This window comes from Telluria sp. ZB4P34 (assembly GCF_059686055.1).
Genome location: NZ_JCASIF010000003.1, coordinates 1 through 57,020, shown reverse-complemented (window position 1 = coordinate 57,020; position 57,020 = coordinate 1). Strand labels below are relative to the sequence as shown.

The following is a 57,020-nucleotide window of genomic DNA, read 5'->3' as shown; positions in this document are numbered from 1 at the left end:
CGATACCCCCCCGAATTTCTTATTAGTTAACTGCTTGCAGAAGATGACTCAAACTTGTTCCAGGTGCCCGACATACCAGTCGAGCGCGCGCTCGAGCCCTTCGCGGATGCGATGGGTCGGCGCGTAACCGAGGCGCGACGCCGCTTTCGCGATGTCGGCCTGCGAATGGCGCACGTCGCCCGGACGGAAGTCCCCATGCTCGGGACGATGGCTGGCCACGTGCGGAAAGCGCGGGGCCAGCAATTCGCCCAGCATGCCGTACAACTCGTTCAGGCTGGTGCGCTCGTTCAGCGCCACGTTGTAGACCTCGTTGGCGGCCTCGTCCCCGGCCAGCGCGGCCAGCAGGTTTGCCTGCACAACATTGTCCACATAACAAAAATCACGGCTGGTTTCGCCGTCGCCGTTGATGCGCACGGGCTGGTTGCGGATCAGGGCAGCCACCCATTGCGGGATCACGGCGGCATACGCGCCATGCGGATCCTGGCGCGGGCCGAATACGTTGAAATAGCGCAGTCCGATCGACTGGATGCCATAGGAGCGGGCGAACACGCTCGCATACAGTTCGTTCACGTACTTGGTGACCGCATAGGGCGACAGCGGCTTGCCGATGACGTCTTCGGTCTTGGGCAAGGCCTGATGGTCGCCGTAGGTCGAGCTGGATGCGGCGTACACGAAGCGGCGCACGCCGGCGTCGCGCGCGGCGATCAGCATGTTCAGGAAACCGGTGACGTTGGTGGCGTTGCTGCGCGCCGGATCGGCGACCGAACGCGGCACCGAGCCGAGCGCGGCCTGGTGCAGGACAAAATCAGCGCCGCGCGCCGCGCCGGCACAGGTGTCCGGGTCGCAGATGTCGCCTTCGATGAAGCTGAAATTCTTCCACCGCTCAGGACCGACGAGTTCGCGCACCTGCTCGAGATTGCGCTGGTGCCCCGTCGCGAAATTGTCGAGTCCAGTCACACGCTGGCCAAGGCCGAGCAGGGCCTCCACCAGGTGCGAGCCGATAAAGCCGGCAGCGCCCGTCACCACCCAATGATAGGGGTGCTGGTGCAAGTGCTGCCTGACATCTTGAAACTTGTTCACGGATCCAATACTTTCTTAGTGAAAGCCCGATTCGGGCGCGCCACCGGCGGCGCCGAAACGGGCCCCTGATTTACAGTCGCCACACGGAAATGCCTGCGCGGCGGATTGCATCTCTATCAAATCTTGATTTCACGTCGATGAACAGGCCGCCTTCGTTCATTTTCGACACCAGCTCGTCCGTCGGACGAGACAGCAGATCCTGGTGAGGAACCGCCGCCACCATGGCGTCGGCCGGCGGCAGGCTGTCCCACTCTTCCAGCCTGATCCCGTACTCGTGCTCGGCTTCGCCCGGTTCTGCGACTGGATCGTAGACATGCACGTCGACCCCGTAGGACTCGAGTTCGTGGACGATATCGGCCACCTTCGAGTTGCGCAGGTCCGGGCAATCCTCCTTGAAGGTCAGGCCCAGCACGTTCACCTTCGATCCCTTGACGTGGAAACCGGCGGCGATCATGGACTTGACGGTTTTTTCGGCCACAAATTTAGCCATGCCGTCATTGATTCGTCGCCCCGCCAGGATGACCTGAGGGTGATAGCCGATCATTTCCGCTTTGTGCGTCAGGTAGTACGGATCGACCCCGATGCAGTGACCGCCCACCAGGCCCGGACGGAAAGGCAAGAAATTCCACTTCGTCCCGGCCGCCTGCAGCACCTCCAGCGTATCGATGCCAATCTTGTCAAAAATAATTGCCAGTTCATTCATCAGCGCGATGTTCAGGTCGCGCTGGGTGTTCTCGATAACCTTGGCCGCTTCCGCCACCTTGATGCTGGAAGCACGGTACACGCCTGCCTTGACCACGGACTCGTACAGCGCGGCGACCTTCTCGAGCGTGTCTTCGTCGTCCCCGGACACCACCTTCAGGATCGTCGTCAGGGTATGTTCCTTGTCCCCCGGGTTGATGCGTTCGGGCGAGAAACCGACGTTGAAGTCACGCTTCCATGTCATCCCCGAGCATTCTTCGAGGATCGGAATGCACACCTCTTCGGTGGCTCCCGGGTACACGGTCGACTCGTAGACGACGATTGCCCCGCGCTTCATGTGCCGGCCGACCGACTGGCTGGCGCCACGCAGTGGCGTGAAATCCGGATTGTGGGCGATGTCGACCGGCGTCGGCACGGCCACGACGATGAAGTCTGCCGCCGCCAGGGCTGCCGGATCGGTAGTGACCTCGAGCCGTTCGGCCGCCTTCAATTCCTCCGACGATACTTCTCCGGTAGGATCGCGAAACTGCTTGTACTGCTCGATCTTGGCGGCCGACAAATCGAAACCGATGGTCCTGAATTTCTTGCCAAACTCAACTGCTAAGGGAAGTCCTACATAGCCTAGCCCTACTATTGCGACGATCTGATCTGCTTTCATTGGGCTTCGCTCCAATTTTTGCAATTCTTTCAACATAAATATAGCACGGAAAGTAGACGTTTCTCAACGCAATAGAAATCGTTCCTCCAATAAACAACATGTCGATATCTTTCCGTACTGGCGATTGCCAATATTTCTACAGCGCAAGGAACCCACTCCGTCATGGAGCAGGGCTCTGGATCTCCGCTGCAAAACTGGCAAGAAATTTTAGCACTTTCCAAACAAATAACTCGTGCTCATCAGTAACGTGCGCACCTTCTTGCGACAGACCAGAATGGCTCCACGCAGGAGCCGACGCAAGCAATAATGACAGTGGGAAACACAATAAGGCTGGAATGCTGAGCAAAAAAACAACACTGAACGCGGAACAGGATGCTTGCGCATTTTCGCGTGTCGATATGCCGGGAGGAAGGAAACGCTTGCAAGAGCGTTCGAGGAAGGGAACTGAATGGCGCGGCTGGCGGGGATCGAACCCACGACCCTTGGCTTCGGAGGCCAATACTCTATCCACTGAGCTACAGCCGCGTAGTGTGAAGTGTGAAGTGTCCGAAGAATACAGTCTTTCCGGTCTCCCGTCCATGGTGGCGGCGCGAATTTCGTTACATTTGGGCAGCTTTACGTCTATAATCGAACGCTTGATGGCATGTCAAAAAAAACACGAGATGCCACGGTAGCAGGTTTTTTTATTGAATTAAGGAAATCATGAGCGACGCCCACAACGAACATCAATCCCTGATCCGTACGCCCAAGCAGCTCGCCGCCGCCGTCGCGGGATTTTTCCTCGTCATCGTCATCGGTATCATCCTGCTCGTCGTCTTCGCGACCAGCAGCCGCCTGACCGGCGCCGGCACCGAGAGCCAGGCCGCAGGCGCGGTCGAAGCGCGCATCAGTCCGCTCGCCGACGAAGGCTTCACCTTGGTGGATGCCAATGCGCCCAGGGTACTGCAGGCCGGCGACGCCGTGTATGCCGCCGTATGCGCCGCCTGCCATGACAGCGGCGCCGCAGGCGCTCCGAAAACCGGTGATACTGGCGGCTGGGCGGCGCGTCTCGGCCAGGGTTACGACACGCTGGTGAAACACGCCATCGAAGGCATTCGCGCCATGCCGGCCAAGGGCGGCAATCCGGACCTCGACAACGTCGAGGTGGCCCGCGCCGTCGTCTTCATGGCCAACAAGAGCGGCGCCAGCTTCAAGGAACCTGCCGTTCCCGCCGCCGCGCCTGCCGCCACGGCAAGCGCCGACGCCGCAGCGCCGGCAGCTGCCGCCACGCCTGCTGCAGCGCCTGCTCCTGCAGCCGCCCCTGTTGCCGCGGCAGCACCTGCAGTCGCCAGCGCCGATACCGGCAAGAACGTCTACAACGCCGCGTGCGTGGCCTGCCACGGCGCAGGCATTGCAGGCGCTCCCAAGTTCGGCGACAAGGCCGCCTGGACGGGGCGCTTGGCACAAGGTAACAACGTGCTGTACGAGCACGCCATCAAGGGCTTCCAGGGCAAAGCCGGCTTCATGCCGCCGAAGGGCGGCGCAGCCGTCAGCGATGCCGAGGTGAAGGCAGCGGTCGACTACATGGTCGCTTCGGTCAAGTAAACACGGAACTGCCGGCCTGGCCGGCGTTGATTTAAAAAAGGCATGCCGGTCGAGGGCATGCCTTTTTTTATGGCGAAAACCGCCGCGCCGTTCTCAAGCGCGCCTGGCCGGCAATGTGCGCCGCCGGGCCGCCACGAGCGCCAGCAGGCCGGCGCCGCTCAACAGCAGCATGCCGGGTTCCGGCACAGCCGACGGTGCGCTGTTGACGACGAACTCGAACGCGACGGTGCGCACGCCTTTGCCGCCGACCCCGCCGATACCGACCACCTCGAAGGCATTCGGAAAGAATCCATCCCAGGGCCTGGGCTGGCTGACCTCGGACAGCAGGTTGTCGGTCACGACGCTGTCTTTCGGACTGATGAAACTGATGCGCACGTCCTCGAGACGCACCGGGAGCAGCAGATCGATACCGTCGTTGAAGGTGCCGATGCCGAGGATCGCCAGCTCATCCAGTACGGGGAACAAGTCGGTATCGGACGACAGCGTGATGATGATCTGGCTGCGCGTGGCGTCGAGCTGCGTCTCGGTTTCGTTCACGGTCACGCGCGTCTGGTCGCCCGGGCGCAGGATGAACTCGGGCCTGCCGTCGAAGATGAAGATACCGGCCGCCGCATTCCCGCTCTGCTGCCCGTCCAGGTAGATCGAATAGCTCGTACCGGTGGCGACGACCGGGACTGCACTCGCCGGCGCCGCCAGGGCCATCCAGGCCATGACAAGAGAAACAAGGGATTGCCACTGCATTTTCATGATGCCTCCCGGTTGTGTGTGATTACCACACAGGCAAGCAAGCCGCATGCCCGGTAAAAATGCCTGAAAAATCAATGCCATGCACCAAATGGCGCGAACAGGATGCTGTTCTGTAAAAAACCTCGACAGCGCCATGGCCATTTACTGGCAACATGGGGTAGACTTGCCATACGGCAATATTGAATTTCCTTCGGTGCGCTAAGCTGGAAACATACAAGATAACTGATTGTCAATTTTGCAGCGAGGAAGCGTGACCTTATGCATTGCCGCTGATGCGTCATTGCAGTGAATAGAATGCAAGATACGCGCACCTTGCCGCCTGTTAGCAACACATTTGCCACCAATGAAAATTCTCTTAGACATTAATTTTCATAGGAAAGTGTTGTTTCTAGGCGGCCATTTCTTACAATTGGTTACGTATTTTCCCGTTCGCATCATATACTCTGGAACAAATGTGTCGCAAGGAAATTTCCTGCAGACACAAATATTAGCTGAACGACTAGAGGATTTTATGCGTCAACTCCGCCTTACCTTTACCCGTACCACGCTGGCGCTCGCATGCGCCACTGCCCTGCTGCCCGCGACGGCCGCCACCCTCTCCGTGGGTGCGGGTAAGACTTACGCACGTCCTTGCCAGGCATTCGCCGCAGCAAAGAGTGGCGATGTCATCGAAATTCAAGGCAACGCCACCTATAGCGGTGACGTGTGCGGTATCTCCACCAGCAACCTGACCATCCGCGGCGTGAACGGCCGTCCGAAGATCGACGCTGCCGGCAAGAATGCCCTGGGCAAAGGCACATGGGTCGTCATCGGCAGCAATATCGTGATCGAAAACGTCGAGATGTATGGCGCCAAGGTGCCTGACCAGAACGGCGCCGCCCTGCGCCTGGAAGGCACCAACTTCACGCTGCGCTCGTCCTACCTGCACGACAACGAAAACGGCATCCTCAGCGGCGCCAATACCGCCAGCAATATCGTGGTCGAGTATTCGGAATTCGCCCGCAACGGCTACGGTACCGGCTATACCCACAACCTGTACATCGGCAATGTCGGCAGCCTGACCTTCCGCTACAACTATTCGCACGATGCGCACGTCGGCCACAACCTGAAGTCGCGTGCCCGTGTCAACACGATTACCTACAACCGGTTCTCGAGCACGCCGGCCGGCCAGGAAGGCGCGCGCAAGCCGAGCTACGAGATCGACCTGCCGAATGCCGGTACCGCCCATGTCATCGGCAACGTCATCCACCAACCGGCGAGCCACAGCAATCCGGGCATGCTGGCGTTCGGCAAGGAAGGGGCGAGCAATCCTACCCAGGACCTGTACGTCGTCAACAATACCTTCCTGAACGACGACAGCTCGCGCGGCACCTTCGTGCTGATCGGCAGCGCCGTGACCAAGCCCGCCCTGATCCAGAATAATATCTTCAGTGGTGTCGGCACCATGGTGGACCAGGCCAGCGCCGTCAAGAAGACCAACTACAGCGCCCTCGCACCGGCGTTCGTGAGCCGCGCCCTGTTCGACCTGCGCCCGACCACCGTCGGCCTGGTGATCGATGCGGGTTCGGACCCGGGCAAGAGCGCCGCCGGCGTGTCGCTGGCGCCGGTTGCGCAGTACCGCCACGTGGCGGCGGCCGAGACGCGCCCGGTGGGCACGCTCGACATCGGCGCCTACGAAGCCGTGGCTGCCGTGACGAGCCCGACGCCTGTACCGACCCCGGCGCCGGCGCCTGCACCGGCGCCTGCCCCGTCGGCCGATGGCTGGACGCACTGCGCCAACGAGGGCGGCATCTGCTCCTTCACCGGCACGCGCCAGGTCCGCTACGGCGCCCCGGGCTACTACAACTACAAGACGGTCACCGGTTCGACCCCGTGCACCAATGCCGTGTTCGGCGACCCGAGGAAGTCCACCGCCAAGACCTGCAGCTACTCGAATACCACGAGCGGCAGCACCGGCACGGCAACGCCGACGACCACGCCGACGACGTCACCGACGCCGACCAGCCCGACTGCAGACACGGCGACCTGGACCTTCTGCGCGAAGGAGGGCGGCGTGTGCTCCTTCAGCGGTACCCGCGAAGTACGCTACGGCGCGCCTGGCTACTATTTCACCAAGGTGATCACCGCCTCGACCCCGTGCACGAATGCGGTGTTCGGCGACCCGAAGAAGTCCACTGCCAAGACCTGCAGCTACTCGAGCGTGACCCGCTGATTCCTGCCCTGCCGCAGGCGCGCTGCGCCTGCAAAAAAAAATGCCGTCCAGCTCACACTGGACGGCATTTTTCATTGGTGGCGCCGCATGCGGCGCCACGCGACGCTCATCACCAGATGATCACGCGGTCCTTTGGCGCCAGGTACATCTTGTCGCCTTCCTTCACGCCGAAGGCCTCGTAGAAGCCCGGCTGGTTCTTCAAGGTGCCGTTGGCACGGAACTGGCCCGGCGAGTGCGGGTCGGTCTTCACCTGGGCGATCTGGGCCGGCTCACGCATCTTCGAGCGCCACACCTGGCCCCAGCCCATGTAGAAGCGCTGGTCGCCCGTGAGGCCATTGATCACCGGGGCCTTCTTGCCCTTCAGCGACAGCTTGTAGGCCTTGTAGGCGATCGCCAGGCCCGAGTTGTCGCCGATGTTCTCGCCCAGGGTCAGCTCGCCGTTCACGTGGTAGCCCGGCAGCGGGCTGTAGCCGGCGTACTGGGCGATCAGGACCTTGGTCTTCTCGGCAAACTTCTTGCCGTCTTCCTCGGTCCACCAGTTGCGCATGTTGCCGTCGCCGTCGTATTGCGAACCCTGGTCGTCGAAGCCATGGTTGATCTCGTGGCCGATCACGGCGCCGATGCCGCCGTAGTTCACGGCGTCGTCGGCGTTCATGTCGAAGAACGGCGGCTGCAGGATCGCGGCCGGGAACACGATCTCGTTCAGTTCCGGGTTGTAGTAGGCATTCACGGTCTGCGGCGTCATGCCCCATTCGTCGCGGTCGATCGGCTTGCCCAGCTTGTTCAGTTCACGCTGGTATTCCACTTCGCGCGAGCGCATCACGTTGCCGGCCAGGTCGCCGCGCTTCACGCTCAGCGACGCGTAGTCTTTCCACTTGTTCGGGTAGCCGATCTTCGGGGTGAACTTGGCCAACTTGGCCTGGGCTTCCTTCTTGGTGGCGGGGCTCATCCAGTCGAGGGTATCGATCGACTGGCGATAGGCTTCCATCAGGTTTTTCACCAATACTTCCATGCGCGCCTTGCGTTCGGCCGGGAAGTGCTCCTTCACGTACAGCTTGCCCACCGCGTCGCCCAGCGCGCCCTCGATGGTCGACACGCCGCGCTTCCAGCGCGGTTCCAGCTTCGGCGCGCCCGACAGCGCCGTGCCGTGGAAGGCGAAGCGCTGGTCGACGAAGGCCTTCGACAGGTAGTTGGCATAGCCGTTCACGGTATGCAGCTGCAGGTAGACCTTCCAGGTCTCGAGCGGCACGCGGTTCACGATCTCCGCCATGCCCTTCAGGTAGCTCGGCTGGCTGACGATCACGTAATCGGTCTTGCCCTGGATGCCGGCTTCCTTCAGCCAGGCGTCCCAGGCGTAGCCCGGCGCGAGTTCGGCCAGCTTGGCGAGTTCCACCTTGTTGTAGGTCTTGACCGGGTCGCGGTTCTCGACCTTGGTCCACTGCACGCGCGCCAGCTCGGTTTCCAGGTCGACGATGGCTTTCGCATCCGCTGCGGCGTTGGCGTTGCCGGCCAGCGCCAGCATCTTCTCGACGTGCTGCTGGTACTTGGCGCGGGTGTTGGCCAGCTTGGCGTCATCGAGCTTCAGGTAGTAGTCGCGGTCCGGCATGCCCAGGCCGCCCTGGTACAGGTCGGCCACGTACTTGGTCGAATCCTTGGCATCCTGGTGGATATAGAAACTGAACGGCGTGGTCACGCCGATGCGGCCCAGGCGCGCGAAGGTGGCCGGCAGTTCGGCCTTGTCCTTGATGGCGGCGATTTTCGCCAGCTCGCCCTTGAGCGGCGTGATGCCCAGCTGTTCCAGGCGCGCTTCGTCCATGTAGCTGGCGAAGAAGTCGCCGATCAGCTGCTCTTCCGAGCCGGCCGGCGCGTTCTTCTTCGCGGCCGAGCGCTCGATGATCGCGCGCAGCTGCGGCTGGGTGTCGTCGTGCAGCTTGTAGAAGGCGCCCCAGCTCGACTTGTCGGCCGGGATCTCGACGGTCTTGAGCCACTTGCCGTTCAGGTGCTGGAAGAAGTCGTCCTGCGGACGCACGCCCGGCTCGACGTATTCGAGCGCGATGCCGGAGGACAGGGTAGCGGCCTTGCCCGGAGCCGCTTTGGCGGCGGAGGCGCCAGATCCGGCCAGGACCGGGGTTGCCGCCAGCGAAGCGGTGAAGGCGAGCGCCGCGGCGCCCAGCAGATGTCGTCTCATATATTTCTCTTTTTTTTATAGGTGGAATGCAAACGGGCCGGCGCTTGGCGCCGGCCCGTTCTCGTCAAGTGCTTACCAGACCAGCACGCGCTCTTCAGGGCTCCGGTACATCTTGTCGCCCGGTTTCACGCCGAAAGCCTCGTAGAACTCGGGCATGTTCGCCACGGCGCCGTTGGCGCGGTACTGACCCGGCGAGTGGGGACCGTTCTTGACCTGGTTGACCATCTGCTGGTCGCGCATCTTGATGCGCCATACCTGGCCCCATCCCATGAAGAAGCGCTGGTCGCCCGTCAGGCCGTCGATCACCGGAGCCGGCTTGCCGTTCAGCGACAGCTTATAGGCTTTGTAGGCGATCGACAGGCCGGCGTTGTCGCCGATGTTCTCGCCCAGGGTTAGCTCGCCGTTCAGGTTGTAGCCCGGCAGCGGGCTGTACGAAGCGAACTGCTTGACCAGCTTGTCGGTGCGCTGCTTGAAGGCGCTGCGGTCCTCGCCGGTCCACCAGTCGCGCAGGTTGCCGTCGCCATCCGACTGGCTGCCCTTGTCGTCGAAGCCGTGGCCGATCTCGTGGCCGATCACGGCGCCGATCCCGCCGTAGTTCACGGCGTCGTCGGCGCGCATGTCGAAGAACGGCGGCTGCAGGATCGCAGCCGGGAACACGATCTCGTTCATGGTGCTGCGGTAGTAGGCATTCACAGTCTGCGGCGTCATGCCCCACTCGCTACGGTCGATCGGCTTGCCCAGCTTTCCGATGCGGTAGTCGTACTCGAAGCGCGAGGCGCGCATCAGGTTGCCGACCAGGTCGTCACGCTGGATACTCAGCTTGCCGTAGTCGCGCCACTTGTCGGGGTAGCCGATCTTTGGCGTAAACTTGGCCAGCTTGGCGCGCGCTTCTTTCTTGGTCGTCGGGCTCATCCAGTCCAGCTTGTCGATCGACTGGCCATAAGCATGGACCAGGTTCTTGACCAGTTCTTCCATGCGTGCCTTGCGCTCCGGCGGGAAGTGCTCGGCCACATACAGCTTGCCCACCGCTTCGCCCAGCGAACCCTCGACGGTGGCCACGCCGCGCTTCCAGCTCGGCTCCTGTTCGGTGGCGCCGGTCAGGACGGTGCCGTAGAAGGCAAAGTTTTCGTCCTTGAAGGATTTCGACAGGTAGGGCGCGAATTCGCGCAGCAGCTGCCATTCGAAGTAGGACTTCAGGGTGGCCAGGTCGGTCTTGGCCAGCACCTCGTTCAGGCCGGAGAAATAGCTCGGCTGGTTGACGATGATGGTGTCGAGCTTGCTCCCAACGCCAGCCGCGCCAAGGGCCGCTTTCCAGTCATAACCCGGAGCCAGCTTGGACAGCTCAACCACGCTCATCTTGTTGTAGCGCTTGACCGGGTCGCGGTTGTCGACACGGGTCCACTGCACCTTGGCCAGCTCGGTCTCGAAGTCGACGATCGCCTTGGCCTGGGCCGCGGCATTCTTCTCACCGGCCAGCGTCAGGATCTTCTCGACGTGCACCTGATACTTGGCACGGATGTCGGCCAGCTTGGCGTCGTCCATCTTCAGGTAATAGTCGCGGTCCGGCATGCCCAGGCCGCTTTGGGAGATATAGGCGGCATGTTGTGTCGATGCGCGCATATCCTGGCTGACATAGATGCCGTAGGGAGTCGAGACGCCGATTTTCGACAGGTGGCCGACCAGGGCCGGCAAGCCCTGCTTGTCCTTCAGCGCCCGGATCTTGCGCAGTTCGGCGCCCAAGGGCTTCACGCCCAAGGTTTCGCGGCGCGCTTCATCCATGTAGCTTGCGTACAGGTCGCCGATCTTCTGGGTCTCACTCCCCTTCTTGGCGTCCTTGTCGGCCTGGGCGCGCTCGATGATGGTCCTGATCTGCGGCATGGTATCGTCGCGCAGTTTCATGAAAGTACCCCAGCTCGCCTTGTCGCTCGGGATCTCCGTCTCTTTCAGCCATTTGCCGTTGACGTGCGCGAAGAAATCATCCTGCGGGCGCACGCTGGTGTCGATGTAGTGGGTGTCGATGCCCGAAATCGGCGCGGCGACCGTCTTCGTGCTTGCAGCTGCTGCGGTAGCCGAATTGTCGGCCGCGTTGGCAAAGGCTGCCGCCAGGGACAGCGCCAGGGTGCTCAAAAGGATTCGCTTCACGGAATGGTCCTCGGTTGCTAAAGAATTGCTGGGGTTGGGAAAAAGCGGCCGGCTTGTGGCCGGTCTCATCGTTCGGCGCCACCAGGGGTGCCTGCTGGCTGTCTCACCTGCCGTCCTCGACGGTATAGGATTCAGGCATTCTAGCGGGTGGGCAAGAGGCAGCAACGGCCCCTGGGGCTTTTTTACTTTTCGATACATGCAGCCAGGGCCAAATCGTATATGCATGTGTTGGTACGTCACAACAACGGCGCTTGCGCTGCGAAGGCGTTGCTTTCGAGAATGTAGCATCCGGAGGCAAGCGGCAGAAGCGGGAATAAAAAAGCCCGCGGAGGGGGCCGCGGGCAAAGACCACTTCAAAAGTGGAGAGAGAGAAAAACTGAGATCGACTATAAATTCGCCCCCCCCGCGTCCGCTTCGACTCTTACAATTGCTTACCAAGCTGAGCAATCCTTAACGGGTGCATGCCTTTAGGATCATGGTCCTTGGTAACACATGGTTTGGCCTGCTTCGGAGCAGCCTCCCGGGCTTCGGGTTTATACTGGACTTGCGCTACCTCATGCATGACTGGGGCGACCGTGCTGCTTCACTGCGGCGCAACAGCGCTCACATCGGGTGAACCATGGGCTCCACTTTCAAGAATTCCTGTCTCGTCGGCCTTGGCGCCATTGCCGGGGTCGCGGTCACCATGCAGTTTTCGGCGCTGGCGCACAAGCCCGTCGACGCCGGCATGCCGCTGGCCGAGCTGCGCCAGCTGGCCGACGTCTACGGCGTCATCAAGTCCACCTACGTCGAGCCGGTCGAGGACAAGGCCCTGCTGTCGCAAGCGATTTCCGGCATGGTGGCGTCGCTCGACCCGCACTCCGCCTACCTCGATCCGCGCGCCTACCGCGAGCTGCGCGAAGGCACCGAAGGGCGTTTCGTCGGCCTCGGCATCGAGATTTCCGAAAGCGAGGACGGCTTCATCGAGATCGTCGCCCCGATCGAGGACTCCCCGGCCTGGCATGCGGGCATCAAGGAAGGCGACCTGATCACCCAGATCGACGGCCAGCCGGTGCAGGGCCTGCCGATCGACGAGGCGATCAAGCGCATGCGCGGCGAGCCGGGCACCAGGGTCACCCTCACGATTGCGCGCAAGGACAGCCCTGCGCCGCTGCGTTTCACCATCGCGCGCGGCGAGATCGTGCAGAAAAGCGTCAAGGCCAGGATGGTCGAGCCGGGCTACGCCTGGCTGCGCATCGCACAGTTCCAGGAGCCGACCGTGGACGACATGGCCGCCAGGCTGCAGGCCCTGTACCGCGACAATCCGGACATGAAGGGCCTGGTGCTCGACCTGCGCAATGATCCGGGCGGCCTGCTGCAGGGCGCGATCGGCGTGGCCGCGGCCTTCCTGCCCAAGGATGCCGAAATCGTCTCCACCAACGGCCAGTTGGCCGATTCGCGCCAGCGCTTCTACGGCCGCCCCGAGTTCTACATGCTGCGCAGCGGCGCCGACCCGCTCGCCAGCCTGCCGCCGGCCTTCAAGAAGCTGCCGATGGTGGTGCTGGTGAATAGCGGCTCGGCCTCGGCCTCGGAAATCGTGGCCGGCGCGCTGCAGGACTACAAGCGCGCCACCATCCTGGGCAGCCAGACCTTCGGCAAGGGTTCGGTGCAGACCATCCGCCCGATCGGCCGCGACGCCGCCGTCAAGCTGACCACGGCGCGCTACTACACCCCGGCCGGGCGTTCGATCCAGGCGCGCGGCATCGTGCCCGACTTCCCGGTCGACGAGACGCCGGACGGCGACGGCCTGAACGCGCTGCGCATGCGCGAGGCCGACCTCGAACGGCACCTGGCGAACGACCGCGACAAGGAAGACGCCACCCGCGCCGAGGACATCGAGGAGCAGATGCGCCTGTGGGCCGAGGCGCGCGAACGCAAGCCGGTCGACTATGGCAGCGCCGACGACTTCCAGCTGGCGCAGGCGCTGCGCCACCTCAAGGGCGAGAAGGTGCAGTTGTCGAAGCGCGCGGGGGCCGCGACGACGCTGGCGCAACACGCGCGCTGACGGGGTTTTTCCTTCCCGGCCTGCCAATTCCGACAATTCCCAGGCCCGGTCCGAGGGTGTAGAATCGCCGCATCTCCCGGCGATTTACCTGATTCGCCTGTTATTTCCTTTGAAAGTCCCGAACATGAAACCTGTCGTGATCAGCGGCACCGGCCTGTTTACGCCGCCGTATTCCATCTCCAACGATGAGCTGGTGACGGCCTACAATGCCTACGTCGAGCTGTACAACCAGGAACACGCCGCCGCCATCGCCGCCGGCGAAGTCACCGCGCTCGAGCCCTCGAGCAGCGCCTTCATCGAAAAAGCCTCGGGCATCAAGTCGCGCTACGTGATGGAGAAGGAAGGCATCCTCGATCCGACCCGCATGACGGCCCGCATCCCGGAGCGCGCCGACGAACAGGTGTCGCTGCAGGCCGACATGTGCGTGGCCGCTGCGCGCCAGGCCCTGGACCGCGCCGGCAAGCAGGCAAGCGACATCGACATGGTGCTGGTGGCCTGCTCGAACATGCAGCGTCCCTACCCGGCCATGGCGGTCGAGGTACAGGACGCGCTGGGCATCGAGGGCTTCGGCTTCGACATGAACGTGGCCTGTTCCTCGGCCACCTTCGGCATCCAGACCGCGGTGGATGCGGTGCGCAGCGGCCGCGCGCGCGCCGTCCTGATGCTCAATCCCGAGATCACCAGCGGCCACCTGAATTTCCGCGACCGCGACAGCCACTTCATCTTCGGCGACGCCTGCACCGCGGTGATCGTCGAAGCCGCCGAGACGGCGACCGGCGGCCACCAGTGGGAAATCCTGGACAGCCGGCTGAAGACCAAGTTCTCGAACAACATCCGCAACAACTTCGGCTTCATGAACCGCTTCGACGAAGCAGGCATCGGCGCGCCGGACAAGCTGTTCCGCCAGCAGGGCCGCAAGGTATTCAAGGAGGTGTGCCCGATGGCGGCCGAGACGATCGCCGACACCGTGAGCAATGCCGGCCTGAAGATCGAGGACGTGTCGCGCTACTGGCTGCACCAGGCCAACCTGAACATGAACCTGCTGATCGCGCGCACCCTGCTGGGCCGCGACGCCGGGCCGGACGAGGCCCCGGTGATCCTCGACACCTATGCCAACACCTCGTCGGCAGGGTCGATCATTGCCTTCCACAAGTACCAGGACGACCTGCCCGCGGGTTCGAACGGCGTGATCTGCTCCTTTGGCGCCGGCTACTCGATCGGCTGCGTAGTGGTTCGCAAGAAGTAATGCAAGTTCGTAGGGTAGGCGGGTCTCCCGCCCGCGCGTTCAACTAGCTCAAGAATGGACGCGCACTGGTTTTCATCCTTGATCTGAACGCGCGGACGGCATAGCCGTCCACCCTACAGTTTCGCGGCCAGTTCGGCCCCCTCCCGGATCGCCCGCTTCGCATCCAGCTCGGCCGCCAGCGCCGCGCCGCCGATCTTGTGGAAGCGCGGCCCGCCCGCCTGCGCCTGCCCTTCCGGCGGCATCAGCTCGGCCAGGCTTTCCTGCCCCGCGCAGATCACCACGTTGTCCACTTCCAGCACACGCCGCTCGCCACCGACGCTGATGTGCAGGCCCGCGTCGTCGATGCGCTCGTACTGCACCCCCGCCAGCATCTGCACGCCGTTGCGCACCAGGGTGGCGCGGTGCACCCAGCCCGAGGTCTTGCCCAGCCCCGCGCCCGGACGCGTGGTCTTGCGCTGCAAGAGCCAGACTTCGCGCGGCGGATGCGGCTTCTTCGGCGGCGCCAGCCCGCCCGGGGTGGACGATCGCGGATCGACACCCCATTCGCCCATCCAGTGCTCCTTCGGCACCGGCAGCGGCACGTCGGGATCGTGCACCAAGAATTCGCCCATGTCGAAGCCGATGCCGCCCGCGCCGATGATGGCCACGCGCCGCCCCACCGGCTTCCCTTCGCGCAGCACGTCGAGGTAGCTCAGCACCTTGGGGTGGCCGATCCCGTCGATGGCAGGCTTGCGGGTGGTGATGCCGGTGGCGACGATCACGTCGTCGTAGCCCTGCGCGAGCAGCTCCGAGCGGGTGACGCGCCGTCCCAGGCGCAGATCGACCCCGGTCAGCGCCAGCTTGCGGCCGAAGTAGCGGATGGTCTCGGCGAATTCCTCCTTGCCGGGCACGCGCATGGCGACATTGAACTGGCCGCCGATGTAGTCCAGCGCGTCGAACAGGGTGACCTGGTGTCCCCGTTCGGCCGCCACGGTGGCCGCCGACAGGCCGGCCGGGCCGGCGCCGACCACGGCGATGCGGCGCGGCTTGCCGGTCTTGCGGAATACCAGCTCGGTCTCGTGGCATGCCCGCGGATTGACCAGGCAGCTGGCGCGCTTGTTCGAGAAGGTGTGATCGAGGCAGGCCTGGTTGCAGGCAATGCAGGTGTTGATCTCGTCGGTGCGCCCGCTTGCCGCCTTGGCCACCCAGTCCGGATCGGCGAGGAAGGGCCGCGCCATCGACACCAGGTCGGCGCTGCCTTGCGCCAGTAGCGCCTCGGCGTCAGCAGGCATGTTGATGCGGTTCGAGGCCACCACGGGAATGCGCAGCTCGCGCCGCAGGCGTCCCGCGACCTCGGCAAACGCCGCACGCGGCACCGAGGTGACGATGGTGGGCACGCGCGCCTCGTGCCAGCCGTAGCCGGTGTTCATGATCGTGACGCCGGCGGCTTCCAGTGCCCTGGCCACCGCGACCACCTCGTCCCAGGTATTGCCGCCGTCGACCAGGTCGAGCACCGAGTGGCGGTACATCAGGATGAAGTCGGGGCCCACTTGCGCGCGCATGCGGCGCACCACCTCGACGGCCAGGCGCATGCGGTTCCCGATGCTGCCGCCCCATTCATCGTCACGCTTGTTGGTGCGCGCGCACAGGAACTGGTTGAGCAGGTAGCCTTCGCTGCCCATCACCTCGACGCCGTCGTAGCCGGCCATTTTCGCCAGCCTGGCGCAGCGCGCGTAGGCGGCGATGGTGGCTTCGATGCCGGCGGCGTCGAGTGCCTTCGGCCTGAACTTCGAGATCGGCGACTTGACGCTGGAGGCGGACACCACGAAGGGCTGGTAGCCGTAGCGGCCCGCGTGCAGGATCTGCAGCACGATCTTGCCGCCCTCCTCGTGCACGGCGCGCGTGACGCGCCGGTGGTTGGGCACGTCGCCCAGGAAGTTCAGGGTGCCGCCGAAGGGCAGCAGCCAGCCCTGGCGGTTCGGCGAGATGCCGCCGGTGACGATCAGGCCGACCCCGCCGCGCGCGCGTTCGCGGTAGAACGCGGCCAGCTTGCCGTAGTTGTAGAAGCGGTCTTCGAGCCCGGTGTGCATCGAGCCCATGATCACGCGGTTCTTCAGGCTCGTGAAACCAAGGTCGAGCGGCGCGAGGAGGTGTGGATAAGGTGAAAGCGTCATCACGGCATTACACCGTGATTTCGTGGAGGCGTGTTTCTAAACGCCTTCGGCGGCGCCGTCCGGCTTCAGACCAGGTGGCTTTCGCGATCGCGCAGTTCGGCGAAGCCTTCGATGCTGCCGATGTTCACGGTGACCGGCCGCAGCGTGGCGCTGGGCGACATCGAGCGCCATGCGAACTGCCATTCCTGTTCCTGCGCATGCCCCAGGCTTTTGGTAAAGGCGGCGCCCAGGCGCGAGCGCGCACCGTATTCGACCGCACCGTCGATGCCGGCCCAGTCGGGCAGCGTGCGCTGCACCGCGCGGTGCAGGCGCTCGCCGAAGATTTCGGTGTTATGGATCACCAGGCAGCTGTCGGCCGGGCCGAGCACGTCGAACAGGCGCTTGTCCCAGGCCGTCGAAAACGACACGGTCAGGAAGAAGCCGGCGGGGACCAGGCGGAACTGGCCGCGCAGTGCGGCTTCGAGTTCGCTGCGCAGCGCGTAGCGGTGGAGGGTCGGGGGACGTTCGTAGTCGTGCATGCTGTACTCGATCATTCGGTGGGCGGATGCTGGCGCGGCTGCTGGAGGGACAGCGTGTGCTGCATGCGCATGAAACGCGAGGCGATGAAGATCTCGCGCAGGAAGTAGACGAAGCTGCTGATCAGGCCAAGCATCGCGAACACGAACAGTCCGGCGATGTACTGGTCCAGCGGCAGGTTGGTGGTATCGCCCAGGAACAGCAGCGCGATTACCAGGCAGACCATCAGGCCGCAGCCGGTGCTGGACGTGATCGCCGTGTTGATCAGGTGCGAGCGGGTGTACAGGGTTTCGAGTTCGGCCGAGTACTCGGCATTGGCGCCCTTCTTGAGGCGGTCTTCGAGCACGCGGGTACGGTCGATGATGCGCGCCAGCCGGTTGGTCAGCACGGTGAGCTTGGTCGCCACGCCGGTCAGCAGGAAGACCGGCGCGATCGCCAGCTGGATGACGTGGCCGATGTCGCTGATCTGGATATTCATGGAAGGCGTCGTTCTTGCAGGTTTTATTGGTAGTGTAACAGCCGCGGGGCGGCCGGGCGGCCGTCAATCGAAGCGGCCGTGGCGCTTGAACCCCTCGGTGGCGTTCACCAGGGCGCGGGCGATCCCGGTCTCGAGCGCGCCGTGGCCGCCGTCGGGAATCATGTGCAGCTTCGCCCCCGGCCAGGCCCCGTGCAGGCGCCAGGCCGACAAGGGCGGGCAGATCACGTCGTAGCGGCCCTGCACGATGGTGGCCGGCAAATGGGCGATACGCCCGATGTCGCGCAGCAGCTGATCTTCTTCCAGGAAGGCGCCATGCAGCATGTAGTGCGACTCCAGGCGGCCGACGCCGAGGTCGAGCGCGTCGGACGAGGGCTCGTCCGGCTGCGGCAGCAGGAACACGCGGCGGCCCTCGAAGCGGCTCCAGGCGCGCGCGGCCGGCCAGTACACCGCCGGGTCATTGCACAGCAGGCGTTCACAATAAGCCTTGAGCAGGTCGCCCCTTTCCTCTTGCGGAATGGGGGCCACGAATTCCTCGTACAGCTCGGGATAGAACCACTTCACGCCGTTGATGAACCAGTCGACCTCGGCCTTTGTGCACAGGAAGATCCCGCGCAGCACGAAGCCGAGGCAGCGCTCGGGATGCGCCTGGCCATAGGCCAGCGCCAGCGTCGAGCCCCAGGAGCCGCCGAACACCAGCCACTGCCTGATGCCGAACATCTGCCGCAGGCGCTCGATGTCGTCGATCAGCAGTTGGGTGCTGTTGTTGCGCCATTCGCCCAGCGGCGTGGACTTGCCGGCGCCGCGCTGGTCGAACAGGATCACGCGGTAGGCGTTTGGGTCGAAGAAGCGGCGGTGCTGCGGCGACAGGCCGGCGCCCGGGCCGCCGTGCAGGAACAGTACCGGGATGCCATTGGGGTTGCCGACTTCTTCCCAGTAGATCGTGTGCAGCTCGTCGACGGCCAGCATACCGTGGCGGATGGGCTGGATCGGCGGGAACAGGGACGGCGGCATGGCGGTCATACGGTCTGTACTCTCTGGGCGGGCGACGATCGATTGTAGCCTACCGCAGCACCGTTTCAGAAGAAGGTGTTCAGCGCCTCGGTCACGTTGTAGGCGTCGTCCACCGCCAGCAGCACCTGCCACTTGTCGAAGGTCGTGCAGGGATGGGAGATGCCGCAGCCGACCAGGTCGCCTACGCGCAGGCCGTCACGGATTTCGCCTTCCGGCAGCGACAGGTAGGCGTGCTGGTCGTTCATCTTGAAGATCGTGCAGCCGGGCGGCAGTGCTGCCGGTGTTGCTGCTGCGCTGCCCGGTCGGTGCGTGAACAGCGGCGTCGGCAGCGCTTCATCGTAGGACGCGTCGCGCTTGCCCATGGTGAGGATGGCGAGGCCCGGCTCGGGCCGCGACTGCACGGTGCTCCAGACTTCCAGTGCCGGGCGCAGGCCCTCGCCAGCCTGCGCCTCGCGCGCATCGAGCTGGGCCAGCAGGCGCTGGTAGGAGCCGTGGTCGCTGGTCAAATAGCAGCCGCTGCGCAGTACGGCACGGACCGGCCGCGACAGGCCGTCCACACCCGCAAAACCGCGCGCCACCAGGTCGAAATACGAGGAGCCGCCGGCCGACAGCAGGATCTCGGCAGCGCCGAACAGGCCTTCGCCGTCGGCCGTTTCCACCAGGTCGACCAGCTCGGCCAGGAAGGCGTGCACGGCGCGCAGGTCGGCCTCGCGGTCCTGGCTGACCAGCAGGCCTTCATAGCCTTCGAAACCGGCCAGTACCAGGCCGTCGGCGGCCGCGATGGCGCGCGCCACCGCCATCGCTTCGCTGCCGGTCCGGCATCCGGCGCGCTTGCCGGCCAGGCCGAGTTCGACCAGCACCGGCAGCGGCCGCGCCAGACTGGCTGCGCTCGCCGCCTCCGACAGCCGCGCGACACCGTCCAGCGAGTCGGCCAGCACGAAGCATTCGAAATCCGGATCCTCGTGCAGCAGCGCCAGCACGGCGGCGATGTCGGCGCGCCCCACCAGCTGGTTAGCCAGCAGCACCCGGCGCACGTTGAAGCGGTGCGCCACTTGCACTTGCGTGGCGCTGGCCAGCGTAATGCCCCAGGCGCCATTGGCCAGCTGGGCGGCAAAGAGCTGCGGGCTCATGGTGGTCTTGCCGTGCGGGGCCAGCGTGACGCCGTGGCGTTCGCAGAATGCGCGCATCCATGCCAGGTTGTGGCGCAGCGCGGAGGCCTTAAGCAACGCCACTGGAAAAGAGGTATCGCCGTGCAGTACGTTCCAGACCTGCACGCCGACTGCGCCCTGTCGCAAGGGTTCGCGCAGGGGCAGGCCCTTGGTGCCGGGCAGCAGAATGTGTTCGTCGAGGCTGGACAAAGCCAGCGCGTCCCGCGATAGGGTATGCATACAATTTCTAAGAATCATAGGGGTAAAGAAATCTATTCTAACCCCTAGTGACTATTTCACAGCGAACGATTGTGACGCACCAGTAAAATTTACTTAGGACGCGCGCTTTACCAAAATTTGCGATAAAACAATTTGCGCCACGGTCCAATGACTTTCTAATTGTAAACGCATATGTCTGATTAAACTGCAAACACCGATCTCGCTTATATATTAAAACAACCCCCCGGGCGTACCCGGGGGGGGGGGGTTGTTTTAATGCTTGTGATTACCATTACCAAAATAATGCACGGCTGCTGCAGCAGCAAAGGCGGCAATGAACCCGCCGGCCATCCAAAGACCATAAACAACGAGGGGGGCTAATCCACCACCAATTTGTTCTATTTCAGATTCGCCTAGCAGTTCTATTCCACTCAATCGATCCGAATTAATACTATGCATAGTATTATCTCCTAAAAAAATTGTAGGAAAATTATATTGAAACACCACAAAAAATTAATCTGCCAAGAGTCCAGCCTGAATAGACAGCAATAAAGAACATTACCGGCCCGACTGTTATTTTAAGTGGAATTTTTTTTTGCATTTCTCTCTCCGTATTAAACCGCTGCTTACCACGATATAGCTGAATTATTTATCACAGAAAAACGCACGACCAACTGTCCAACCTGCTGCTACTGCCGCTGTCCCGCCTGTAGCATAAAAGACCCAAAGGGGGATCATAACAAGACCACCACTAACTTCGTCAATTTCAAACATATTCATTTCTTGCATGATTATTTCCTTTATCAGTAATAGGATGCCGCTATTACAAAAGCATATCCAAGAAGTTCCTCTCGCGGCAGAAACAGTATTGCAAATCGCAAATCTTATAGTCAAGCAAAAATTTACCAAAAGAATGATTTATTGCTCTAGTGCAAAACCGCTCGTGGATAGTGTAGATTTCACAAAAAATTTGAACCTTAGGTGGTCACTCTACATTCGTACTTAACGTTGATATACGTCTATAGTCTCTGTTGATACCGAGACACTTCCTCTCGTCTTTCCTTCGTACAATAAGCTTGCCGCTAGAACTTTCGGGAGCTAGCTTTAGGATGAATTTCCTTTAATTAAGATATTAACTTGGAAGTGTATATGGGAATTACACAGCCAAAACATTCTTTGGGTCCTGCTCCAAAGTCATTGTTCCGCAAACAGGTTATCGATCATGTGACGATTTCTCAGTACGGCACCATTATCTTGACCCGTCCTGTTACCCATGTAATTCTCAGCTGCGTATTTGGCACATTGATACTCTTGCTTGTTGCATTTTTTGCTTTCTTTGAAACTACCCGAAAGACACCGATCCAAGGCATGCTCGTACCCATTTCTGGGGTAATTCGGGTTTATTCCAGTCAACCCGGCGTTATTAAAGAGGTGCGCATTCAGGAAGGCCAGTTCGTGCGCCAAGGAGAGATCTTGTTTATTGTGTCAAGCGAGCGCAGTACTTCCAGTCCGCGTTCCATTGAAGCTTTGATTTCCGAACTGCTAGCGCAGCGCCGCGATAGCTTCCATACGGAATTGCAACTGGCCAAGTCGCAGGCTGGGCAGCGTCGTGCGGCCCTACAGCGGCGGGCACAAGATTTGCGGAGCGAGCTTGAACGGTTCGATAACCAGGTCCTGATGCAAAAGCAACGTATATCCCTGTCTGAGCAGACTGTGACGCGCTTCGCGCAATTGAAATCCACTAATTACATCTCGCCTGCGCAAATGCAGGAGCGCGAAGCCGAACTACTTGATCAACATCAGCGTCTGCTTGAGATCGAACGTGTTCGTTCCATGACCCAGCGCGACTTACTCAGTACGGAAGCAGAGGTACAAGACATCGCGATGCAGGTGCTGCGCGACGAAAATGCATTACGCCGCAATGCTTCGATGCTCGAACAGGACCTCACTGAAAACGAAGCACGGCGGGAAATCCCGGTACGAGCGCGTCAGAGTGGTACGGTTACAGCGATTGCTTTCAATCTCGGCCAGACTATTGGCACCAACAATTCCCTGGCATCGATCCTGCCTGAAGGAAACAAGCTGGAAGCGGAAATGTATATACCATCTCGGGCGATAGGCTTCATCAAGCCGGGCATGACGGCTCTGGTACGTTACCAAGCTTTTCCATACCAAAAATTCGGTCAGCATCACGCCCGCGTTCGCGAGGTTGCTACCACTTCGGTACGTCCCGAGGAATTGCCCACATCGGCTGCAGCGATGCCTGGGGCTTCTCAGTCAGAGCCGGTTTACCGTGTCCGTCTCCAGCTCGATCATCAGGCAGTCCGGGCGTATGGCACCGCGATGCCACTGCGCTCCGGTATGCTGGTGGACGCCAGCGTCATGCTCGAACGTCGAAAGCTCTACGAATGGGTACTAGAACCGCTTTTCAGTATTTCAGGGCGTTTGTAAACGGGTACTACCGATTCACGCCATTCTGCTGGCGATCCTAATCGCATCAAACATGCAATTTTCTGTTCTTTCCCAGCTAGCTTTTTGGAACAGTCGCCGACTGCCCGTTTTGCTTCAGACCGAAGGCGCTGAATGTGGCTTGGCATGTCTGGCAATGATCGCCAGCTATTGGGGCCATCGAACTGATGTCCCGAGCATGCGTCGCCGTTTTTCGGTGTCGCTGAAGGGTGTAAACCTGAAGGGCATGATGGCAATGGCAAACGGCCTTTCCCTGCAGACCCGCCCTCTTAAACTGGATCTGCAGCACTTGCCTGAATTGAAGCTGCCCTGCGTCCTACACTGGGACCTGAACCACTTTGTCGTACTCAAGTCAGCCTCGGCAAAGCATGTTGTCGTGCATGATCCGGCCGTCGGCGAACGGCGCATGCCAATCGATGAGTTCGCCAAGCACTTTACTGGTATCGCGCTCGAGCTGACACCGAGTGCGAAGTTCGAGGCCAAGGAAGAACGTCAGCAGTTTTCCTTATTCTCATTAATGGGACATGTAGTGGGTCTGCGTCGCAGCCTGCTCCAAGTGCTGGCGCTCGGTCTGTCTCTTCAGGTCTGTGCCCTGATCGCGCCCTTCTACATGCAGTGGATTGTGGACGAAGCGCTGCTGGCATCGGATCGCGACCTTATCACGGTGCTTGGCTGCGGCTTCCTCCTGTTAGTACTGCTCCAGACCGCAATAAGCGCGGTACGCTCTTGGGTTACTACCGTGCTAGCCACAAACCTTAACCTGCAATGGCTGGGCAATGCGTTCGCCCATCTAATGAAGCTACCATTTCCCTACTTTGAGAAGCGTCATACTGGTGACATCGTGTCACGTTTTGGCTCGATCCAGCAGATTCAAACCAGCCTGACGACACAGTTTGTCGAAGGAATCATTGACGGTGTAATGGTGCTGGGCACCCTGATTATGATGGTGTTGTATAGCACCAAGCTAACCGCAGTGGCCTGCGTTGCTGTACTGCTGTACGCACTGCTGCGCTTGGCGATGTTTCGCCCACTGCATGATGCGAACTCCGAGGAGATCATCCATGCCGCGAAACAGCAGAGCCACTTCATGGAAACTGTCCGCGGCATGCAAAGCATTCGCTTGTTCGGGCGCAGCGAAGAGCGCCGTTCAGCCTGGATGAATTCGCTCACCGACGAGTTCAACGCTCAGTTGCGTATCGCCAGGCTGGCCGTCTCGTACCAGACAGCTAATACCCTTCTGTTCAATGGGGAGCGCGTGATCGTGATTTGGCTTGCAGCTTTCGCCGTGCTCAACAATGAATTTTCGGTCGGGATGGTATTCGCCTTTATCAGCTACAAGGATCAGTTTAGCCAGCGCATGGCTAGCTTAATTGACAAGCTGTTTGAACTTCGGATGATGCGCTTACATGGCGAGCGCGTGGCCGACATTGTGCTGGCTGAAGCAGAACGGGATGAAGACGTGGCCGAAGTCGAGGTAAACCAGATCATGCCTTCGATCGAGATCAAGAACCTGAGTTTTCGTTATTCCGACAGTGAGCCTGAAGTTATCCATGAACTGAACCTCACCATCCCAGCCGGTCAATGCGTGGCGATTACCGGGCCTTCAGGGTGTGGGAAGACGACGCTGATGAAGCTGCTGTTGGGCCTGCTCACGCCGACCGGGGGTGAAATCCGCATCGGCGGAGTACCCTTGGGTACGCTCGGCCTGTCGAACTACCGCCATCTGCTGGGCACGGTGATGCAGGACGATACATTGTTTGCCGGATCGATCTCGGACAACATCAGTTTCTTTGACCAGGTGGTCGACATACAACGGGTCCACGCATGCGCCGAACTCGCTGCAATCGCGCCTGAAATCGCTGCCATGCCAATGGCCTTCAACACTCTGGTCGGCGATATCGGCACCGGCCTGTCGGGCGGACAGCAACAGCGTATCCTGTTGGCCCGCGCGTTGTACAAGAATCCAAAAATCCTAGTGTTGGACGAAGCGACCAGCCACTTAGACGTGTGGAATGAACAGGCCGTTAACGCAGCCATCCAGAAAATTCCGCTCACCCGGATTATCGTCGCGCACCGTCCCGAAACGATTCAGATGGCAGGCCGCATCATTCTCCTGCACAATGGCCAAGTTGCCCAGGATTTCACCAAGCCGAGTCCCGAAGACAAAGAAGCAGCTTGACGACTGCAACCTACGAAAAAACCGGCCTGGGCGATCGCTCGTCCAGGCCGGCTTTATCGACTCAAGCGCCTTATCTGCGCGCCTTGCCAACAATCACTGCATGTGCTGTCCACCATTGATGGCGATGTTGGCGCCCGTCACGAACGCCGCTTCTTCCGACGACAGGTAAGCCACCAGGCCGGCCACTTCTTCCGGCTTGCCCAGGCGACCCATCGGTATCTGCGGGATGATCTTCGATTCCAGCACTTCGCTCGGGATGTCCATGACCATCTTGGTGCCGATGTAGCCCGGCGAGATGGTGTTGACGGTCACGCCCTTGCGCGCCACTTCATAGGCCAGGGCCTTGGTGAAGCCGTGCATGCCGGCCTTGGCGGCCGAATAGTTGGTCTGGCCGAAGGCGCCCTTCTGGCCGTTCACCGACGAGATATTGATGATCCGGCCCCAGCCGCGCTCGACCATGCCGTCGCAGACCGGCTTGGTCATGTTGAACACGGAATCGAGGTTGGTCTTCATCACCGCATCCCAGTTCGGCTTGTCCATCTTCTTGAAGGTCATGTCGCGCGTGATGCCGGCATTGTTCACCAGCACGTCGATCGGACCGACTTCTTCCTGCACCTGGCGTACGCAGGCCTGGGCCGAATCGTAGTCGGACACGTCGCAGGGATAGGCCTTGAAGTCGAAGCCCTGCTCTTTCATCTGGCTCAGCCAGGATTCCGCCTTCGTGTTGCCCGGCGAATACGTAGTGACGACCTTGTAACCCAAGGCGGCCAGCTTGATGCACACCGCTTCGCCCAGACCGCCCATGCCACCCGTCACCAATGCTACTCGTGCCATTGTCTTCTCCAGTTTTATTTTGTCAGTCACTACTCACCAATACGCCCGCGCAGCCGCGCTGCCCGGGCGGTAAGTCCTTGCTCAACGCTTGTCAGTCGCGCTCGACCGCCAGCGCCACGCCCATGCCGCCGCCGATGCACAGGCTGGCCAGCCCGCGCTTGGCGTCGCGGCGCACCATTTCGTGCAGCAGGGTGACCAGCACACGGCAGCCGGAGGCGCCGATGGGGTGGCCCAGCGCGATCGCGCCGCCGTTCACGTTGATCTTCGCGGTATCCCAGCCCATTTCCTTGTTGACCGCGATGGCCTGGGCGGCGAATGCCTCGTTGATTTCCATCAGGTCGATGTCTTCATGGCGCCATCCGGCCTTCTTCAGGCACAGCTGGGTGGCCGAGACCGGGCCCATGCCCATGATCGACGGGTCCAGGCCAGCCGACGCGTAGGCCTTGATGCGCGCCAGCGGGGTCAGGCCGAGTTCCTTCGCTTTGGAAGCGCTCATCATGATCACGGCCGCGGCGCCGTCGTTGATGCCCGAGGCATTGCCTGCGGTGACGCTGCCCTCCTTGTTGAATGCCGGACGCAGGCCGGACAGCGCCTCGAGGGTCGAGCCGTGCTTCGGGTATTCGTCGGTGTCGAAGATGGTCGGGCCCTTCTTCGACGGAATCTCGACCGGGATGATCTCGTCCTTGAACTTGCCCGCCTTTTGCGCAGCCTCGGCCTTCAGTTGCGATTGCAGCGCGAATTCGTCCTGCTCGGCGCGCGAGACATCGTACTTGCGCGCGACGTTCTCGGCCGTCACGCCCATGTGGTACTGGTTATAGACGTCCCACAGGCCGTCGACGATCATGGTGTCGACCAGCTTGGCGTCGCCCATGCGGAAGCCGTCGCGCGAGCCGTTCAGCACGTGCGGCGAGGCGCTCATGTTTTCCTGGCCGCCGGCGATGACGATCTCGGCGTCGCCGCAGCGGATGGCCTGTGCCGCCAGGTGGGTGGCCTTCAGGCCGCTGCCGCAGACCATGTTGATGGTCTGGGCCGGCACCATGTCGGGCAGCCCGCCCTTGATGACGGCCTGGCGCGCCGGGTTCTGGCCGGCGCCGGCAGTGAGGACCTGGCCCATGATGACCTCGCTGACCGAGGCCGGATCGATGCCGGTCCTGGCCAGCAGTTGGCGGATCACGTGCGCGCCGAGCTCGGCGGCAGGGATCTTGGCCAGTGTGCCGCCGAACTTGCCGACTGGCGTGCGGCCAGCGGCCACGATGACGACGTCTTCCATAGTGCTCTCCCTAGTCCCGGCTCCCCGGGGAATTGTTGAGACGGCATGATTACAAGACCATGCATGTTACGGTGCGTGCAGTGCTGATGTTTAAGCAAAATCAATCTTATCAGCTTATTCACCGAATACAACCGCTCCATCGCACCCGTGCAATGGGCTTGCGGCGTCTATTTTGAACAGCCACGGCAACACTCATTTCTACTAGGAATCATGCGTACGTAAAGCCCTTTCGGTCAAATTTCACAGTAGAATGCACGAGCGCAACGCCAACCAATCCGTTTATGCTGAAAACCCCAAGCTCTCTGCCCATCGAAATCAAGATCTCCACGGTTGTCGCCATTTCGACGATCCTGCATTCGGCCGACCCGGCCACGATCGACGCGGCGCTGCACCAGATGACCGGCGGCGTATCGGACTTCTTCGAGGACGAGTTCGCGGTGATCGACGTCGCCGCCATCGCCCATGAAGCGGCAGCGATCGACTGGCCGGCCCTGGTGGCGCTGCTGAAGAAATACCGGCTCAATGCCGTGGCCGTGCGCGGCGCCGGCCCGGAGCTGGCGGACGCGATCCGCGCCCACGGCCTGTCGCTGGACGACGGTTCGAGCGGCGTGCGCGCCCCCGCGGCGGACGAGGCGCCGGCCGCGCCGGCACCTGCGCCCGAACCGCGCCCCGTGCCGACGCCCGTGCCGACTGCGGCGCCAGTGGCGCCCGCTGCACCTGGACCTGCACCGGTGTCGGCCATGATCATCGACACCCCGGTGCGCGCCGGCCAGCGCATCTATGCGCGCGGCACTGACCTGATCATTACTGCGGTCGTCAACAATGGCGCGGAAATCATCGCCGATGGCAGCATCCATGTGTATGCGCCGCTGAACGGCCGGGCCCTGGCAGGCGCCTCGGGCAATCCGGAGGCGCGCATCTTCGCCCTGTCGATGCAGCCGGAACTGGTGTCGATCGCGGGCGTGTACCGCACCTTCGACGACGGTTTCCCGAATGACCTGACGCGGCAGCCGGCGCAAATCAAGCTGGTCGGCGACCGGCTTGCCATTTCCTCGCTGGCGCCGGCGCCGTCGCGCCCGTAAGCCATCCGTTTTAGACCGCAGATACCTGCTAGAACTGTAAAGGACCTTTTTGTGGCACGAATTATTGTTGTGACGTCCGGCAAGGGCGGTGTGGGAAAAACCACTTCAAGCGCGAGCTTTTCGAGCGGCCTGGCCCTGCGCGGCCACAAGACCGCGGTTATCGACTTCGACGTCGGCCTGCGCAACCTCGACCTGATCATGGGCTGCGAACGCCGCGTGGTCTACGACCTGATCAATGTGATCAATGGCGAGGCGACCCTGAACCAGGCGCTGATCAAGGACAAGCACACCGAGAACCTGTTCATCCTGCCGGCGTCGCAGACGCGCGACAAGGATGCGCTGAGCGAAGACGGCGTCGAGCGCGTGCTGAACGACCTGGTGCAAATGGGCTTCGAGTTCATCATCTGCGATTCGCCGGCCGGCATCGAGCACGGCGCGCTGATGGCCCTGACCTTTGCCGACGAGGCGATCATCGTCACCAACCCGGAAGTGTCCTCGGTGCGCGACTCGGACCGCATCCTCGGCATCATCCAGGCCAAGTCGCGCCGCGCCCAGAGCGGTTCGGAGCCGGTCAAGGAACACCTGCTCATCACCCGCTACTCGCCGAAGCGCGTGGAAGCCGACGAAATGCTGTCCTACCAGGACGTCCAGGAAATCCTGCGCATTCCGCTGATCGGCATCATTCCGGAATCGGAATCGGTGCTGCACGCCTCGAACCAGGGCAACCCGGCGATCCATTTCAAAGGCACCGACGTGGCCGAGGCCTACGAAGACGTGATCGCCCGCTTCCTCGGCGAAGACCGTCCGCTGCGTTTCACCACCTACGAAAAGCCGGGCCTGTTCCAGCGCATTTTTGGAGCCAAGTGATATGCCACTTCTGAACTTCCTCTTTCCCAAAAAAGAGAAGAGCGCGACAGCGGCCAAGGAACGCCTGCAGATTATCATCGCCCGCGAGCGTACCAACCGCACCGGTCCGGACTTCCTGCCGGCCCTGCACCGCGAGCTGATCGAGGTGATTTCGAAGTACACCAAGGTCAGCGCCGACGACATCAAGATCTCGCTCGACCGCCAGGGCAACCTGGAAGTGCTCGATGTGAACGTGGTGTTGCCGGATACCTGATCCGGCGATACCGTTAAACAAATGCCCGCAAAAGCGGGCATTTGTTTAACGTCCTTGCAACAAGCCGGCTATACCGGCGCCGGCGCCGCCCCGGTATCGATCAGTTTGATCTTCTGCAGCTCGCGCGCCACCTTGGCGCAGGCTTCCACGTGCTGGTAGCCCATCTTGCGGAACAAGGCGAAGCCGATCGCCGCCGAGGCGATCTGGCCGGCCACCGGCACCACCTTGCTGACCGTCCTGGCCGCGATCCGGATCCCGGCGCGCTGGAACAGCGCCAGCACCAGTCGTTTCGTCACCAGCTTCCCGACCAGCATGCCGCCCACCGAGGCCGTGGCCTGGTAGGCAAGCACCCGCAGGCGCGGATTGAGGCGCTCGATCTGCCCCTGGCTCAGGCCGAATTCCTGGTTGACTTGCTCTACCAGCATGGTAAAGGTGGTCAAGTCCGATAGCACGTCCACTCCCGGCAGGGGCACTGCCGCCACGCCTGCCGACACCAGGGCCCGCTTGCGCACCATCCCGCGGCAGCGTTCGCGCGCCAGCTCGATTCCGGCGCCGCTCACCGGTTCCACCGGCGGATCGGGCGAAACCTCGTCCTTTTTTTTGCGTCGAAACAACATGTTGCCTCCTCATGGCTCTGTCAGCACAAGTGTAACGCTCTCTGGCTTATCGCCTTAACACAACAGATTCAATTTCCGGAACGAAAAATTACTTACTTTGCTGTAGCGCTATTTTGTGAAAGTCTGCTATATTCGGTTTAACCCTTGTAGGACCCTTCCTACAAAGGCAACCCTACAAGTAGACGTCCTATGAAGATCGCCGTTCTTGAGCAAGACCGCAGCCAGGCAGAACTCATTTGCCAGGTGCTCACCACTGCCGGCCACAGCTGCCAGGCCTACGACAGTGCCAAGGAATGCCTTGCGCAGTTGCGCAAGGAGAACGCGGACATGCTGCTCATGGACTGGCATGTGCCCGACATGGAAGGCGGCGAAGTCCTACGTCGCGCCAAGGAAAAAATGGCGTCGACGGCCCCGATCCTGTTTCTGGTCGGCAACAATGCCGAGGACGACATCATTGCCGGTGTCACCGCCGGCGCCGACGACTACCTGGTGAAACCGCTGCGCCGCGGCGAGCTGGTGGCGCGCGTGTCGGCCCTGCTGCGCCGCGCCTACCCGTCGCAGAACAGCGCCGAGCAGCTGCAGTTCGGGCCCTTCACCTTCGAAACCCGCCCGGGGCGCCTGCTCAAGGACGGCTCGATCATCGACGTCACCCAGAAGGAATTCTCGCTGGCGCTGCTGTTCTTCCGTAACATCGGCCGCCCGCTGTCGCGCGCCTACATCCACGAATCGGTCTGGGTACGCGACACCGACGTGCCTTCCCGCACGATGGACACCCATGTCTCGCGCGTGCGCAACAAGCTCAGCCTGCGCCCGGAGAACGGCTTCCGCCTGGTGCCGGTCTATAGCTACGGGTACCGCCTCGAAAAGCTGGGCGCTTGACATCGCGCTAGCACGGGCGGCCGGCCCCGGCTGCCCGCTGAAACCCTTCTCGCGTCAGGGTATAATGCGTGCATACCCGTCGACCCTTCGTCCCACCATGCAGCTGCTTGCCGTTGGCCTGAACCACACGACCGCACCGGTCTCGCTGCGCGAGCAGCTGGCGCTCGCGCCCGACCAGCTCGGCCAGGCGGTGCAGGCGGCGCGCAGCTGGTTCGCGCGCCAGGGTTCTCATGAAGCTGGTGGCAACGAGGCCGCCATCCTGTCGACCTGCAACCGCACCGAGATGTACGCGGCCAGCGACATCGCCAACCCGCTCGACGCCTCGGCCCAGTTCCTGGCCCACTACCACGCGCTCAACTTCGCCGAGCTGCGCCCCCATCTGTACATGCTGCCGCAAGACAGCGCGGTGCGCCACGCCTTCCGGGTCGCCTCCGGGCTCGATTCGATGGTGCTGGGCGAGCCGCAGATCCTGGGCCAGATGAAGGACGCGGTGCGCACCGCCGAGGAAGCCGGCGGCCTGGGCACCTACCTGCACCAGCTGTTCCAGCGCAGCTTCGCCGTGGCCAAGGAAGTGCGCAGCACCACCGAGATCGGCGCCCACAGCGTGTCGATGGCAGCCGCCGCAGTGCGTTTATCGCAGCGCATCTTCGACCGCATCGCCGATCAGCACGTGCTGTTCATCGGCGCCGGCGAAATGATCGAACTGTGCGCGGCCCACTTCGCGGCGCACAACCCGAAATCGGTCACCATCGCCAACCGCACATTGGCCCGCGGCGAGGCGCTGGCGAGCCGCTACAACGGCAGCGCCATCCGCCTGGCCGATCTGCCCGATCGCCTGCACGGGTTTGACATCGTCATTTCCTGCACCGCCTCGACGCTGCCGCTGATCGGCCTCGGCCTGGTCGAGCGCGCGGTCAAGGCGCGCCGCCACCGTCCGATCTTCATGGTCGACCTGGCGGTGCCGCGCGATATCGAACCCGAGGTCGCGCGCCTGGACGACGTGTTCCTGTATACCGTGGACGACCTTGCCCAGGTGGTCCAGACCGGCATGGAAAGCCGCCAGGCCGCGGTGGCCCAGGCCGAAGCCATCATCGAGACGCGCGTGCAGTCCTTCATGCACTGGATCGGCGACCGCGCCGTGGTGCCGGTGATCCGCGACCTGCACGAGTCGAGCGAGGCATTGCGCATGGCCGAACTCGAACGCGCCCGCAGGCTGCTGGCGCGCGGCGAGGATCCCGAAGCCGTGCTGGAAGCGCTGTCCAAAGGCCTGACCGCCAAGTTCCTGCACGGCCCGCAGCAGGCGCTGCACCACGCCAAGGGCGACGAGCGCGCGCGCCTGGCAGCCCTGCTGCCGCAGCTGTTCCGCGGCCGCCGTTAGCGGCCTTCCCACCTTTTGCCGTGCGCTTCGCCTGAAGCGCTTTCCGGCCGCATTGCGGCTTCCAAGCAACCCTCGCACCCTATGAAACCATCCATGCTGGCCAAGCTGGACCAACTGGCCAACCGACTCGTCGAACTGGACGAACTCCTGATGTCCGAAGGCGCCACCGCCAACATGGACAGCTACCGCAAGATGACCCGCGAGCACGCCGAGCTGTCGCCGCTGGTCGCCCTGTACCGCCAGTACGGCGCCGCCCAGGACGACATCGCGGCTGCGCAGGACATGGCGCAGGACCCGGAAATGAAGGAGTTCGCCCAGGAAGAAATCGAAGAAGCAAAGGGCCGCCTGGCCGCGCTCGACCTCGAGCTCCAGAAAATGCTGCTGCCGAAGGACGTCAACGACGAGCGCAACATCTTCCTCGAGATCCGCGCCGGCACCGGCGGCGACGAGTCGGCCCTGTTCGCGGGCGACCTGCTGCGCATGTACACCCGCTTCGCCGAGCGCAACCGCTGGCAGGTGGAAGTGGTGTCGGAATCGCCCTCCGACCTCGGCGGCTACCGCGAAGTCATCGTGCGCATCATCGGCAACGGCGTGTATTCGAAGCTGAAGTTCGAGTCGGGCGGCCACCGCGTGCAGCGCGTTCCCGCCACCGAGACCCAGGGCCGCATCCACACCTCGGCCTGCACCGTGGCCGTGATGCCGGAAGCCGACGAGGTCGAGGACGTGAACATCAATCCGGCCGACCTGCGCATCGACACCTACCGCGCCTCGGGCGCCGGCGGGCAGCACATCAACAAGACCGATTCGGCGGTGCGCATCACTCACCTGCCGACCGGCATCGTGGTGGAATGCCAGGACGACCGCAGCCAGCACAAGAACAAGGCCCAGGCGCTGAAGGTGCTGGCGGCGCGCATCAAGGACGTGCAGCTGCGCGAGCAGCAATCGAAGGAAGCGGCCACCCGCAAGAGCCTGATCGGCTCGGGCGACCGCAGCGAACGGATCCGCACCTACAACTTCCCGCAGGGCCGCCTGACCGACCACCGCATCAACCTGACCCTGTACAAGCTGGACTTCATCATGGACGGCGACCTGGCCGAACTGACCAATGGGCTGGCGGCCGAGCACCAGGCGGAGCTGCTGGCGGCGCTGGGCGACTGATTTGTAGGGTGGTCGGCTTCGCCGACCGCGCGTTCGACTCCGGCGTGAATCGACGCGACGCCATTGTTGACGAGGTGCTTGAACGCGCGGTCGGCAGAGCCGACCACCCTACCTATTAAGCAACGATTAAGTAGCTGACCGGGCTTCATGCGAGAATTGCCCGTCCCGAACAACCCTGATAGAACACACCGATGCTGCCCTCCAACCGCCAGATCCTGTTCGCCATCTCGTCGATCTGCTTCGCCCTGATCGCCGTCGCCCTCTACCTGCAGCACAAGCTCGAGATGCAGCCCTGCCCGCTGTGCGTGATCCAGCGCTACCTGTTCCTGGCGGTCGGCATCGCGACCCTGGTGGCGGCCATCAGCGGCAAGGTGCGCGAAGGCGCGATCCTGGCCCTGCTGGCGGCCCTGGGCGGCCTGTATGCGGTCGGCAAGCACCTGTACGTGCTCGCCAATCCCGGCTTTTCCTGCGGCATCGACCCGATGGAGACCTTCCTCAACAAGATCCCGACCGCCGAATACCTGCCCTGGCTGTTCCGCGCCGACGGCCTGTGCGAAGGCGCGACCGATTCGCTGATGGGCCTCGCGATCCCGCAATGGTCGGCGGTCTGGTTCGTGGTGCTGACCGTGCTGCTGGCCTTCGTCCTGCTGCGCAAGCAACGCGCATGACGCCCAGGGTGCAGGCCGGCGCCACCATCGGGCAGCTCCAGGCAAGGCTGCCGCTCGATCCGCTGGAGAACCGCATCCTGCTGTGCCATGTCCTCGGCCTGGCGCGGGTCGGCCTGATCACCCAGTCCGAACGCGCCCTCAGCGCCGACGAAGCAGCCCGCCTCGACGCGCTGGTGCAGCGCCGCCTCGACGGCGAACCGATCGCGTATATCGTCGGCGAACGCGAGTTCTTCGGCTTGCCGTTCCGGGTCGGCCCGGGCGTCCTGATTCCGCGCCCCGATACCGAACTGATTGTCGAGCTGGCACTGGCGCGCCTGCCGCCGGGAGGGCGCCTGCTCGACATGGGCACCGGCAGCGGCGCCATCGCCGTGGCCTGCGCCCACAGCCGCAGGGACGCCGGCGTGACGGCGCTCGACCTGAGCGAGGACGCCCTCGCCATCGCGCGCGCCAACGCCGCGGCCAATGGCGTGGCGGTGCGTTTTCTCCGCAGCGACTGGTTCGCGGCCGTGGGAGAAGAGCGCTTTCACCTGGTCGCATCGAACCCGCCCTACATCGCCGCTGGCGACGAACACCTGTCGCAGGGCGACCTGCGCTTCGAGCCGATCGGCGCCCTGACCGACCATGCCGACGGCCTGTCGGCCCTGAGCAGCATCGTCGCCGGCGCCCCGGTCCACCTGGAGCCGGGCGGCTGGCTGCTGCTCGAGCATGGCTACGACCAGGCCGATGCCGTACGCGCCCTGCTGGCGGCCCAGCGCTTCCTCGAGGTGCAGAGCTGGCGCGACCTGGCCGGCATCGAGCGTGTCAGCGGCGGCCGCCTGTCCTGACGGGCGCACGCCCGCAGGGCGTCTTGCTAAAATGACCATCTCACGAATCACCAGCCCGCTTCGCGGGCCCGGCATGCGCACGCTATTCGCCTCGTTCTTGCTGCTCGTCCCCGTCGTTTGCGGCGCCGCCGCCACGGCGCAGGAGAGTGCGCGCCGGCTGTTTGAACGCGAATGGCAGTGGCAGTTGCGCCAGCAGCCCGAATACGCCACCAGCCTCGGCGAGCACCGCTACGACGCCTACCTGAGCGACACCACGCTGGCAGCGCGCGCCGCCGCCGCCGAGCACGCGCGCCAGGTCCTCGTCGAGGCGCGCCAGCTCGACCGCGCCGAGCTCGCGGCCGGCGACCTGCTTTCCTGGGAACTGTTTGTCGCCCTGCGCGAACGCGTGCTCGCAGCGCACGCGTTCGCCCCCTTCGATCCGCAGCCGATCAGCAGCGCCGACGGCCTGCACCTGCGCCTGCCGCGGCTGGTCGCCGCGATGCCGTTTACCAGCGAAGCCGACTACCGCAACTACCTGGCGCGCCTGGCCGCACTGCCCGCGCACGTGGACGGCCTGGTCGAGCAGATGCGCGCCGGCATGGCTGCGGGCTGGACCATGCCGAAAGCGGTGGTGGCGCCGGTCCCGGCGGCCCTGCACGCGCTGCACGAGGAGATTGCCGCCGGGCCGCTGTACGCGCCGTTCCAGCGCATCCCCGCCACGATCGAGCCGGAGGCGCGCGAAACGCTGCTGGTGGACGGCATCACGGCGCTGGCCCAGGCCGCCGACGCCCTGCACCGGCTGGACGAGTTCATGCGCCTCGAGTACCTGCCGGCGGCGCGCGACACCATCGGCGCATCCAGCCTGCCGCGCGGCGCGGACTGGTATGCCTTCCGGGTGCGCGAGGCCACCACCACGCGCCTGACGCCTGCCCAGGTGCATGCGATCGGCTTGAGGGAAGTCGCCCGCCTGCGCGCCGCCATGGCTGCGCTGGCGCCGCGTACCGGCTTTCGCGGGGATCTGGAAGGTTTCCTGGTGTTCGCGCGCAGCGACCGGCGCCTGTTCTTCCCCGACCAGGAAGCCCTGTTGGGGCGCTACCGCAAGGCCGTGGCGCGCGCGCGGGCCAGGCTGCCGAAGGTGGTAGCGACGGTCCCGGAAGCGGACATCATGGTCAAGCCCCTGGCCGGGGATGGCGCCGGCCAGCCGCTCGCCTATTACGAGGCAGGCAGCGACACGCGCAGCGCAGCGCTGGTGGTGAACGTGGGCCAGCCGGGTACGCGGCCCATCTGGCAGGTCGACAGCGTGGCCCTGCACGAAGCCCTACCGGGCCATCACCTGCAGGTGGCGCGCGCCCAGGGGCTCGAGCTGCCGTCCTTCCGCCGCCACGGCTGGTACCCGGCCTTCGGCGAGGGCTGGGCGACCTATGCCGAGAGCCTCGGGCCGGAACTGGGCTTCTTCGGCGACCCGTTCTCGCGCTTCGGCCGCCTGAACGAAGAAATGCTGCGCGCCGCGCGGCTGGTGGTCGACACCGGCATCCATGCGCTGGGCTGGTCGCGGCGCCAGGCGATCGATTACCTGAACGTCCATACCGCCAATCCGCCGGCAGACAACGAGCTGGAGGTCGACCGCATGATCGCCCAGCCGGCGCAGGCGCTCGGCTACAAGATCGGCCAGCTGCGCATTGCCGCGCTGCGCGAACGGGCCGGCGCCGTCCTGGGCCGGCGCTTCGACCTGCGGCGCTTCCATGACGCGGTGCTCGGGAGCGGCGCGCTGCCGCTGGACCTGCTGGAACGCCAGGTCGAACGCTGGATCGCGGCCGCACAGGAAGCGGGGAAAGCGCCCGGCCGGGCGGCGCCCGCTCCAGCCGCCGCTGCCCCCTCGAGGGAATGAGGCAGCCGCCAACACGCCGCGCGTTTTTCGGTTACTCTCTGCTCCAATCCGCATTGGCAGTATAGAAAGGAAACAGCGTGTCCAATCCATCCGTGTCGAACCAACTGCAGCGCCGCCTGGCCCTGCTCGACGACGACGAGCACCGCGCCCTGCTCGCCCAGGGCCTGCGTGGCATCGAACGCGAAACCTTGCGCGTGGACCGGCACGGCCACCTGGCCCGCACGCCGCATCCGGTCCAGCTCGGTTCGGCACTGACCCATTCGCAGATCACCACCGACTATGCGGAAGCGCTGCTGGAATTCATCACGCCCGCGGAACACGACATCGCCACGGTGCTCAACCACCTCGACGCCATCCACCGCTACGCCCATGCGCGACTGAGTAGCCCCGATCGGGACGAGATGCTGTGGAGCGTGTCGATGCCGGGCGAACTGCCGCCTGAGGAAGACATCGAGATCGCCTGGTACGGCAAGTCGAATATCGGCATGCTCAAGCATGTCTACCGGCGCGGCCTGGCGCTGCGCTACGGGAAGGCGATGCAGTGCATCTCGGGCATCCACTACAACTACTCGCTGCCGGAAAAGCTGTGGCAGCTGGTGGCGGCCAACGAAGGCATCGTGGAAGAACGCCGCCATGCGCTGCGCGACTTCCAGTCCGAGAGCTACATCGCATTGATCCGCAACTTCCGCCGCTACAGCTGGCTGCTGATGTACCTGTTCGGCGCCACCCCGGCCTTGAGCACCAGCTTCCTGCGCGGCCGCCCGCACCAGCTCGAGACGCTGTCGAGCGACACGCTCTACCTGCCCTACGCGACCAGCCTGCGCATGAGCGACCTCGGTTACCAGAACGACGCCCAGGCCGGCCTGCGCCCGCACGAGAACAGCCTGGAGAGCTATGTCACGACCCTGATGGCCGCGGTAAACACGCCCTACGAGCCGTATGCGGCGCTCGGCACCAAACGCGACGGCGAATGGATCCAGCTGTCGACCAACGTGCTGCAGATCGAGAACGAGTACTACTCGACGATCCGTCCGAAGCGCGTGATCCGCACCGGCGAGCGCCCGGTACAGGCCCTGTGCAACCGCGGCGTGCAGTACATCGAGGTGCGCTGCCTCGACGTCGACCCGTTCGAACCGGTCGGCATCAGCCTGGAGACCGGCCGCTTCCTCGACGCCTTCCTGCTGTTCTGCGCATTCGAGGAAAGCCCCTTGATCAGCGCCCATGAGAGCCAGGTCCACGCGCGCAACTTCGCCCGCACCGTGAAGGAAGGCCGCGACCCGGCCTTGACGCTGACCCGCGACAGCGTCGAGGTGCCGCTCAGGGACTGGGCGCTGGAACTGGTCGAGCGCATCCGTCCGCTGGCGCAGCTGCTCGACGACGGCCACAACGACGGCAAGGTGCACGAGTCCTCGCTCAACCTGCAGAAGGCAAAGCTCATCAACCCGGCACTGACCCCGTCGGCGCGGGTGCTGGAAGAGATCCGCAGTCTCGGTTCGGCCACCGCCTTCGGCCTGCGCCAGAGCGCGCTGCATGCGGCGAGCTTCCGCGACAGCCCCCTGATGCCGGCCGAGGAAGCGCTGTTCGACGAGATGGCCGACAAGTCGCTGGCCGAGCAGGCCGTCATCGAAGCCCAGGACAGCGTCGGCTTCGACGACTTCGTGGCCGCCTACAACAGCAGCACCCTGTGCGGTAACCACTAGGCGTCCGGCGCCGGCCTGCGCATGCTCGCGTTCTATAACGAACACCACGGCCTGCAGCCGGACGATGCCGGCGCGGCGCCCTGGGACGGGCAGCCCGGCGCGCTCGCGCTGACGCTGGCCGAGTTCGAGCGGCGCGGCCTGGGCCGCATCGTCACCCCGCACGGCGTGTCGCTGGTATCGCTCGAGCGGGTGCACACGCCGCGCTACCTGCACTTCCTGCGCACGGCCTGGAGCGACTGGACCGCGCTCCAGGCCGCCAATGGAGCCGCGCCGGCGCAATGCCCTCCCCTGCTGCCCACCCTGTGGCCCCCGCGCGGCATGCACGGCGAGCCGGAACCGGACGATGTCCTCGCGCGCCTCGGCCTGTTCGCCGCCGACGGCTGCTCGCCCATCGTGGGCGGCACCTGGAGCGCCGCCAGGACCGGCGCCGATTGCGCCATCAATGCCGCGCACGCGCTGCGCATGGGCGAACGCGGCAGCCTTGCGCTGACCCATCCGGCCGGCCACCATGCGCGCGCAGACGGTTTCGGCGGCGGCTGCTTCCTGAACAATGCCGCGCTGGCCGCCCAGCACCTGCTGGACGACGGGCTGGCGCGCGTGGCCATCCTCGACATCGCGCGCCACCACGGCGACGGCACCCAGCAGATCTTCTACGGGCGCAGCGAGGTGGCGGTCGTGTCGATCCACCTCGACCCCTGCCATGCCTATCCCTACTATGCCGGGCACGCCGGCGAACAGGGCGCCGGCGCGGGACTCGGCGCCACCATGAACCTGCCGCTGGCGCAGGATTGCGGCAGCGCCGCCTGGTTCGCGGCGCTGGAGACGGCATGCCTCAAGCTGGCCATGTGCCGCCCCGAGGCGCTGGTAGTGTCGCTGGGCGGCGGCCTCGGCTCAGCGTTCGGCCTGCAGGACGGCGAATTCCTGCGCATCGGCGAACGCATCGCCCACCTCGGCCTGCCGAGCGCCTTCATCTTCGAAGGCAGCCACGGCGACAGCACGGCGGACGGGGGCACGGCTACAATCAACATCCTCGAAGCTTACGAAACCGCCGCGTGAGCACAAGCGCGCGGCCCATCACCTTTCCGGCTATCCCATGATCGACTGGCAGTTCACCCATTTCAACGACCTCAGTCCCGCCGACCTGTACGAAGTGCTGGCGCGGCGCCAGGACGTGTTCATCCTCGAGCAGACCTGCCTCTATCCCGACATCGACGGCCTCGACCCGCAGGCCCACCACCTGCTCGGCTGGCGCACGGTCGACGGGGAGCGCCGGCTGGCCGCCTACCTGCGCGTGCTGGGTCCGGGCGTGAAATACGCCGAGATGTCGCTCGGCCGCGTCGTCACGACCAAGGCCGCGCGCGGCAGCGGCGCCGGCCGCGCCCTGCTGGCGGAGGGCATTGCACGCGCCGAGGCGCTCTACCCGGGCCACCGCATCCGCATCGGCGCCCAGCAGTACCTGGAACAGTTCTACCAGGGCTTCGGCTTCGAGACCGTCTCCGCGCCCTACGACGAAGACGGCATCATGCACATCGACATGCTGCGCTGATATTCTGGCTAGGGTTCCAGCAGCACCGCACGGCAGTCGCCGACCTCGGTGCACGCATAGGCGGCGATCTGCCGGGCGTCGTTGATGCCGACCGCGTCGAGCACGGTCCAGATGCCGCGCTTGACGACCAGGTCGTTCAGGTCGTGCATCACCCCGTCGCGGTAGAGGAAGGCATGCGAGAAGCTGTCGCCGGGAGCGTCGCCGGCGCGGGTCGAATAGCCCACCACCATCCCCGCGTTGTTCAGGGCGCGCGCCTCGGTGGAGGCGCCGCCCAGGGAACCGATGTCGACCATCGCGCCGCCGCGGTACAGGAAGGCGTGCTGGACGTCGTCGTTCACGAAGCTCATGCCGGCCACGTCCCCGCGCTCGTTGATGGCCGCGGCCGCGCTCGAGGGTCCGCCCAGGGTGCCGAGGTCTTTCATCACGCCGTTCGCGTACAGGAAGGCGCGCTGGGCCGTGAAGCCGCGCAGGAAGGACACGCCGACCACGGCGCCGCCCTTGTTGATCCCGGTCGCGCGCGCCACCCCGCTGCCGAGGCTGCCGATCGCGGTCATCTTGCCGCGTGAATACACGAAGGCGCGGTCGTTGCCGTTTCGGTCCAGCGCGTACCCGGCCACCTGGCCGCTCGCATTGATGGCCGTGCCGAAGGTCGGCCGGCCGTTCAGCATGCCGAGGTCGCGCAGCGTGCTGCCGTTGTATACGAAGGCATGGGGAACCCCGTTCTTCGCGTCGGATGCGCCGGTAACCTGCGCGCCCGGGCCGATGGCCGTGGCCACGCTCGCACTGCCGCCGAGCGTGCCCAGGCTCGTCATGGCCGTGCGCGACCACAGGAAGCCGCGTCCATCGGTTCCGACACCCACGATGCGCCCGGTGGCGTCGATGGCGTGTGGTGTGGTGTTGGGGGGCAGGAAGCTCATCTTGTAGAGCGGCTGGCCATGCGCGAGCGACGCGGCAAGCGAAGAGGACAGCAGGAGGGCGAGCAGGGATGGACGCATGACTAACCTTGATGCTTGAGTGAAGGGGACTTGCAGCATCTCCGTTAGCCGAAGCATCAGGTTTGAGATATATCAATGTCCAAAATCTACGCTCTCAAAATCTACCCTCTATTTGTCGTCAGCTCCGGCGCGGCTGGGCCGCCAGCCGGCCTGCGATGCACACGGCCAATGTCGCAAGCAATAGCCAGCCGTCCGGCTCGGCGTGTTGCGCCTGTTGCGCCTGTAGCGGCTGCAGCGCCAGGCAGCGCGCAGGATGCGCCAGCGGCGCCGGCGCGATTTCAGCTGCTGCCGCGGATGCGCAGGCGAGGAGCAGGATCGGGAAGGAGGGGAAACGCATGGTCGCAGAGGGGCTTGTCGGGACCAGCAGCATGCGGCGTCAGGCGGCCCCGGCCTGTGCGCCAGCTCAGGCGTGCGCGCAAAAAAAAACCGGGCGATGCCCGGTTTGCGGCCAAGCCGGGGAGCTCGCCCCGGCCCGGAAGCTTTTTATTGGCACTGTTGTACCGTGCCCACGCAGGTCAGCGAGATCTCGAACACCAGGCCGTTATTCCGCGGAATACCGGTCGAGCCGTTCGCGCCGTAGGCCAGGCTGGCCGGCACTTCGATGGTGCGCTTGCCGCCGACCTTCATGCCGGTCACGCCCTGCTGGAAGCCGGGGATGATGCCCGGCTCGCCCAGGGTGAAGGCGAAGGAATTCGATTCCAGCTGGGCGCCCTTGTGGTTGGCTGCCGCTGCGCTGTACAGCCACAGGGTATAGGTCACCTTGACGGTCTTGCCGGCGACGGCCTCGGCGCCGGTGCCGAGCACGTTGTCGGTCTTGACCAGCGCGGCCGGGTTGTTGACGTTGACGGCTTCACCGCCGCCGGAATCCCCGCCGCCGCCGCCGCAGGCGGTCAGGCTGAGGATGGCAACGAATGCGGCGATGAGGGGGAACTTCAGCTTCATGGACGGTCCTTGTTTGGTGCGGAAAGTTTATGCAACGAAACCTCGCACCTTACCTGAGCCGCCTTCCAGCGTCTGTCCCCCGACTGTCCAGCATTTGTATTTTTTTGTAATCCAATCAAATCTCGACCTGGGTGCCCAGTTCGATGACGCGGTTCGGCGGGATCTGGTAGTAGTCCGCCGCGGCACGCGCATTGCGCGACAACATCGCGAACAGGTGCTCGCGCCACGGCGCCATGCCGCGTCCCGGGGTCGAGACGACGGTCTGGCGCGCGATGAAGAACGAGGTCTCCATCATCTCGAAAGGCAAGCCGAGGGCGCCGCACTGGCGCAGGATGCCGGGGATGTCCGGCTCGTCCTTGAAGCCGTACTGCACGTTCAGCTGGAAGCAGTTGTGGCCGAGTTCCACGATCTCGACCTGCTCATCCACGGGCACCCAGGGTTCCTCGCGCATGTGCACCGTGAGGAACACCACGCGCTCGTGCAGCACCTTGTTGTGCGACAGGTTGTGCAGCAGCGCATGTGGCACGCCGTCGCTTTCGCCGCGCAGGAACAGCGCCGTACCCGGCACGCGCGCCGGCGGCGCCACGAACAGCGAGTCCATGAAGGCTTCCAGCGGGATCGCATGCTTTTCCAGGTTCTCGAATACCAGCTCGCGGCCGCGCTTCCAGGTCAGCATCAGGGTGAGCAAGACGGTGCCGAGCAGCAGCGGGAACCAGCCGCCGTGCAGCAGCTTGAGCGAGGTCGACGAGAACAGCAGGATGTCGATCACCAGGAAGAAGCCGGTGGCGCCCAGGCACAGCGCGAGCGGGAGGCGCCAGCGGTAGCGGGTGACGAAGAAGGTCAGGATGGTGGTGGCCATCATGGTGGCGGTGACGGCGATGCCGTAGGCGCCGGCCAGCTCGTCCGAGGAACCGAAGCCGATCACGGCGATCAGCACAATGGCGAGCTGCGCCCAGTTCACCGCCGGAATGTAGATCTGGCCGATCTCGCTCTCCGAGGTGTGCAGGATGCGCATGCGCGGCAGCAGGCCGAGCGCGATGGCCTGCTTGGTCATCGAATACGTGCCCGAAATCGTCGCCTGCGAGGCGATCACGGCCGCCATGGTGGACAGGATCACCAGCGGGATCACGCTCCAGGTGCCGAGCTGGTGGAAGAAGGGATTCTCCACTGCGCTGGGGTCGGTGATCAACAGGCCGCCCTGGCCGAGGTAGTTCAGCACCAGCGCCGGGAAGGCGACCGTGAACCAGGCCAGGCGGATCGGCTTGCCGCCGAAGTGGCCCATGTCGGCGTACAGGGCCTCGGCCCCGGTAATTGCCAGCACCACCGCGCCCAACGCGACGAAGGCCAGCAGCTTGTTCTCCATCATGAAGCTCAGCGCATACCAGGGATTGAGCGCATTCAGGATCACCGGCGCCTGGATGATGTTGATGATGCCCATCACGGCCAGGGCGATGAACCAGACCAGCATGACCGGCCCGAAGAAGCGGCCGATGCCGGCGGTGCCGTGGCGTTGCACGCTGTACAGCAGCACCAGCACCACCACCGCCAGCGGCACCACGTAGTCCGACATGCCGGGCGCCGCCACTTCCAGGCCTTCGATCGCGCCCAGCACCGAGATCGCCGGCGTGATCACGCTGTCGCCGTAGAACATGGTGGCGCCGACCACGCCGATTGCCAGCAACGGGAAGTGCCAGCGTGAATGCTTGCTGACGGAGCTCGTGGCCAGCGCCATCAGGGCCATGATGCCGCCCTCGCCACGGTTGTGCGCGCGCAGCACGAGCGTGACGTACTTGAGCGAGACGATGATCGTCAGGCTCCAGAAGATCAGGGAAATGATGCCGAGGATGTTGGGGGTGGTGAGGGGGAGGCCGTGCTCGTCGTCGAAGATCGCGCGCAGGGTGTAGAGCGGGCTGGTGCCGATATCGCCGTAGACGATGCCGATGGCGGCCAGCGTCAGCGCTGCAACGCTGCTCTTCTTGTTTTCGGTACTCAAGTTTGCACCATTGTTTTGTTCTTGGTGCAGCGCACCATAAAATATCGAACAGAAAATTGCAAGAAGATTTCCTGTGACATGGACCATCCGCCGATAAATGGGCCTGGCCTGCAAAGAAAATGCGCATCAGAGATAATGTCACCCCAGCAATCGCCTCTTCCCTCCATGCGTTCCGGTATCGTCTCAGCTGCCCTTGCCTTCCTGTGCTGGGGCCTGTTCCCCATCTATTTCCTGGCGCTTGGCGATGTGGCCCCGATGCAGATCCTGTTGCACCGGGTACTGTGGTCCCTCGCTTTCCTCCTCCTCGTGCTGGCCTTCCGGCGACAATGGAAATGGCTGGCCATCGTGCGCCAGCCACACGTGTTCTGGAGCTTTGTTGCGTCTGCTTTCCTGCTCTCGGCTAATTGGCTGGTGTATATCTGGGCGGTCAAAAACGGTCACGTGATCGAGGCCAGCCTCGGCTACTTCATCAATCCACTGGTGAACATCATGTTCGGCTACCTGCTGCTGAAAGAGCGCATGCGCCCGGCCCAGTGGGGTGCGATCGCGATCGCCGCGCTGGGTGTCGCCTGGCTCACCTGGCAATCGGGCACGGTGCCCTGGGTTGCCCTGTTCCTGGCGGCCTCCTTCGGCGGCTACGGCCTGCTGCGCAAGACCGCCGCGCTCGGCGCGCTGGAAGGACTGTCGTTCGAGACCATGGTGCTGTTCCCGTTCGCAGCGGTCTGGATGGCCTGGCTGACGCTGAACGGCGAGAACGCTTTCCTGAACGCGAGCTCGGACACGACGCGCCTGCTCCTGATCGCCGCCGGGCCGACGACCGCGATTCCGCTGCTGCTGTTCGCCAACGGCGCGCGCAAGATTCCGCTGTCGATCCTGGGCCTGCTGCAGTATCTATCGCCGAGCCTCCAGTTCCTGCTCGGCGTGTGGCTGTTCAAGGAAGCTTTCAGCAGCGACCGCCTGGTCGGCTTCCTGATGATCTGGAGCGCACTGGCGCTGTACGCCGGCGAAGGCCTGTGGCGCAGCCGGAGCGGAGCCACCCCGGCTATCGATAAAACCTGAATCCGCCCGCGCCCGGACGACGAAAAGTCCTGTGTCGGGCGCGGGTTCTGTCGTATCCTCTGCACCTCAAACAACACCAGAGTTAAAACATGGCCAATTACGTCTATACCATGAACCGCGTGGGCAAAATCGTCCCGCCAAAACGTCAGATCCTGAAAGATATCTCCCTGTCCTTCTTCCCGGGCGCGAAGATCGGCGTGCTGGGCCTGAACGGCTCGGGCAAGTCGACCCTGCTCAAGATCATGGCCGGCATCGACACCGACATCCAGGGCGAAGCACGCCCGATGCCGGGCCTGAACATCGGCTACCTGCCGCAGGAACCGCAGCTCGATCCGGAAAAGACCGTGCGCCAGGAAGTGGAAAGCGGCCTGGGCGAAGCCTTCGAAGCCCAGGCCAAGCTGGAGGCCGTGTACGCCGCCTATGCGGAAGAAGACGCGGACTTCGACGCCCTGGCAAAAGAGCAGGAGCGCCTGGAAGCGATCATTTCGTCGTCGGATGGCGGCAACCTGAACCTGCAGCTGGAAATGGCCGCCGACGCGCTGCGCCTGCCGCCGTGGGACGCAAAAATCGCCGTCCTGTCGGGCGGCGAAAAGCGCCGCGTGGCGCTGTGCAAGCTGCTGCTCTCCAAGCCGGACATGCTGTTGCTGGACGAGCCGACCAACCACCTGGACGCCGAATCGGTCGAGTGGCTGGAGCAGTTCCTGCTGCGCTTCCCGGGCACCGTGGTGGGCATCACCCACGACCGCTACTTCCTTGACAATGCCGCCGAATGGATCCTGGAACTGGACCGCGGCTCGGGCATCCCATGGAAGGGAAATTACTCGTCCTGGCTGGACCAGAAGCAGGCGCGCCTGAAGCAGGAAGAGGCCACCGAGTCGGCGCGCCAGAAATCCCTGCAGAAGGAACTCGAATGGTCGCGCCAGAATCCGAAGGCACGCCAGGCCAAGTCGAAGGCGCGCCTGGCCCGTTTCAACGAACTGTCCGAATACGAATACCAGAAGCGCAACGAGACCCAGGAGATCTTTATTCCCGTGGCCGAGCGCCTGGGCAATGAAGTCATCGAGTTCAAGAACGTCTCGAAGGCCTTCGGCGACCGCCTGCTGCTCGATAACGTGTCGTTCACCGTGCCGCCGGGCGCGATCGTCGGCATCATCGGCCCGAACGGCGCCGGCAAGTCGACCCTGTTCAAGATGATCGCGGGCAAAGAGCAGCCGGACAGTGGCGAAGTCGTGATCGGCAAGACCGCCAAGGTCTCGCTGGTCGACCAGCACCGCGACGAATTGGCCAACAACAAGACCGTGTTCGAAGACGTCACCGGCGGTGCCGACATGCTGAGCGTGGGCCGCTTCGAGATGCCGTCGCGCGCCTATCTCGGCCGCTTCAACTTCAAGGGATCGGACCAGCAAAAGGTCGTCGGCAACCTGTCGGGTGGCGAACGCGGACGCCTGCACCTGGCCAAGACCCTGCTGCAGGGCGGCAATGTGCTGCTGCTGGACGAACCGTCGAACGACCTCGACGTGGAGACCCTGCGCGCGCTGGAAGACGCCCTGCTCGAGTTCGCCGGCAGCGTGATGGTGATCTCGCACGATCGCTGGTTCCTGGACCGTATCGCGACCCACATCCTGGCCTTCGAAGGCAATTCGCAGGTGACCTTCTTCGACGGTAACTACCAGGAGTACGAGGCCGACAAGAAGAAGCGCCTGGGCGAAGAAGGCGCCAAGCCAAAGCGTATCCGCTACAAGCCGCTCACGACCTGAGCTCAGCAGTAAGTGTTTGTTTCGTAAAGGAATCCCCGCCATGCGGGGATTTTTTTAATTCCGGAAACGAACGCAACCCGCCAAACCTCGTGTGTAAAATCTTCGTCGATAGGGCCGGATGGCCTGGGATGTATGCGGCCTTTGAAGGTACGCGTTGACGGAGCTTATGAGTGACTACCGCGACAACCGCGTCCCCGGCGGGACGTTTTTTTTCACGGTGCGCCTGCTGGACCGCGGCAGCACCCTGCTGACAGACCATATCTCCGCTTTTGGTGAAGCCATGCGGCTGGCGCGTGCGCGCAAGCCCTTCCATGTCGACGCCTGGGTGGTATTGCCCGACCATGCGCATGCCATGTGGACGCTGCCGCCGGGCGACCACGACTGTTCGAGCCGCTGGCGCGCGGTCAAGATCGCCTTTTCGAAAGCGCTGCGCAAATCCGGGCTGGCCCTTGCCAACGAAGGCGCTATCTGGGAACGGCATTACCAGCACTACCGCGTCGGCGACGACGAGGAATACACGGCGCTGGTCGACTACACCCATCTTGACGCCGTACGCCACGGGCATTGCGGCCATCCGCGCGACTGGCCATGGTCCTCGCTGCACCGTTTCGTCACTGCCGGCCATGCGATGCCGGAGCCGGAACTGATCGTGCCGCCCTGGGTGCACCGTCCGCAGCAGCAGGTGTTCGCCCGGCTGTGACCGCATCATTTGTTCTTACGAAACCACCGAATCGCTTAGCCAAACTGTAGGGTGGTTGGCTTGCCGACCGCGCGTCCAACTCCGGCATGCGCCGCGACAGCTCATGCATGCGCTGAACGCGCGGTCGGCGAAGCCGACCACCCTACGAAAAAAGGCCCCGCAGGGCCTTTTTGCTTAAGGTATGCGCTTTTTTAAAACGCGTACTTGGCGCCGATAGTCAGCACGTCGGCCTTTGCGCCGAAGTCCTTGCTCTTGCCATAGCGTTCGTACTCGCCGACCAGCGACACGTTCTGGTTCAGCCTGTACTCCGCGCCCAACGCGCCGTAGGCTTCGGTCTTGCTTCGGCTCATGTTCTGCGCGGCGTTGAGGGTTTCCAGTTCGCTCTTGGTGCGCGTGGCGCCCAACTTGCCGTACACCGAGAACTGCTCATTGAGCGGCAGCGTGGCTTTGGCTGCCAGATAAAGCGCGCGGCCATCGGTTTCACCGCGGGCGTTCACGCCGCCGATCGAGTAGTTGACGTCCGATTTGCGAAAATCGGTATATCCCGCTTCCACGCCCCAGGTCTGGTCGAACTCGACACCCCCGAAAAGTTTGCCGGAAGCCTTGTAGCCTTCGGTATTGACGTTGGTGGCGCCCGAGCGTTTGAAATCGTGGTCGGCGCTGGCTATGCCGACGCCGACATAGGTGCGGGGAGCAGTGGAGGTCTGGGCCTGGGCCGCCGACATGGTGGCTGCAGACGCAATCAATGCAACGATGAGTTTTTTCATGCGCGAATCCTTCTACTTGACTGGTTCGCGATTCCACATGAATCGCGATGTGGCCAAGATAGCATTCGAAGCAATCGTTATCCCCTTAAAACCCGCTTAACAGCCGAATGAACTGTAAGCAAATGTAAGGTAATGACCGACTGGTCATATATGTTCCAAAGACGATGTTGAAGAAAGTCCGCTTGTTAGTCGATGTTGCGAAAAGTTAGATTGATTCGCGGTCCAAGCGGCTTCGTCGTTTTATTGATCCCATGCATCCAGTTGGCCTGCGTTTTCCCGGCCATGAAGAGCAGGCTACCGTCGGTCAAAGGAAGTTTCAGGGTTTCCTTGCTGCGCTTGTGGCGCAGGATAAACGCCCGCGTAGCGCCGAAACTGACGGAGGCGATGGCCGGTTCGGGTCCCAGCTCGGCTTCGTCGTCGCTATGCATCCCCATGCTGTCGCGTCCATCACGGTAATAGTTCAGGAGCACGCTGTTGTAGCGCCGACCGGTCGTTTCCTCTGTCGCCTGGCGGATGGCGTCGAGCAGCGGTGTCAAGGGCGCGGGCGCCAGCTGCAAACCCGAATAGCGATAGGCCTTGTCGCCATACCAGGCGCTCAGGCGCGGCTGCAGGTGGCGCTTGCCATAGACGACGACCGTTTCCTCGCGCCAGTCGGTTTCCGAGATCAGGCGCGCCAGCACCAGCTCATTGGTCCAGGGCAGCGGCAATTGGGCCAGGAAGGCCAGCTCGCCATCGACGATGGGAATCGGAGACAAGCCCGGGGATGAGGCAAATAAATCCATTGTGCAAGTTTCAGTCGTATGATGAGCGTTTCCGCCATCACCTCATTCTCGCATGGACAAACGCCACTTCCTAGGGGCCGCACTTGCCACCGGCGCCCTGCCCCTTGCCTCCGCCAAGGCACCCGTTCCCGCGCAGGGGCCGACCCTGCTGACCATCACGGGCGCCATCGCGCGCAGCAACCGCGGACCGCTCCACCCGTTGCGCGACCAGATGATGGTCAAGCAAAGGCTGGCGTTTTCACAGGCCTTCGCACTGGATTTCGCGACCATCGCGGCATTGCCGGCACAGGCCATCCGCCCGACGCTGGAGTACGACAGCAAGGTGCACAGCTTGCGCGGTCCCCTGTTGACGGACGTGCTGGCCTTGGCCGGCCACAAGGCGTCCGACGCATCGAAGGTATTGCTGCGGGCGGTGGACGGCTATGCCGCGGCGGTCCCGATGAGCCAGCTCCGTGCCTGGCGCTTCATCGTGGCGACGCACCTGGACGAACGCCCGATGGCGCTCGGCGGGCTGGGGCCCTTGTGGGCCGTGTACGATGCCGACCGCGTGCCGGAGATAGCGGCGCGGCCAGTCAAGGAACGGTTCGGCGCCTGCCCCTGGGCGCTGTATCACATCGAGGTACAGGCCTAGAACAGGCTCAGGTACTCAGGCGTAGGCTTCGGCCAGGCTCATGACGCGCGGCGTGACGCTCAGGCCGACGTTGCCGAACAGCGCTTCGATCGCGGCCAGGTTGGCTGTGCACTCGTCGGCTTTCCAGCCGTTGAACAGGTCGGTGCCATCCTTCTGGAAGTGCAGGTCCAGCACCTTGCCTTTGTCCTTGTGCACGTAGCTCTGCTGGTGGATGTTCTTGAAGCCGAGCTCGGCCAATCCTGCCAGCACCGTCTGCGGTGGATTGTCCGGATCGGTAGCAAGAAAGACGCCGAAGGTCTTGCCGGGAGGTTTGGCGGCAATGTCTACTTCGTAGATGCCTGGGGCTTTGGTAACGCTCGTACTCTTCAAGAACAGCATGTCATCTCCTCCTTTTCCGGTGACCCGCAGCGGCGCGAACGGCGCCTGCAAACGGGGATCGGTATCTGTCAGCGTTCTAGCTTATTGCCCTCTGGGAACTTTGTCGATCATTGTCTGCGCTTTTTTCGTTCTAGCGCAGCAATAAGCCCCAAACCGTGCCTCCAATTAACAACGCACAAGCCACCAGGCCCGTCACGAAGCCCGCTTCGCGCCGGGCCGGATCACGGACATAGCCGAGCGCATACGCCACCCGGCCGGCGCACCACAGCAGGCCACCCGCTGCCGCCCACAGGTCGCCCAGGTAGAAAGCGCACATCCACAGCGGTACCAGCAGAAGCGGCAACTGTTCGAGCGTATTGGCCTGCACCCGCTGGCAACGCTGGAAGTCTTCAGGACCGTCCATCATGGGCGCCGGGATGCCGTGGCGAATGCGGGCGCGGCCGGCATTCACGCCGGTCCAGAAATAGACGCCGAGTGCGGCCAGCGTGGCCCAGGCAGTGAAAAACATGGAAACTCCTGTGGATAAAGCTATGGATAAGCCGGTGAAGAATGCCTGGACAGGCGCGGTATAAACCCTGGACAAGCCTGGTATAAGCGAGGGATAAGGGCTGTATAAGCGGTGGACAATTCTTGAACGAGTCCGCGCTCAGGCTTCGCCGCGTCGACGGCGCGCCAATGCGGCGGTGGGCTCCACCAGGGCTTCGTACAGGCGGCCGGTGGCCGGCTCCCAGCGCCTCACGGCGTCCTGCTGGCGCGCCACGGTGGCGAAATCGCCGCGCGCGACCGGACCGCTGAGCGCGGCTTCGGGCCCGAGGCGGAATACGTTGGACAGCGCTTCCTGCGCCAGCGGCCGCGCCAGCTCGCGCGCCACTTCCGGCGGCACCCCGGCCGCCGCATAGGCGCGCAGCGCGGCATCCAGCACCGTCACCAGGTAGTTCGACGCGAACACGGCGGCCGCGTGGTACACCGTCTTGGCGGCCGGGTCGATGCGCACCGGGCGCGCCCCGAGCGCCACGAAGGCCGGTTCAAGCAGCGCCAGCGCGCCGTCGTCGCCTTCGATGCCACAGAAGGTGCCGGCAAAATCCGCGGCCACCGCCTGCGGGTCGGCGAAGCTGCGCACCGGGTGCACGCTGGCGACCAGGGCGCCGGCATCGCGCGCCGCCTGCAGTTCGCTGGAGGCCTTGGCGCCGCTGCAATGGAACACCACTGCGCCCGCCAGCTGCGCCCCCTGCGCCGCCGCCAGCGCCCGGCAGGCCGGTTCGATCGCATCGTCGCTCACTGCCAGCATCCACACCCGGGCCGGGCGCATCTGTGCGACGTCCTCGCAGGCGCGGCCGGCGCCGATGAAGTCAACTGCAGCACGGGCGCTGTCGGGGGAACGTGTCAGGACGTCCTGCACGCTGGCGGCGCCGTTGGCGGCGAACAGGCGTCCGAGCGCGCGGCCGACATGGCCGGCGCCGACCAGGTTCAGCGTCGCCACGTCAGAAACTGGAGCCGGGCAGTTCCAGGAACGCCAGCTCTTCCGCGGACGACGCGCGGCCGAGGATCACATTCCGGTGCGGGAAGCGGCCGAAGCGGGCGATCACGCCGCGATGGCGATGCGCGTAATCGAGCGCCTCCGTGAAACCTTCGTGCTGCGCGGCCAGCTCGGTGAACAGGGTCACGGCCTGCTCCTGCATGCGCGCGTCTTCGGCGTGCTCGAAAGGCATGTAGGCAAACTGGCGCTCGACCGGCGACAAGTCCAGGTGCCGGCCCGCGTCCACCAGCTGGATCGCGCCGGCCAGCGCCAGCGTGTCGCCGGCGAAGGATTCCGGCTTGCCGCGGAAGGCATTGCGGGTGAACTGGTCGAGCACCAGGATGCGCGCCAGCGTGCCGCGCGGCCCGGTCTCGTCCCATTCGCGCAGCCCGCCCGCCACCGCCTGCGCGATCAGGGCGCCGAAGCGCTCGCGCAGCGCGGTGTCGAAGGCTTCGTCCTTGCGGAACCATTCGATGCGTTGCTTGCCATGTCCCTCGCTGCCTTCCGGCAGAAACCAGAAATCGAGAACGTCTTGTGCTTGCATGGAAAACCCCAGTGTGGAATGGATGTTCTTGCTCTTAATTGCGTGCGTGGGAGAGCTGGAAGGCTTCCAGTCCCTCGAAAGCGGCCAGCTCCTGCGCCAGCTCGGACAGCGGCGCACCGCTGCGGTTCGACAGCGCCAGCGCCACGAAGCGCCACTCCTGGCGGCCGTCGTCGCTGCTGATCGTGAGCGAGCTGCCCGCGATCTCGTAGCCGCGCTCGAGCGCGGCCTTGCGCAGCAGCTCTTCGCGCGGCAGCACCTGCGGCTTGAAGCGCATGCGCACAGCCACTGCGTGGCGCGACGGCAGGATGGTTTCCAGGCGGTGCAGGTAGATCATGATCATGCTTGAAAAAAAGGCCAGGCCCATCGCCGCCAGGTAGAAGCCGACGCCTACCAGGATGCCGATCGCGGACGAGGCCCAGATCGAGGCCGCCGTGGTCAGGCCGCTGATATTGAAACCTTCGCGCATGATGACGCCGGCGCCGAGGAAACCGATCCCGGTGACCACGCCCTGGATGATGCGGGTCGGGTCGACCGGCGCCAGCACGCCGCCATGGCCGCCGTACCAGAAGTCGGGATAGCCGGCCAGGATGGTCAGCGCCGCCGAGGCCATGCACACCAGCCCGTATGTGCGCATGCCTGCCGCACGGCCGTGGTAGGCGCGTTCGTAGCCGACCAGCAGGCCGAGCGCCAGCGCGCCGGCCAGGTGCAACAGGATCAGGCCATTGGTGACGATACTGGACTCGCTCCAGTAGACGGCAAGCAGGTCGTTCGCGGGTACGGGAGACATAGGCGGATCGTCACGCCCCCGGCTTCTTGCGCACCAGCTGCTTTTCGAAAGCCTCGTCGTTCTTGGTGAGGCGCCTGACTTCCTGCGGGCCGAGGCCGTTCACGAAGGCGACGAAGTCGTCCAGCTCGAGCGGCGCGTTGAGCGCCGGCGCACCTGGCGCCTCCGCCAGGTAGAACAGGCCGTCGCCGGTGCGCGCCATTGAATACAGGACGTTCCCGGTGCGCTTCTTGAGACGCTCGACCGCCGCGCTGGCACGGGTGGAACGGGAGCTCGCCATCAGATCGCCTCCGTGCGCAAGATGAGCCAGTCGCGCGCGGCGCCTTGCACGAGCGGTTCGAGGCGCGTGCGCACGGTGGCGTGGTAGGCGTTCAGCCACGCGATCTCGTCGGCGCGCAGCAGGGAACGGTCGAGCGGCCGGGTGTCGATCGGGCACAGGGTGAGCGTCTCGAAGCCCAGGTATTCGCCGAACTCGGTGTTGTCGACCACTTCGTTCAGCACCAGGTTCTCGATGCGGATGCCCCAACGCCCGGGGCGGTAGATGCCCGGCTCGATCGAGGTGATCATGCCCGGTTCCATCGCGGTATGCGGGTCCGGCGGGACCGCCGGGGAAATCGTCTGCGGACCTTCGTGCACGTTCAGGAAGTAGCCGACGCCGTGGCCGGTGCCGTGGCCGTAGTCGATGCCGGCGGCCCAGATCGGCGCGCGCGCGATGGCGTCCAGCAGCGGCGCGCGGGTGCCGCGCGGGAAGCGCGTCGAGGACAGGTTGATCAGGCCCTTCAGGACCAGCGTGTAGTCGCGCTTTTGCGCTTCCGAGGGCTGGCCGACCGGGACCACGCGCGTGATGTCGGTGGTGCCGCCCAGGTACTGGCCGCCCGAGTCGATCAGCAGCAGGCCGTCGCCCTCGATCGTCGCGCAGGTCTCTTGCGCGGCGCGGTAGTGCATGATCGCGCCGTTGCTGTTGAAGCCGGCGATGGTCGAGAAGCTCGGGCTGACGAAGTGCGGACGGCGCGCCCGCGCAGCCGTGATGTGGGTGTCGATCGCCACTTCGTCCAGCGGCATACGGCCCGGGTTCGCCAGCTCCGCTTCCAGCCAGCTGAAGAATTCGCACAGCGCCGCGCCGTCCTGCTCCATGGCGGCGCGCACGTTGACGGCTTCCGCTTCCAGCTTGCGCGACTTGGCGAAGGTGGTGGGGTTGATCGCTTCCACCACGTTCACGCCCTGGCTGACCGCGGCGCGCATGCCGGCCGTCACGCGGCGCGGGTCGAGCAGCAAAGTAGCGCCATCCGGCAGCGCCGCCAGGGCAGTGGCGGCGTTCGCGTAAGGCGCGAGATGCACGCCGTCGGATTCCAGGCGCGCGCGTACGTCCGCCGGCACCTTGCCATCGCCGACGAACAGCGTCGCGTCTGCGCGGCCGACCAGCGCGTGCGCCAGGAACACCGGGTTGAAGCTGACGTCGGCGCCGCGCAGGTTGAACAGGTAGGCGATATCGTCCAGCGTCGAGATGAAGTGAAAGCCGGCGCCATGCTGCTCCATCGCGGCGCGGGTGGCGGCCAGCTTGTCGGCGCGGCTCATGGTCGCATAGGGCGGCAGGTGCTCGAACACCGGGTCGCCGGGCAGCGCCGGACGGTCCTGCCAGACTTCGTCGAGCAGGTCGATATCGGTGCGCAGCACGATGCCCTTGGCCGACAGCGCGTCCGACAACAGGCGCGCGCCGGCCAGGCCCAGCACGCGGGCATCGACTGCGACGGTCTGCCCGGCCGACAGGTTTGCCGCCAGCCAGTCCACGTGCATCTGGCTGGCCGCGCCGGGGATCTTCATGAGGGCGATCTTGCCCAGGCCTTCGCTGCCGGCCAGCTCGGTTTCCGCCTGGGTCCAGTAGCGTCCATCGGTCCACACGCCGGCGAAACCGGCGGTGGCGATGAAGGTGCCGACCGAGCCGGTGAAACCGGACAGCCACTCCCTGCCCTTCCAGTGTCCGGGCAGGTATTCCGACAGGTGCGGGTCGCTCGACGGCACGACATAGGCGTCGATGCCGGCGCGCGCCATCGCGCTGCGCAGCCGGGCCAGGCGTTCCGTGCGGGTTTGTTCGAATTCGGGAGTGGACATGGCTTGGTGGTTCGTTGTTATCCAAGCCACGTATGATACGCCGCAATGCCGCCCCGTGTCGCTTCTGGTTATTGCGCTATGACATCATCCGCTACAATGTCATCAACAAGGAAATGACCGGCGCACAGCCGGCCCAGGAGACAAGCATGGATTTCGAAGCGGCCAAGGCCCTCTGCCGCAGCTTCCCCGGCTGCACGGAAGACACCAAGTGGGACCACAACACCGTGTTCTCGGTGGGCGCCAGGATGTTCGCCGTGACCAACAAGGATGGCCCCTCGACCGGCTTCAGCCTGAAGGCGGACGACGAGCGCTTCCTCGAATTGACCGACCGGCCCGGCATCATCCCGGCCCCCTACCTGGCGCGCGCCAAGTGGGTCTTCGTGACGCCGGAAGCCCGGCTCGACGAAGACCAGTTCGCGGCCCTGCTGCGCCGCTCCTACGAGCTCGTCTTTGCCAAGCTCACCCGCAAGCTGCAGCGCGACATCAGCGGCGCCTGAGGCGCCCCATCCATGCGCCATGCCATGCACACCATTCCAACAGGAACGTGGCTGCAAGGGCGAATGGCGCATAATCGACCGATCCTTTTGAAAACAGAACGCCCATGCAAGACTACCACCATGACCGCGCCCGCGCACTCCTCGCCAACGCCACCCAGATCGTCACGCCCGAAGAAGTCCAGGCCTCGGTAAAACGCGTCGCCGACCAGCTGAACGCGCGTTTCGGCAACAGCAAGGACAAAGCCTTCCCCCTCGTGCTGGGCGTGATGGGCGGCGCCGTCGTCTTCACCGGCCACCTGCTGCCCCAGCTCGACTTCCCGCTCGAATTCGACTACATCCACGTCAGCCGCTATGGCGACGCCGACCGCGGCGGCAAGATCGTGTGGAAGGTCATCCCGCGCCAGGACGTGAGCGGCCGCACCATCGTGGTCGTGGACGACATCCTCGACGAAGGCGAGACACTGGCCCACGTCAAGCAGCGCCTGCTCGACATGGGGGCGGCCGAGGTGGTCGTCGCCGTGTTCGCGGACAAGGACCTCAAGCGCGCCAAGCCGATCAAGGCCGACCTGGTCGGCCTCACGCTGCCGAACGAGTTCGTGGTCGGCTTCGGCATGGACGTGTACAACTACTGGCGCAACCTGCCGGGGCTGTGGTCGATCAATCCGGACGACCTGAGTGCGGCGGAGCCGCCGCCGCCGTTCCCGACGCCGGACGCCAAGCGCCTGGATTGATTTTCGTAGGGTGGTCGGCTTTGAACTGACCCCAGAAAGTTGGACACTAACTTTCTGGGGTTTTATGGGGAAGTACACACCTGCCTTCAAGCTGATTGTCGTGCAACGGTATCTTGAAGGCTCGATGGGTTACCGGACGCTAGCCGAGGAATTTGGCATATCGAATCCTTCACTTGTACAACGGTGGATTGAATTTTTCCGACTTCATGGCGAGGATGGGCTCAAGAGGAAACGTACCTCATATGACGCCGCTTTCAAGCTCACGGTTCTGCATCACATGTGGGAAAATAAGCTATCAAAGGGTCAAACTGCCACGGCATTCAATATTCGGCGTCATGCTACGGTGGGTGCGTGGGAGCAGGCTTATCGTGAGGGCGGCGCCGCAGCCCTGGAGCCCGGCCCGACAGAAAGACCAAGAATGCAGCCCGAGAAGAATAAGCCTGAGCCCTCTGAAAATCTTGATACGCGCAGCCGTGAGGAGCTACTCGATGAGCTGCTTCATCTGCGTGCGGAGGTTGCTTACCTAAAAAAGCTCGATGCCTTAGTTCGCTCGCGACCGCAAGTGAAAGCCCAACCGAAAGCGCCGCAGAAAAAGCGCAAGTAGTGCACGAACTAAGGCCACAATTTCCACTGCATGTCCTGCTCAAGGCGGCCGAGCTGCCTCGCAGCGTCTTCTACTATCATCGACAAGCACGACAGGTACAGGACAAATACGACGAGGTAAGAAAGCGTATCCGCTGCATCTACGATGAGCACCGGGGCCGGTACGGCTATCGACGTATCACTGCAACGCTCCATCAGCTTGGCGAGAAGATCAACCATAAGACTGTTCAACGGCTGATGGGTGAGCTGAACCTGAAGTCGCTGGTCCGTCCCAAAAAATACTGCTCTTTCAAGGGAGACATGGGAGTTGTAGCGCCTAACGAACTTGCGCGAGAATTCGAAGCTACTGCGCCTAATCAGAAGTGGACAACCGACGTTACCGAATTCAAGGTCGGCGATGAGAAGCTGTACTTGTCGCCGATTCTTGATCTGTACAATGGAGAGATTATCGCTTTCAAAACCTCCAGGCGACCTGTCTTTGAGATGGTCCGTTCGATGCTGAACAACGCGCTC

At 63.7% G+C, this 57,020-nt stretch carries 54 protein-coding genes and 1 tRNA gene; 26 read left to right on the top strand and 29 right to left on the bottom strand.

Translation table 11 applies throughout. From position 1 onward, the window contains the following. Positions 1-48 precede the first annotated feature (48 nt). From AC56KL_RS07215 to AC56KL_RS07205, 3 genes are all read right to left on the bottom strand, one after another. Complete coding sequence (locus tag AC56KL_RS07215) at positions 49-1,080, bottom strand: SDR family oxidoreductase (RefSeq protein ID WP_497179484.1); 1,032 nt, start codon at positions 1,078-1,080, stop codon at positions 49-51. Positions 1,081-1,150: 70 nt separating this feature from the next. Beyond that, positions 1,151-2,440, bottom strand: coding sequence for a nucleotide sugar dehydrogenase (locus AC56KL_RS07210; RefSeq protein ID WP_497179483.1), 1,290 nt, complete (start codon positions 2,438-2,440; stop codon positions 1,151-1,153). Between the two features lie 449 nt (positions 2,441-2,889). After that, positions 2,890-2,965 (bottom strand) — tRNA-Arg (locus tag AC56KL_RS07205). Positions 2,966-3,142: 177 nt separating this feature from the next. Here AC56KL_RS07205 and AC56KL_RS07200 point away from each other — a divergent pair. Continuing rightward, positions 3,143-4,024 (top strand): c-type cytochrome, encoded by an 882-nt coding sequence (locus AC56KL_RS07200; RefSeq protein WP_497179482.1) that lies wholly within the window; start codon positions 3,143-3,145, stop codon positions 4,022-4,024. Between the two features lie 93 nt (positions 4,025-4,117). On the opposite strand, the gene AC56KL_RS07195 is transcribed toward AC56KL_RS07200, so the two are convergent. After that, positions 4,118-4,771 (bottom strand): PEP-CTERM sorting domain-containing protein, encoded by a 654-nt coding sequence (locus AC56KL_RS07195; protein ID WP_497179481.1) that lies wholly within the window; start codon positions 4,769-4,771, stop codon positions 4,118-4,120. 511 nt (positions 4,772-5,282) lie between these two features. Here AC56KL_RS07195 and AC56KL_RS07190 point away from each other — a divergent pair. Further along, on the top strand, positions 5,283-6,983 hold the full coding sequence (locus AC56KL_RS07190; RefSeq protein WP_497179480.1) for a right-handed parallel beta-helix repeat-containing protein: 1,701 nt from the start codon (positions 5,283-5,285) through the stop codon (positions 6,981-6,983). Between the two features lie 109 nt (positions 6,984-7,092). Here AC56KL_RS07190 and AC56KL_RS07185 read toward each other — a convergent pair whose 3' ends face one another. After that, positions 7,093-9,171, bottom strand: a complete 2,079-nt coding sequence (locus AC56KL_RS07185) for a M13 family metallopeptidase (RefSeq protein WP_497179479.1) — start codon at positions 9,169-9,171, stop codon at positions 7,093-7,095. Between the two features lie 72 nt (positions 9,172-9,243). Beyond that, on the bottom strand, positions 9,244-11,313 hold the full coding sequence (locus tag AC56KL_RS07180) for a M13 family metallopeptidase (RefSeq protein ID WP_497179478.1): 2,070 nt from the start codon (positions 11,311-11,313) through the stop codon (positions 9,244-9,246). A 619-nt stretch (positions 11,314-11,932) separates the two neighbouring features. On the opposite strand from AC56KL_RS07180, the gene AC56KL_RS07175 reads away from it, so the two are divergent. Together AC56KL_RS07175 and AC56KL_RS07170 are read left to right on the top strand one after the other, a co-directional pair. Continuing rightward, on the top strand, positions 11,933-13,357 hold the full coding sequence (locus tag AC56KL_RS07175; RefSeq protein ID WP_497179477.1) for a S41 family peptidase: 1,425 nt from the start codon (positions 11,933-11,935) through the stop codon (positions 13,355-13,357). A 124-nt stretch (positions 13,358-13,481) separates the two neighbouring features. Continuing rightward, positions 13,482-14,603 (top strand): beta-ketoacyl-ACP synthase III, encoded by a 1,122-nt coding sequence (locus tag AC56KL_RS07170; protein ID WP_497179476.1) that lies wholly within the window; start codon positions 13,482-13,484, stop codon positions 14,601-14,603. Positions 14,604-14,716: 113 nt separating this feature from the next. Here AC56KL_RS07170 and AC56KL_RS07165 read toward each other — a convergent pair whose 3' ends face one another. From AC56KL_RS07165 to AC56KL_RS07135, 7 genes are all read right to left on the bottom strand, one after another. After that, complete coding sequence (locus AC56KL_RS07165; protein WP_497179475.1) at positions 14,717-16,756, bottom strand: 2,4-dienoyl-CoA reductase FMN-binding domain-containing protein; 2,040 nt, start codon at positions 16,754-16,756, stop codon at positions 14,717-14,719. 65 nt (positions 16,757-16,821) lie between these two features. Continuing rightward, positions 16,822-17,274, bottom strand: a complete 453-nt coding sequence (locus AC56KL_RS07160) for a hypothetical protein (RefSeq protein ID WP_497179474.1) — start codon at positions 17,272-17,274, stop codon at positions 16,822-16,824. Between the two features lie 11 nt (positions 17,275-17,285). After that, entirely contained in the window at positions 17,286-17,750 is a 465-nt protein-coding gene (locus AC56KL_RS07155) for a DUF2721 domain-containing protein (protein WP_497179473.1), read from the bottom strand. Positions 17,751-17,813: 63 nt separating this feature from the next. Next, on the bottom strand, positions 17,814-18,770 hold the full coding sequence (gene pip, locus AC56KL_RS07150; protein WP_497179472.1) for a prolyl aminopeptidase: 957 nt from the start codon (positions 18,768-18,770) through the stop codon (positions 17,814-17,816). 56 nt (positions 18,771-18,826) lie between these two features. Continuing rightward, the gene (locus AC56KL_RS07145; protein WP_497179471.1) at positions 18,827-20,149 is read right to left on the bottom strand and encodes an amino acid deaminase; all 1,323 of its coding nucleotides are present in this window, start codon (positions 20,147-20,149) and stop codon (positions 18,827-18,829) included. 252 nt (positions 20,150-20,401) lie between these two features. Next, positions 20,402-20,587 carry a hypothetical protein gene (locus AC56KL_RS07140; RefSeq protein WP_497179470.1) on the bottom strand — a complete coding sequence of 62 codons (186 nt, stop codon included), beginning with the start codon at positions 20,585-20,587 and terminating at the stop codon, positions 20,402-20,404. A 186-nt stretch (positions 20,588-20,773) separates the two neighbouring features. Next, positions 20,774-20,917 carry a hypothetical protein gene (locus AC56KL_RS07135; protein ID WP_497179469.1) on the bottom strand — a complete coding sequence of 48 codons (144 nt, stop codon included), beginning with the start codon at positions 20,915-20,917 and terminating at the stop codon, positions 20,774-20,776. A 360-nt stretch (positions 20,918-21,277) separates the two neighbouring features. Between AC56KL_RS07135 and AC56KL_RS07130 the strand changes: the two genes are divergently transcribed. Next, positions 21,278-22,579: an HlyD family secretion protein gene (locus AC56KL_RS07130; protein ID WP_497179468.1), complete on the top strand. Its 1,302-nt coding sequence runs from the start codon at positions 21,278-21,280 to the stop codon at positions 22,577-22,579. 52 nt (positions 22,580-22,631) lie between these two features. Then, entirely contained in the window at positions 22,632-24,776 is a 2,145-nt protein-coding gene (locus AC56KL_RS07125) for a peptidase domain-containing ABC transporter (RefSeq protein WP_497179467.1), read from the top strand. Between the two features lie 93 nt (positions 24,777-24,869). Here AC56KL_RS07125 and AC56KL_RS07120 read toward each other — a convergent pair whose 3' ends face one another. Then, on the bottom strand, positions 24,870-25,610 hold the full coding sequence (locus AC56KL_RS07120; RefSeq protein WP_497179466.1) for a beta-ketoacyl-ACP reductase: 741 nt from the start codon (positions 25,608-25,610) through the stop codon (positions 24,870-24,872). Positions 25,611-25,701: 91 nt separating this feature from the next. Then, the gene (locus tag AC56KL_RS07115; RefSeq protein ID WP_497179465.1) at positions 25,702-26,880 is read right to left on the bottom strand and encodes an acetyl-CoA C-acetyltransferase; all 1,179 of its coding nucleotides are present in this window, start codon (positions 26,878-26,880) and stop codon (positions 25,702-25,704) included. Between the two features lie 281 nt (positions 26,881-27,161). Here AC56KL_RS07115 and minC point away from each other — a divergent pair, with 281 nt between their 5' ends. From minC to minE, 3 genes are read left to right on the top strand one after another with little or no spacing between them, the layout of a single operon-like run. Further along, positions 27,162-27,962, top strand: a complete 801-nt coding sequence (gene minC / locus AC56KL_RS07110; RefSeq protein ID WP_497179464.1) for a septum site-determining protein MinC — start codon at positions 27,162-27,164, stop codon at positions 27,960-27,962. Between the two features lie 51 nt (positions 27,963-28,013). Beyond that, positions 28,014-28,829, top strand: coding sequence for a septum site-determining protein MinD (minD, locus tag AC56KL_RS07105; RefSeq protein ID WP_497179463.1), 816 nt, complete (start codon positions 28,014-28,016; stop codon positions 28,827-28,829). Between the two features lies 1 nt (position 28,830). Further along, the gene (gene minE, locus AC56KL_RS07100; RefSeq protein ID WP_497179462.1) at positions 28,831-29,082 is read left to right on the top strand and encodes a cell division topological specificity factor MinE; all 252 of its coding nucleotides are present in this window, start codon (positions 28,831-28,833) and stop codon (positions 29,080-29,082) included. A 68-nt stretch (positions 29,083-29,150) separates the two neighbouring features. On the opposite strand, the gene AC56KL_RS07095 is transcribed toward minE, so the two are convergent. After that, a complete protein-coding gene (locus tag AC56KL_RS07095) occupies positions 29,151-29,699 on the bottom strand; it encodes a hypothetical protein (protein ID WP_497179461.1) in 549 nt (182 codons plus the stop codon). 189 nt (positions 29,700-29,888) lie between these two features. On the opposite strand from AC56KL_RS07095, the gene AC56KL_RS07090 reads away from it, so the two are divergent. The 9 genes from AC56KL_RS07090 to AC56KL_RS07050 all read left to right on the top strand — a co-directional run bounded on the left by AC56KL_RS07090 (position 29,889) and on the right by AC56KL_RS07050 (position 39,719). Next, entirely contained in the window at positions 29,889-30,578 is a 690-nt protein-coding gene (locus AC56KL_RS07090; RefSeq protein ID WP_497179460.1) for a response regulator transcription factor, read from the top strand. Between the two features lie 97 nt (positions 30,579-30,675). Beyond that, positions 30,676-31,956: a glutamyl-tRNA reductase gene (gene hemA, locus AC56KL_RS07085; RefSeq protein ID WP_497179459.1), complete on the top strand. Its 1,281-nt coding sequence runs from the start codon at positions 30,676-30,678 to the stop codon at positions 31,954-31,956. Between the two features lie 81 nt (positions 31,957-32,037). Next, positions 32,038-33,114, top strand: coding sequence for a peptide chain release factor 1 (prfA, locus tag AC56KL_RS07080; protein ID WP_497179458.1), 1,077 nt, complete (start codon positions 32,038-32,040; stop codon positions 33,112-33,114). A gap of 194 nt (positions 33,115-33,308) precedes the next feature. Beyond that, positions 33,309-33,782, top strand: coding sequence for a disulfide bond formation protein B (locus AC56KL_RS07075; protein WP_497179800.1), 474 nt, complete (start codon positions 33,309-33,311; stop codon positions 33,780-33,782). Further along, positions 33,779-34,606, top strand: coding sequence for a peptide chain release factor N(5)-glutamine methyltransferase (gene prmC / locus AC56KL_RS07070; protein WP_497179457.1), 828 nt, complete (start codon positions 33,779-33,781; stop codon positions 34,604-34,606). Before AC56KL_RS07075 ends, prmC begins: the two co-directional genes overlap by 4 nt. A 73-nt stretch (positions 34,607-34,679) precedes the next feature. Then, the gene (locus AC56KL_RS07065) at positions 34,680-36,473 is read left to right on the top strand and encodes a DUF885 domain-containing protein (protein WP_497179456.1); all 1,794 of its coding nucleotides are present in this window, start codon (positions 34,680-34,682) and stop codon (positions 36,471-36,473) included. Positions 36,474-36,565: 92 nt separating this feature from the next. Further along, entirely contained in the window at positions 36,566-38,173 is a 1,608-nt protein-coding gene (gshA, locus tag AC56KL_RS07060; protein WP_497179799.1) for a glutamate--cysteine ligase, read from the top strand. Positions 38,174-38,194: 21 nt separating this feature from the next. Then, complete coding sequence (locus AC56KL_RS07055) at positions 38,195-39,229, top strand: arginase family protein (protein WP_497179455.1); 1,035 nt, start codon at positions 38,195-38,197, stop codon at positions 39,227-39,229. 37 nt (positions 39,230-39,266) lie between these two features. Beyond that, entirely contained in the window at positions 39,267-39,719 is a 453-nt protein-coding gene (locus AC56KL_RS07050; protein ID WP_497179454.1) for a GNAT family N-acetyltransferase, read from the top strand. An 8-nt stretch (positions 39,720-39,727) separates the two neighbouring features. Here AC56KL_RS07050 and AC56KL_RS07045 read toward each other — a convergent pair whose 3' ends face one another. From AC56KL_RS07045 to AC56KL_RS07030, 4 genes are all read right to left on the bottom strand, one after another. Further along, entirely contained in the window at positions 39,728-40,714 is a 987-nt protein-coding gene (locus AC56KL_RS07045) for a hypothetical protein (protein ID WP_497179453.1), read from the bottom strand. Positions 40,715-40,832: 118 nt separating this feature from the next. Beyond that, complete coding sequence (locus AC56KL_RS07040; RefSeq protein ID WP_497179452.1) at positions 40,833-41,051, bottom strand: hypothetical protein; 219 nt, start codon at positions 41,049-41,051, stop codon at positions 40,833-40,835. A gap of 146 nt (positions 41,052-41,197) precedes the next feature. After that, a complete protein-coding gene (locus AC56KL_RS07035; RefSeq protein ID WP_497179451.1) occupies positions 41,198-41,656 on the bottom strand; it encodes an FKBP-type peptidyl-prolyl cis-trans isomerase in 459 nt (152 codons plus the stop codon). A 115-nt stretch (positions 41,657-41,771) separates the two neighbouring features. After that, complete coding sequence (locus AC56KL_RS07030) at positions 41,772-43,649, bottom strand: potassium transporter Kup (RefSeq protein WP_497179450.1); 1,878 nt, start codon at positions 43,647-43,649, stop codon at positions 41,772-41,774. A gap of 165 nt (positions 43,650-43,814) precedes the next feature. On the opposite strand from AC56KL_RS07030, the gene rarD reads away from it, so the two are divergent. The 3 genes from rarD to AC56KL_RS07015 all read left to right on the top strand — a co-directional run bounded on the left by rarD (position 43,815) and on the right by AC56KL_RS07015 (position 47,165). Then, positions 43,815-44,708 (top strand): EamA family transporter RarD, encoded by an 894-nt coding sequence (rarD, locus tag AC56KL_RS07025; RefSeq protein ID WP_497179449.1) that lies wholly within the window; start codon positions 43,815-43,817, stop codon positions 44,706-44,708. Positions 44,709-44,797: 89 nt separating this feature from the next. Continuing rightward, positions 44,798-46,465 carry an energy-dependent translational throttle protein EttA gene (ettA, locus tag AC56KL_RS07020; protein WP_497179448.1) on the top strand — a complete coding sequence of 556 codons (1,668 nt, stop codon included), beginning with the start codon at positions 44,798-44,800 and terminating at the stop codon, positions 46,463-46,465. Positions 46,466-46,631: 166 nt separating this feature from the next. After that, positions 46,632-47,165 carry an REP-associated tyrosine transposase gene (locus tag AC56KL_RS07015; protein ID WP_497179447.1) on the top strand — a complete coding sequence of 178 codons (534 nt, stop codon included), beginning with the start codon at positions 46,632-46,634 and terminating at the stop codon, positions 47,163-47,165. 191 nt (positions 47,166-47,356) lie between these two features. Here the strand turns inward: AC56KL_RS07015 and AC56KL_RS07010 are convergent, their stop codons facing one another. Next, entirely contained in the window at positions 47,357-47,932 is a 576-nt protein-coding gene (locus tag AC56KL_RS07010) for a porin family protein (RefSeq protein ID WP_497179446.1), read from the bottom strand. 185 nt (positions 47,933-48,117) lie between these two features. Continuing rightward, complete coding sequence (locus AC56KL_RS07005) at positions 48,118-48,714, bottom strand: alpha-ketoglutarate-dependent dioxygenase AlkB family protein (RefSeq protein ID WP_497179445.1); 597 nt, start codon at positions 48,712-48,714, stop codon at positions 48,118-48,120. Positions 48,715-48,766: 52 nt separating this feature from the next. Between AC56KL_RS07005 and AC56KL_RS07000 the strand changes: the two genes are divergently transcribed. Continuing rightward, a complete protein-coding gene (locus AC56KL_RS07000) occupies positions 48,767-49,345 on the top strand; it encodes a putative pterin-binding protein (protein WP_497179444.1) in 579 nt (192 codons plus the stop codon). Between the two features lie 15 nt (positions 49,346-49,360). Here AC56KL_RS07000 and AC56KL_RS06995 read toward each other — a convergent pair whose 3' ends face one another. From AC56KL_RS06995 to AC56KL_RS06965, 7 genes are all read right to left on the bottom strand, one after another. Beyond that, complete coding sequence (locus tag AC56KL_RS06995; protein ID WP_497179443.1) at positions 49,361-49,723, bottom strand: hypothetical protein; 363 nt, start codon at positions 49,721-49,723, stop codon at positions 49,361-49,363. Positions 49,724-49,853: 130 nt separating this feature from the next. Next, the gene (locus tag AC56KL_RS06990) at positions 49,854-50,231 is read right to left on the bottom strand and encodes an MAPEG family protein (protein WP_497179442.1); all 378 of its coding nucleotides are present in this window, start codon (positions 50,229-50,231) and stop codon (positions 49,854-49,856) included. Between the two features lie 138 nt (positions 50,232-50,369). After that, positions 50,370-51,203, bottom strand: a complete 834-nt coding sequence (locus AC56KL_RS06985) for a Rossmann-like and DUF2520 domain-containing protein (RefSeq protein ID WP_497179441.1) — start codon at positions 51,201-51,203, stop codon at positions 50,370-50,372. A 1-nt stretch (position 51,204) separates the two neighbouring features. After that, positions 51,205-51,783, bottom strand: coding sequence for a DUF924 family protein (locus AC56KL_RS06980; RefSeq protein ID WP_497179440.1), 579 nt, complete (start codon positions 51,781-51,783; stop codon positions 51,205-51,207). Positions 51,784-51,817: 34 nt separating this feature from the next. Then, positions 51,818-52,570, bottom strand: coding sequence for an MgtC/SapB family protein (locus AC56KL_RS06975; protein ID WP_497179439.1), 753 nt, complete (start codon positions 52,568-52,570; stop codon positions 51,818-51,820). 10 nt (positions 52,571-52,580) lie between these two features. Beyond that, positions 52,581-52,847 (bottom strand): hypothetical protein, encoded by a 267-nt coding sequence (locus tag AC56KL_RS06970; RefSeq protein WP_497179438.1) that lies wholly within the window; start codon positions 52,845-52,847, stop codon positions 52,581-52,583. After that, positions 52,847-54,676 (bottom strand): aminopeptidase P family protein, encoded by a 1,830-nt coding sequence (locus tag AC56KL_RS06965; RefSeq protein ID WP_497179437.1) that lies wholly within the window; start codon positions 54,674-54,676, stop codon positions 52,847-52,849. The genes AC56KL_RS06970 and AC56KL_RS06965 overlap by 1 nt, the downstream gene beginning before the upstream one ends. 146 nt (positions 54,677-54,822) lie before the next feature. Here AC56KL_RS06965 and AC56KL_RS06960 point away from each other — a divergent pair, with 146 nt between their 5' ends. The 4 genes from AC56KL_RS06960 to AC56KL_RS06945 form a co-directional block, all read left to right on the top strand. Beyond that, complete coding sequence (locus AC56KL_RS06960; protein WP_497179436.1) at positions 54,823-55,173, top strand: MmcQ/YjbR family DNA-binding protein; 351 nt, start codon at positions 54,823-54,825, stop codon at positions 55,171-55,173. A gap of 104 nt (positions 55,174-55,277) precedes the next feature. Next, on the top strand, positions 55,278-55,904 hold the full coding sequence (locus AC56KL_RS06955; protein WP_497179435.1) for a hypoxanthine-guanine phosphoribosyltransferase: 627 nt from the start codon (positions 55,278-55,280) through the stop codon (positions 55,902-55,904). A gap of 10 nt (positions 55,905-55,914) precedes the next feature. After that, positions 55,915-56,508, top strand: a complete 594-nt coding sequence (locus AC56KL_RS06950) for a helix-turn-helix domain-containing protein (RefSeq protein WP_497179434.1) — start codon at positions 55,915-55,917, stop codon at positions 56,506-56,508. Further along, positions 56,508-57,020, top strand: a 513-nt coding sequence (locus tag AC56KL_RS06945) for an IS3 family transposase (RefSeq protein ID WP_497179433.1), incomplete at its 3' end; no start/stop codon positions are given. The genes AC56KL_RS06950 and AC56KL_RS06945, both read left to right, overlap by 1 nt.

Coding starts and splice junctions, on each gene's coding strand:
- AC56KL_RS07120 (WP_497179466.1), bottom strand. CDS start 25,610: ATGGCACGAGTAGCATTGGTGACGGGTGGCATGGGCGGTCTGGGCGAA.
- AC56KL_RS07115 (WP_497179465.1), bottom strand. CDS start 26,880: ATGGAAGACGTCGTCATCGTGGCCGCTGGCCGCACGCCAGTCGGCAAG.
- AC56KL_RS07145 (WP_497179471.1), bottom strand. CDS start 20,149: ATGCATACCCTATCGCGGGACGCGCTGGCTTTGTCCAGCCTCGACGAA.
- AC56KL_RS06965 (WP_497179437.1), bottom strand. CDS start 54,676: ATGTCCACTCCCGAATTCGAACAAACCCGCACGGAACGCCTGGCCCGG.
- AC56KL_RS07155 (WP_497179473.1), bottom strand. CDS start 17,750: ATGAATATCCAGATCAGCGACATCGGCCACGTCATCCAGCTGGCGATC.
- AC56KL_RS07160 (WP_497179474.1), bottom strand. CDS start 17,274: ATGCACGACTACGAACGTCCCCCGACCCTCCACCGCTACGCGCTGCGC.
- AC56KL_RS07000 (WP_497179444.1), top strand. CDS start 48,767: ATGGACAAACGCCACTTCCTAGGGGCCGCACTTGCCACCGGCGCCCTG.
- AC56KL_RS07055 (WP_497179455.1), top strand. CDS start 38,195: ATGCTCGCGTTCTATAACGAACACCACGGCCTGCAGCCGGACGATGCC.
- AC56KL_RS07210 (WP_497179483.1), bottom strand. CDS start 2,440: ATGAAAGCAGATCAGATCGTCGCAATAGTAGGGCTAGGCTATGTAGGA.
- AC56KL_RS07125 (WP_497179467.1), top strand. CDS start 22,632: ATGCAATTTTCTGTTCTTTCCCAGCTAGCTTTTTGGAACAGTCGCCGA.
- hemA (WP_497179459.1), top strand. CDS start 30,676: ATGCAGCTGCTTGCCGTTGGCCTGAACCACACGACCGCACCGGTCTCG.
- AC56KL_RS07090 (WP_497179460.1), top strand. CDS start 29,889: ATGAAGATCGCCGTTCTTGAGCAAGACCGCAGCCAGGCAGAACTCATT.
- AC56KL_RS07175 (WP_497179477.1), top strand. CDS start 11,933: ATGGGCTCCACTTTCAAGAATTCCTGTCTCGTCGGCCTTGGCGCCATT.
- AC56KL_RS06990 (WP_497179442.1), bottom strand. CDS start 50,231: ATGTTTTTCACTGCCTGGGCCACGCTGGCCGCACTCGGCGTCTATTTC.
- AC56KL_RS07195 (WP_497179481.1), bottom strand. CDS start 4,771: ATGAAAATGCAGTGGCAATCCCTTGTTTCTCTTGTCATGGCCTGGATG.
- prmC (WP_497179457.1), top strand. CDS start 33,779: ATGACGCCCAGGGTGCAGGCCGGCGCCACCATCGGGCAGCTCCAGGCA.
- prfA (WP_497179458.1), top strand. CDS start 32,038: ATGAAACCATCCATGCTGGCCAAGCTGGACCAACTGGCCAACCGACTC.
- rarD (WP_497179449.1), top strand. CDS start 43,815: ATGCGTTCCGGTATCGTCTCAGCTGCCCTTGCCTTCCTGTGCTGGGGC.
- AC56KL_RS07130 (WP_497179468.1), top strand. CDS start 21,278: ATGGGAATTACACAGCCAAAACATTCTTTGGGTCCTGCTCCAAAGTCA.
- AC56KL_RS07095 (WP_497179461.1), bottom strand. CDS start 29,699: ATGTTGTTTCGACGCAAAAAAAAGGACGAGGTTTCGCCCGATCCGCCG.
- AC56KL_RS06960 (WP_497179436.1), top strand. CDS start 54,823: ATGGATTTCGAAGCGGCCAAGGCCCTCTGCCGCAGCTTCCCCGGCTGC.
- AC56KL_RS07045 (WP_497179453.1), bottom strand. CDS start 40,714: ATGCGTCCATCCCTGCTCGCCCTCCTGCTGTCCTCTTCGCTTGCCGCG.
- AC56KL_RS06955 (WP_497179435.1), top strand. CDS start 55,278: ATGCAAGACTACCACCATGACCGCGCCCGCGCACTCCTCGCCAACGCC.
- AC56KL_RS07200 (WP_497179482.1), top strand. CDS start 3,143: ATGAGCGACGCCCACAACGAACATCAATCCCTGATCCGTACGCCCAAG.
- AC56KL_RS07065 (WP_497179456.1), top strand. CDS start 34,680: ATGCGCACGCTATTCGCCTCGTTCTTGCTGCTCGTCCCCGTCGTTTGC.
- minC (WP_497179464.1), top strand. CDS start 27,162: ATGCTGAAAACCCCAAGCTCTCTGCCCATCGAAATCAAGATCTCCACG.
- AC56KL_RS06995 (WP_497179443.1), bottom strand. CDS start 49,723: ATGCTGTTCTTGAAGAGTACGAGCGTTACCAAAGCCCCAGGCATCTAC.
- AC56KL_RS07140 (WP_497179470.1), bottom strand. CDS start 20,587: ATGCATAGTATTAATTCGGATCGATTGAGTGGAATAGAACTGCTAGGC.
- AC56KL_RS07035 (WP_497179451.1), bottom strand. CDS start 41,656: ATGAAGCTGAAGTTCCCCCTCATCGCCGCATTCGTTGCCATCCTCAGC.
- AC56KL_RS07190 (WP_497179480.1), top strand. CDS start 5,283: ATGCGTCAACTCCGCCTTACCTTTACCCGTACCACGCTGGCGCTCGCA.
- AC56KL_RS07010 (WP_497179446.1), bottom strand. CDS start 47,932: ATGAAAAAACTCATCGTTGCATTGATTGCGTCTGCAGCCACCATGTCG.
- ettA (WP_497179448.1), top strand. CDS start 44,798: ATGGCCAATTACGTCTATACCATGAACCGCGTGGGCAAAATCGTCCCG.
- AC56KL_RS07015 (WP_497179447.1), top strand. CDS start 46,632: ATGAGTGACTACCGCGACAACCGCGTCCCCGGCGGGACGTTTTTTTTC.
- AC56KL_RS07185 (WP_497179479.1), bottom strand. CDS start 9,171: ATGAGACGACATCTGCTGGGCGCCGCGGCGCTCGCCTTCACCGCTTCG.
- AC56KL_RS07005 (WP_497179445.1), bottom strand. CDS start 48,714: ATGGATTTATTTGCCTCATCCCCGGGCTTGTCTCCGATTCCCATCGTC.
- AC56KL_RS06975 (WP_497179439.1), bottom strand. CDS start 52,570: ATGTCTCCCGTACCCGCGAACGACCTGCTTGCCGTCTACTGGAGCGAG.
- minE (WP_497179462.1), top strand. CDS start 28,831: ATGCCACTTCTGAACTTCCTCTTTCCCAAAAAAGAGAAGAGCGCGACA.
- AC56KL_RS07050 (WP_497179454.1), top strand. CDS start 39,267: ATGATCGACTGGCAGTTCACCCATTTCAACGACCTCAGTCCCGCCGAC.
- AC56KL_RS07040 (WP_497179452.1), bottom strand. CDS start 41,051: ATGCGTTTCCCCTCCTTCCCGATCCTGCTCCTCGCCTGCGCATCCGCG.
- AC56KL_RS07135 (WP_497179469.1), bottom strand. CDS start 20,917: ATGCAAGAAATGAATATGTTTGAAATTGACGAAGTTAGTGGTGGTCTT.
- AC56KL_RS07170 (WP_497179476.1), top strand. CDS start 13,482: ATGAAACCTGTCGTGATCAGCGGCACCGGCCTGTTTACGCCGCCGTAT.
- pip (WP_497179472.1), bottom strand. CDS start 18,770: ATGACCGCCATGCCGCCGTCCCTGTTCCCGCCGATCCAGCCCATCCGC.
- AC56KL_RS07165 (WP_497179475.1), bottom strand. CDS start 16,756: ATGACGCTTTCACCTTATCCACACCTCCTCGCGCCGCTCGACCTTGGT.
- AC56KL_RS06980 (WP_497179440.1), bottom strand. CDS start 51,783: ATGCAAGCACAAGACGTTCTCGATTTCTGGTTTCTGCCGGAAGGCAGC.
- AC56KL_RS06970 (WP_497179438.1), bottom strand. CDS start 52,847: ATGGCGAGCTCCCGTTCCACCCGTGCCAGCGCGGCGGTCGAGCGTCTC.